This is a genomic window from Methylomonas subterranea, assembly GCF_024505185.1.
Classification (GTDB): domain Bacteria; phylum Pseudomonadota; class Gammaproteobacteria; order Methylococcales; family Methylomonadaceae; genus Methylomonas; species Methylomonas subterranea.
In genome coordinates this window covers 115,010-172,680 of the sequence record NZ_JANIBJ010000001.1, presented here as the reverse complement: position 1 = coordinate 172,680, position 57,671 = coordinate 115,010, and the positions used below count along the sequence as shown (strand labels likewise).

48 protein-coding genes (2 of these 48 running past the window's edge) are annotated in these 57,671 nt (G+C 52.7%); 3 read left to right on the top strand and 45 right to left on the bottom strand.

What is annotated here, in order from left to right; translation table 11 throughout:
• The 4 genes in view from NP590_RS00790 to NP590_RS00775 are tightly spaced (at most 47 nt apart) and all read right to left on the bottom strand, a layout consistent with a single transcriptional unit that may run on beyond the window.
• Nucleotides 1-484 carry the 5' portion of a polysaccharide biosynthesis/export family protein gene (locus NP590_RS00790; RefSeq protein ID WP_256600232.1) on the bottom strand. It extends 239 nt beyond the left edge of the window, so 484 of the gene's 723 nt are visible here — the first part of the coding sequence; it begins with the start codon at nucleotides 482-484; its stop codon lies off the left edge, out of view.
• Between the two features lie 47 nt (nucleotides 485-531).
• Nucleotides 532-2,949, bottom strand: coding sequence for a tetratricopeptide repeat protein (locus NP590_RS00785; RefSeq protein WP_256600231.1), 2,418 nt, complete (start codon nucleotides 2,947-2,949; stop codon nucleotides 532-534).
• A 35-nt stretch (nucleotides 2,950-2,984) separates the two neighbouring features.
• Nucleotides 2,985-3,722, bottom strand: coding sequence for a PEP-CTERM/exosortase system-associated acyltransferase (locus NP590_RS00780; RefSeq protein ID WP_256600230.1), 738 nt, complete (start codon nucleotides 3,720-3,722; stop codon nucleotides 2,985-2,987).
• Nucleotides 3,723-3,746: 24 nt separating this feature from the next.
• Nucleotides 3,747-4,220: a Crp/Fnr family transcriptional regulator gene (locus tag NP590_RS00775; RefSeq protein WP_256600229.1), complete on the bottom strand. Its 474-nt coding sequence runs from the start codon at nucleotides 4,218-4,220 to the stop codon at nucleotides 3,747-3,749.
• A gap of 98 nt (nucleotides 4,221-4,318) precedes the next feature.
• Between NP590_RS00775 and prsK the strand changes: the two genes are divergently transcribed.
• Nucleotides 4,319-6,379, top strand: coding sequence for an XrtA/PEP-CTERM system histidine kinase PrsK (gene prsK / locus NP590_RS00770; RefSeq protein WP_256600228.1), 2,061 nt, complete (start codon nucleotides 4,319-4,321; stop codon nucleotides 6,377-6,379).
• Between the two features lie 7 nt (nucleotides 6,380-6,386).
• Entirely contained in the window at nucleotides 6,387-7,760 is a 1,374-nt protein-coding gene (gene prsR / locus NP590_RS00765; RefSeq protein ID WP_256600227.1) for a PEP-CTERM-box response regulator transcription factor, read from the top strand.
• A 74-nt stretch (nucleotides 7,761-7,834) separates the two neighbouring features.
• Here the strand turns inward: prsR and NP590_RS00760 are convergent, their stop codons facing one another.
• From NP590_RS00760 to NP590_RS00565, 40 genes are all read right to left on the bottom strand, one after another.
• Nucleotides 7,835-8,074 (bottom strand): hypothetical protein, encoded by a 240-nt coding sequence (locus NP590_RS00760; protein ID WP_256600226.1) that lies wholly within the window; start codon nucleotides 8,072-8,074, stop codon nucleotides 7,835-7,837.
• A complete protein-coding gene (locus NP590_RS00755) occupies nucleotides 8,067-9,896 on the bottom strand; it encodes a Na/Pi cotransporter family protein (RefSeq protein WP_256600225.1) in 1,830 nt (609 codons plus the stop codon). Before NP590_RS00755 ends, NP590_RS00760 begins: the two co-directional genes overlap by 8 nt.
• A gap of 276 nt (nucleotides 9,897-10,172) precedes the next feature.
• Nucleotides 10,173-12,116 carry a hypothetical protein gene (locus NP590_RS00750; RefSeq protein ID WP_256600224.1) on the bottom strand — a complete coding sequence of 648 codons (1,944 nt, stop codon included), beginning with the start codon at nucleotides 12,114-12,116 and terminating at the stop codon, nucleotides 10,173-10,175.
• A gap of 138 nt (nucleotides 12,117-12,254) precedes the next feature.
• Nucleotides 12,255-13,217, bottom strand: coding sequence for a hypothetical protein (locus NP590_RS00745; RefSeq protein ID WP_256600223.1), 963 nt, complete (start codon nucleotides 13,215-13,217; stop codon nucleotides 12,255-12,257).
• Nucleotides 13,210-13,974 (bottom strand): 4Fe4S-binding leucine-rich repeat protein, encoded by a 765-nt coding sequence (locus tag NP590_RS00740; protein WP_256600222.1) that lies wholly within the window; start codon nucleotides 13,972-13,974, stop codon nucleotides 13,210-13,212. Before NP590_RS00740 ends, NP590_RS00745 begins: the two co-directional genes overlap by 8 nt.
• Nucleotides 13,975-13,982: 8 nt before the next feature.
• Complete coding sequence (locus NP590_RS00735) at nucleotides 13,983-14,249, bottom strand: DUF6129 family protein (RefSeq protein WP_256600221.1); 267 nt, start codon at nucleotides 14,247-14,249, stop codon at nucleotides 13,983-13,985.
• 75 nt (nucleotides 14,250-14,324) lie between these two features.
• On the bottom strand, nucleotides 14,325-14,525 hold the full coding sequence (locus tag NP590_RS00730) for a 4Fe-4S dicluster domain-containing protein (RefSeq protein ID WP_256600220.1): 201 nt from the start codon (nucleotides 14,523-14,525) through the stop codon (nucleotides 14,325-14,327).
• Nucleotides 14,526-14,528: 3 nt separating this feature from the next.
• Nucleotides 14,529-14,750, bottom strand: a complete 222-nt coding sequence (gene nifT, locus NP590_RS00725; protein WP_256600219.1) for a putative nitrogen fixation protein NifT — start codon at nucleotides 14,748-14,750, stop codon at nucleotides 14,529-14,531.
• Nucleotides 14,751-14,856: 106 nt separating this feature from the next.
• Nucleotides 14,857-16,428: a nitrogenase molybdenum-iron protein subunit beta gene (gene nifK, locus NP590_RS00720; protein ID WP_256600218.1), complete on the bottom strand. Its 1,572-nt coding sequence runs from the start codon at nucleotides 16,426-16,428 to the stop codon at nucleotides 14,857-14,859.
• 181 nt (nucleotides 16,429-16,609) lie between these two features.
• Nucleotides 16,610-18,088 (bottom strand): nitrogenase molybdenum-iron protein alpha chain, encoded by a 1,479-nt coding sequence (gene nifD / locus NP590_RS00715; RefSeq protein ID WP_256600217.1) that lies wholly within the window; start codon nucleotides 18,086-18,088, stop codon nucleotides 16,610-16,612.
• 104 nt (nucleotides 18,089-18,192) lie between these two features.
• Nucleotides 18,193-19,077: a nitrogenase iron protein gene (nifH, locus tag NP590_RS00710; protein ID WP_256600216.1), complete on the bottom strand. Its 885-nt coding sequence runs from the start codon at nucleotides 19,075-19,077 to the stop codon at nucleotides 18,193-18,195.
• A 227-nt stretch (nucleotides 19,078-19,304) separates the two neighbouring features.
• The gene (locus NP590_RS00705; protein WP_256600215.1) at nucleotides 19,305-22,124 is read right to left on the bottom strand and encodes a sensor domain-containing protein; all 2,820 of its coding nucleotides are present in this window, start codon (nucleotides 22,122-22,124) and stop codon (nucleotides 19,305-19,307) included.
• Nucleotides 22,125-22,413: 289 nt separating this feature from the next.
• Complete coding sequence (locus tag NP590_RS00700; protein ID WP_256600214.1) at nucleotides 22,414-23,418, bottom strand: Lnb N-terminal periplasmic domain-containing protein; 1,005 nt, start codon at nucleotides 23,416-23,418, stop codon at nucleotides 22,414-22,416.
• A 40-nt stretch (nucleotides 23,419-23,458) separates the two neighbouring features.
• Nucleotides 23,459-23,899, bottom strand: coding sequence for an META domain-containing protein (locus tag NP590_RS00695; RefSeq protein WP_256600213.1), 441 nt, complete (start codon nucleotides 23,897-23,899; stop codon nucleotides 23,459-23,461).
• Between the two features lie 169 nt (nucleotides 23,900-24,068).
• Nucleotides 24,069-24,941 carry a transporter gene (locus NP590_RS00690; RefSeq protein ID WP_256600212.1) on the bottom strand — a complete coding sequence of 291 codons (873 nt, stop codon included), beginning with the start codon at nucleotides 24,939-24,941 and terminating at the stop codon, nucleotides 24,069-24,071.
• Nucleotides 24,942-25,017: 76 nt separating this feature from the next.
• Entirely contained in the window at nucleotides 25,018-25,833 is an 816-nt protein-coding gene (locus NP590_RS00685) for a hypothetical protein (RefSeq protein ID WP_256600211.1), read from the bottom strand.
• Nucleotides 25,830-26,690 carry a DUF2092 domain-containing protein gene (locus NP590_RS00680; protein ID WP_256600210.1) on the bottom strand — a complete coding sequence of 287 codons (861 nt, stop codon included), beginning with the start codon at nucleotides 26,688-26,690 and terminating at the stop codon, nucleotides 25,830-25,832. Before NP590_RS00680 ends, NP590_RS00685 begins: the two co-directional genes overlap by 4 nt.
• A 121-nt stretch (nucleotides 26,691-26,811) precedes the next feature.
• Nucleotides 26,812-29,241, bottom strand: a complete 2,430-nt coding sequence (locus tag NP590_RS00675; RefSeq protein WP_256600209.1) for a mechanosensitive ion channel domain-containing protein — start codon at nucleotides 29,239-29,241, stop codon at nucleotides 26,812-26,814.
• Nucleotides 29,242-29,266: 25 nt separating this feature from the next.
• Nucleotides 29,267-29,734, bottom strand: coding sequence for a glycine zipper family protein (locus NP590_RS00670; RefSeq protein WP_256600208.1), 468 nt, complete (start codon nucleotides 29,732-29,734; stop codon nucleotides 29,267-29,269).
• A gap of 43 nt (nucleotides 29,735-29,777) precedes the next feature.
• A complete protein-coding gene (locus NP590_RS00665; RefSeq protein ID WP_256600207.1) occupies nucleotides 29,778-30,482 on the bottom strand; it encodes a DUF3313 domain-containing protein in 705 nt (234 codons plus the stop codon).
• Between the two features lie 36 nt (nucleotides 30,483-30,518).
• On the bottom strand, nucleotides 30,519-31,124 hold the full coding sequence (locus NP590_RS00660; protein ID WP_256600206.1) for a lipid-binding SYLF domain-containing protein: 606 nt from the start codon (nucleotides 31,122-31,124) through the stop codon (nucleotides 30,519-30,521).
• A gap of 3 nt (nucleotides 31,125-31,127) precedes the next feature.
• Nucleotides 31,128-33,374 (bottom strand): multiheme c-type cytochrome, encoded by a 2,247-nt coding sequence (locus NP590_RS00655; protein ID WP_256600205.1) that lies wholly within the window; start codon nucleotides 33,372-33,374, stop codon nucleotides 31,128-31,130.
• A gap of 37 nt (nucleotides 33,375-33,411) precedes the next feature.
• Complete coding sequence (locus tag NP590_RS00650) at nucleotides 33,412-34,215, bottom strand: bestrophin-like domain (protein ID WP_256600204.1); 804 nt, start codon at nucleotides 34,213-34,215, stop codon at nucleotides 33,412-33,414.
• Nucleotides 34,216-34,263: 48 nt separating this feature from the next.
• The gene (locus NP590_RS00645) at nucleotides 34,264-34,761 is read right to left on the bottom strand and encodes a hypothetical protein (protein WP_256600203.1); all 498 of its coding nucleotides are present in this window, start codon (nucleotides 34,759-34,761) and stop codon (nucleotides 34,264-34,266) included.
• Nucleotides 34,762-34,900: 139 nt separating this feature from the next.
• On the bottom strand, nucleotides 34,901-36,265 hold the full coding sequence (locus NP590_RS00640; RefSeq protein WP_256600202.1) for a carbohydrate porin: 1,365 nt from the start codon (nucleotides 36,263-36,265) through the stop codon (nucleotides 34,901-34,903).
• A gap of 78 nt (nucleotides 36,266-36,343) precedes the next feature.
• On the bottom strand, nucleotides 36,344-37,168 hold the full coding sequence (locus NP590_RS00635) for a hypothetical protein (protein WP_256600201.1): 825 nt from the start codon (nucleotides 37,166-37,168) through the stop codon (nucleotides 36,344-36,346).
• On the bottom strand, nucleotides 37,168-38,694 hold the full coding sequence (locus NP590_RS00630; RefSeq protein ID WP_256600200.1) for a DUF1254 domain-containing protein: 1,527 nt from the start codon (nucleotides 38,692-38,694) through the stop codon (nucleotides 37,168-37,170). Before NP590_RS00630 ends, NP590_RS00635 begins: the two co-directional genes overlap by 1 nt.
• A 68-nt stretch (nucleotides 38,695-38,762) precedes the next feature.
• Nucleotides 38,763-41,129 (bottom strand): arylsulfatase, encoded by a 2,367-nt coding sequence (locus tag NP590_RS00625; RefSeq protein ID WP_256600199.1) that lies wholly within the window; start codon nucleotides 41,127-41,129, stop codon nucleotides 38,763-38,765.
• Nucleotides 41,130-41,420: 291 nt separating this feature from the next.
• A complete protein-coding gene (locus NP590_RS00620; RefSeq protein WP_256600198.1) occupies nucleotides 41,421-41,954 on the bottom strand; it encodes a DUF4136 domain-containing protein in 534 nt (177 codons plus the stop codon).
• Nucleotides 41,955-41,963: 9 nt separating this feature from the next.
• The gene (locus NP590_RS00615; protein ID WP_256600197.1) at nucleotides 41,964-42,614 is read right to left on the bottom strand and encodes a SpoIIAA family protein; all 651 of its coding nucleotides are present in this window, start codon (nucleotides 42,612-42,614) and stop codon (nucleotides 41,964-41,966) included.
• Nucleotides 42,615-42,704: 90 nt separating this feature from the next.
• Entirely contained in the window at nucleotides 42,705-44,639 is a 1,935-nt protein-coding gene (locus NP590_RS00610) for an esterase/lipase family protein (RefSeq protein ID WP_256600196.1), read from the bottom strand.
• A gap of 199 nt (nucleotides 44,640-44,838) precedes the next feature.
• A complete protein-coding gene (locus tag NP590_RS00605; RefSeq protein WP_256600195.1) occupies nucleotides 44,839-45,075 on the bottom strand; it encodes a hypothetical protein in 237 nt (78 codons plus the stop codon).
• A 6-nt stretch (nucleotides 45,076-45,081) separates the two neighbouring features.
• The gene (locus tag NP590_RS00600; RefSeq protein ID WP_256600194.1) at nucleotides 45,082-45,513 is read right to left on the bottom strand and encodes a hypothetical protein; all 432 of its coding nucleotides are present in this window, start codon (nucleotides 45,511-45,513) and stop codon (nucleotides 45,082-45,084) included.
• A gap of 103 nt (nucleotides 45,514-45,616) precedes the next feature.
• Nucleotides 45,617-46,585: a DUF2950 domain-containing protein gene (locus tag NP590_RS00595; protein ID WP_256600193.1), complete on the bottom strand. Its 969-nt coding sequence runs from the start codon at nucleotides 46,583-46,585 to the stop codon at nucleotides 45,617-45,619.
• A 116-nt stretch (nucleotides 46,586-46,701) separates the two neighbouring features.
• A complete protein-coding gene (locus NP590_RS00590) occupies nucleotides 46,702-48,390 on the bottom strand; it encodes a DUF3300 domain-containing protein (protein ID WP_256600192.1) in 1,689 nt (562 codons plus the stop codon).
• A 10-nt stretch (nucleotides 48,391-48,400) separates the two neighbouring features.
• A complete protein-coding gene (locus NP590_RS00585) occupies nucleotides 48,401-48,835 on the bottom strand; it encodes a putative quinol monooxygenase (protein WP_256600191.1) in 435 nt (144 codons plus the stop codon).
• A gap of 155 nt (nucleotides 48,836-48,990) precedes the next feature.
• Nucleotides 48,991-50,967, bottom strand: a complete 1,977-nt coding sequence (locus NP590_RS00580) for a sigma 54-interacting transcriptional regulator (RefSeq protein WP_256600190.1) — start codon at nucleotides 50,965-50,967, stop codon at nucleotides 48,991-48,993.
• A gap of 196 nt (nucleotides 50,968-51,163) precedes the next feature.
• Nucleotides 51,164-52,354 carry a hypothetical protein gene (locus NP590_RS00575; RefSeq protein ID WP_256600189.1) on the bottom strand — a complete coding sequence of 397 codons (1,191 nt, stop codon included), beginning with the start codon at nucleotides 52,352-52,354 and terminating at the stop codon, nucleotides 51,164-51,166.
• A gap of 36 nt (nucleotides 52,355-52,390) precedes the next feature.
• On the bottom strand, nucleotides 52,391-53,809 hold the full coding sequence (locus tag NP590_RS00570) for a DUF2252 domain-containing protein (RefSeq protein ID WP_256600188.1): 1,419 nt from the start codon (nucleotides 53,807-53,809) through the stop codon (nucleotides 52,391-52,393).
• Nucleotides 53,810-53,976: 167 nt separating this feature from the next.
• Entirely contained in the window at nucleotides 53,977-55,281 is a 1,305-nt protein-coding gene (locus tag NP590_RS00565) for an esterase/lipase family protein (protein WP_256600187.1), read from the bottom strand.
• Between the two features lie 96 nt (nucleotides 55,282-55,377).
• Between NP590_RS00565 and NP590_RS00560 the strand changes: the two genes are divergently transcribed.
• The gene (locus NP590_RS00560; protein WP_256600186.1) at nucleotides 55,378-56,427 is read left to right on the top strand and encodes a hypothetical protein; all 1,050 of its coding nucleotides are present in this window, start codon (nucleotides 55,378-55,380) and stop codon (nucleotides 56,425-56,427) included.
• A 618-nt stretch (nucleotides 56,428-57,045) separates the two neighbouring features.
• On the opposite strand, the gene parC is transcribed toward NP590_RS00560, so the two are convergent.
• Nucleotides 57,046-57,671, bottom strand: the 3' end of a protein-coding gene (parC, locus tag NP590_RS00555; RefSeq protein WP_256600185.1) for a DNA topoisomerase IV subunit A. It continues 1,615 nt past the right edge of the window; only the last 626 of its 2,241 coding nucleotides appear in the window; its start codon lies off the right edge, out of view; its stop codon occupies nucleotides 57,046-57,048.

The following is a 57,671-nucleotide window of genomic DNA, read 5'->3' as shown; positions in this document are numbered from 1 at the left end:
CTATTCCTCCACCGCCCATGCCTCCGCCCATGCCTCCGCCCATGCCTCCGCCCATGCCTCCGCCCATGCCTCCGCCCATGCCTCCGCCGGAAGAGCCACCACCAATGCGACCTATAACTCTTATCTGTTGATCTCTAACCCCTTTAAATCCCGAAACCATCACCACTACCTGAGGACTTTTGACATAGACTTTTAATACTTCTTCAATATCCCTTGCCACTTGAAAAGGGGTTTTTCCATTCGCGAGCAATTCTTCGACCAATGGAACAGTGATCTTGCCATCCGGCCTGACCGTAGCCGACGTCGACAACTCCGGATTACCCCACACGAAAATATTGACGCTATCGCCCGGTCCAATTTGATAGGTGTAATCCGAGGATTGTGCAACATCTTCAAGCAAAGGCTGCGAGCAACCGTTTAAAAAAAGTAAAACAACGCACGCAAACATTGTCTGCAAGACTGCTGAAACTTTAGTCTTTATCATTTTCTAAAAATCCACCAAAAAAAATCAGTAAGTTAATGTTGCCGATTTTAACGACCCGTAAGTTCTTTTATCAGCCTTTGCGCCTCGTCCTTACCGGCAAAACCACGCTGTTGCTTTTCCGCCAAGTCTATTGATTGCTTTAATTCGACTAGCGCGGTTGCTTTATTGCCATTCTTTAGATGAGCTACGCCTAAATGATATCTAAGTTCAGCCATTTTGGGCTCTTTAACAATCAAAGACTCGAGAAGTGCCAATCCTTCTGGGTTTTTATCATTTTTAACCAAACCCCAGGCATAGGTATCTTGAAGAGAAACGTTTTCCGAATCCTTAAACCGCTGAGCCATTTCCAAACCTTTTGCCAAATCCTCGGCCTGATCGGATTCCAGCAACAATGCCGCATAGTTATTTACTGCCAGAATATTATCCGGAGTCTTTTCAATTATCTTCTCATAAACCTTACGCGCTTCATTTTTATCATTCAGTTGCTCATACAGACTACCTAAGGCCAACAACAACTGTGGCTGATCGGGATTGGCCTGCAATCCCGCCAAATAAACTTGTTTGGCGCCATCAGCGGATTTTTTCAAAACGGCCTCAACTTTTGCCAAAGCCAAATACAGCGGAACCGACTTATCAGGCAACAGCTTAATTTGATTTTCAAGTAACTGTTTGACCTTAACATAATCCTTATCGGCCATGTATAAATCACTTAATACACCTACGATCGTTAAATCCTCTTTATTTTTCTGATGCAACCCTTCAACAAAAGCCAATGATTTGTCGCGTTGCTTGAGCCCATCATATGACCGTATCAAATTAACCAAGGAATTCAGGTGACCAGGAAACTCATTCAATATTTTTTCATAAAGCTTTACCGCATCGGCGTACTGACCCTTGCCTTGCAATATATTGGCCTGAAAATATACTGGAATGGTTTTATTTTTCGAAAACAAAGCAATACGTTGAACCGTCTCCTGGGCCTCATCCCAGCGCTTTTCGGAGATATCCAATTCCGCCTTATATGTCAGGAACATGGCCTGATTCGGTTTGGCTTTCAAGGCCTTTTCCAAAAGTTGCCGCGCGTTTTCCTTTTGATTGGCTTGTAAATATTTACCGTAGACTGGTATAAAGGCCTGCAAATTGGCGGGATTCAATTCCAAGGCTTGTTTATAATTTTTTTCCGCCTGCTTTGGGTCTTTCTTGGTGCTATATGCCTGCCCCAACAACATAAATGCGTTATCGGAGTCATTCTTGGTCCAGACTACTTTATTCAACAATTCAATTGCGTCATCGACTTTATTATTAATCAAAAACAACCGTGCTTTCAGCAAATTTGCTTCAACAAAATCAGAGTTTTCACTCAGAATATTGGAAACAGCCGTATCGGCCTTATCATATTGCTTTTTGTCAATAAAAATTTCCGCAAGTATTGCTTGAGCAGCCAACCCTGTTTGGTTATTTTTCTCAACTGAGACAATTTTTTCCAGGCCTTTTTCTGCCTCGTCCAAATATCCGGATGCCAGCATCCATTTTGACAGTTCCAACCTGCCTGAAGGATTCTCTCCCCAGCCATCAAACATGGACTGATACTCGCTTGCCACTCTATCCTTGGCTTTAGCATTCAAAAACTCCAGCAAAATGATTTTCGGCTCCGTCTTTGCTTTATTTTTCTCAATCATCTCCCGCAGCAAGGTTTCCGCCGGCTGCAACTGATCTTTCATGGAATATATGGAAGCCAAACTCAATTTGAAGTTTTCCACATCCGGATATAATTCAATCAAACCTTTGTAATCTTCTACAACCGCATCAGAATTATTCTGCTTCGCATGTATTTTTATTCTAAATAATCTTAGGGGAATATTTTTATCATCCAGTTGCAATGCCCTTTCCGTTAACTCAAGAGCTTGTTCCAGTTTGTTTTCCTCGAACATCAAGCCCGCTTTCAATGATAATGCATCGGTATTTTTCATGTTAACCGCAATCACTGAATCAATTATCTCGCTGGCCTGCTCATTCTTTTTTTGCCTAATTAAAACAGTCGCTCTTAACAACTTTGCCTCTTCATTTCCAGGATTTGCCCTTAAAACAAAATCGGCGTGTTCCAGGGCGCTATCAAAATCGCCGAAAAGCAAATCCACTTTGCCTAATTTTTGCCTGGCATCAATATTAGCAGGATCGAGCTCCAGAGTTTTTTTAAGGTTTTCCCTCATGGATTTAAAATTATTGGATTTTTCATCCAGCAAAGCCATGTAGTAATAAGTTTCCGATCGTTGATCGCTACTTTGGGCTGATGTTTTCAATTCGAGAATCGCTTTATCGTACTCGCCTTTATCGAGCAATTCCTTACCCTTTTGCAAGTGATTTTCCGCTAATTCATCCGGCGAATCACATGCCGTTGCCATCAAAGCACTAAGCACTAGAATCGGAAAATATAATTTAATTATATTTGCTTGACTGAATGACACGATAAACTCCCAAAGTTTTTATTTAATCAAAAAAATTACTCAATCAGAGCATTTTTAATCCATACATACAATTCAAGCAAATCAGGATGCATATTTTCCAGCGCCGATTGCGTGGTTATAAAATAAGGCGCTCTGATGCCGTGGTAATACATATCCTTGCCTATCCTCTGAAAATCGATTCCGGAGCGATGCATCAAGCGCGGCAGGAAAGGCTCCATCATTGCGAACACATTGGTTCTGTTATCCATTTCGGTCATGGCTGTCGCCGCCAAGAAACAGGCCACGGCAATTAACGAGAAGCTTCTTTGTTCCTGATCCGAGAAATGCAGACTGGAGATTTCACCAAACCGCGTCAAGGACTCACCACTTCGGCGCCGAAACGCTCCATCGACCGCCAACCTGGAAATCTCGCACACGGTTGATCTCGGCAAACCCAATTTTTCGATTTGTTGCTGATTTAGACTCGAACTACAAAATTTTTCCAGTGGTAAGGGCATTTCTTCCCGTCCCCCCAAGGCGGGAACCAGTCTTACACATCCGGCGGGCAATCCCGTTCTTCTATGAATTACCAAACAATGCCGAGACACTTGGTCATATTCGTCCGTTTCCAAGCCATCGGGAAACAAATCAACCGCTTCGTATTTGAATTCCTCGCAATAAACACGATACCTAACCCCATAAACCAGCTGCTTTTGAATATCCGACTCAGCCAATTCTACCTTGAAATAGCGCTCAAAACTCTCTGTCAACGTTACTTCGGACTTGTCATTCATCTGCCAGTCCCTATTTACTCACGTCTAAAGGTATTTATCGATGTCATGCGCTTTTATACCCCAGGCCAAAAGCTTTTCGATACGGTCATTGGCCGTTTCCAGCCGGGTCGCCATGATTTCAAAAAGAGCTTTTAAAAACAAATAACCCTCAATTGGGTGATCATCCAGGTACACGCTCAACATATCACTACGGATTTCCAATACTCGGGTATCGTTTAAAGCTACTACGGAAGCCGTTCTGCGATGCGAGCCATACAGGCAGATATCCCCGAAAATCGCCCCGGCGGCCAGATCGCATAAGCCCGGCGTTATTTTGACCCTGCCTTCCAGCTCCGCTCCACCAAGAACGCGCACACTGCCTTCTTCAACCAGAATCAAGGTACTACCCAACTCGCCCTTTTCGATGATTTTATCGCCTGCCTTATAGTGCACGCGTTTCCATGCACTGCCTTCCGCAAACTGGGGACTGTTTAATATGTCATCGAGTATTTGCTTCATACTTACCTATACACGTAATCCACATTCGAGCCATTAGCCATGGTACCTTGACACCCGCTTTACATCTCCGCCCAAAGGTCTAATAATCGGCAGCAGTCATGGAAAATTATATTTATTTTAGCTACTTGGCCAACTTGTGCGCCTATTCGGTGCTTTTTCTTTATGCCGTGCTAAGAAAAAACCGAAATTGGGCATTCATTGTTGCTATGTTGTTCGTAATGCTCTGGAGCGCGAGTATTTTAAGAACAACCCAGGAACATGAATTTTTTCTGGCCGACGCATTGGTTTTTGAAACCTTGCGAAATGCAGCATTGTTTTTGTTACTCACCGCGATGTTAAACAAACTGCTACATGGTGGCGGTTATTGGCGCATTGTTCGCTCCAAGTCAGCCTTATCCGTCACCTTGATCATTTTGTTTACTATCAGTATAGAGAGTTTTCCCGATTTATTGGAAATCATTCAACAATCAAGCGGTGTCGATCCTCGATTTTACTCTCACGTAATATTTGCCATCTTCGGTCTGATCCTGACGGAACAACTTTACCGCAACACACCTTTAAACCTGCGTTGGAACTTAAAGTATCTATGCCTAGGGGCCGGGGCATTATTCGCCATCGACCTGATCGTCTACAGTAAATCATTACTTTACAAGAACTTGGACATACCATTGTGGCAATCGCGCGGAATCATTAACGCTTTGATAGCCCCCGTCCTCGCACTTGCATTACCCAGGCTCGATAGCATTTCCAACCAGACAACGTTTTCCATATCGCGTAAGACAACTTTTTACACAACCATTTTAATTGGCTGCGGCGTTTATCTAATCTTGATGTCGGCCACCGGCTTCTATCTAAAACAAGTGAATGCCGAGTGGGGCGAGTCCATACAAACCATTTTTGTTTTTCTGGCCATCCTTATCCTGGTCATTTCATTCACTTCCGGTAAGATTCGGGCGTTGGCCAAGGTCTACTTCGGCAAACATTTCTTTCACTACAGTTATGATTATCGCGAGGAATGGTTAAAGATCAGCCAAGCCTTGGCGAAACTCGAGTCTCTTGATGAACTGAAGCATTTTATCATCACCACCCTGACGGACTTGGTAGAAAGCAGCGGCGGCGGGTTGTGGCTTAAAAACGATCAAGGGCAATTTTTCCTGGCCGCCGAACATAATTTGCGCCTCACTCAGCAAGAACTGGCAAGCCTGAAAACAGCCCCTCAATTGCCTCGCTATCTCAGCCAAAAACAATGGGTTATAGATTTTTACGAGTTAGCCCACGCCCCGGAGGTTTACGACGACATAGACCTGACCCCATGGTGTTACGAAGATAGCGAAGTGTGGTTGATAGTACCGCTGTTTCATCTGAATCACCTGGAAGCATTCGCCGTATTGACGCAACCGAGAGCGCGCAGAAAACTAAATTGGGAGGACCATGACCTGCTTAAAACCGTCGGCATGCAACTCGCCAATGCCCTTGCATTGAACAGAGCCAGCGAAGCCTTGGCCAATAATAAACAATTTGAAACCTATCACCGGCTGTCGGCTTATTTAGTTCACGACCTTAAAAACATTGCGGCCCAACTGTCCCTGGTTGTACGAAATGCCGCCAAACATAAACACAATCCGGATTTCTTCGATGACACCATTGATACGCTTAACCACGCTGTCAGCAAAATGCAACACATCGTTGAGCAACTGAAGCAGGGAAAATCCTCCGGTAGTTCAGCCACGCTTACCAATTTGGTCGACGTCATCACAAAAATAGAACGCCAACACAACGGTACTCCCGCATTCACATTCGAAACCGAGTTGATAGACTGCATGATCAAAGCAGATCAGACTAAACTCATCAGCGTCATCACCAATCTGATACAAAACGCCCAGGACGCAAGCCAGAAACCGGATGGCTGGGTAAAATTGGTATTAAGCAAACAAGCCGATTATGCTGTACTCAAAATCATGGACAACGGTATAGGCATGGAACCGTCATTTATTGCCGAACGACTATTCAAGCCCTTCGACACCACCAAGGGCAATGCCGGCATGGGAATCGGCGCTTACGAAGCCAGGGACTTCATCTTGAAAAATGCCGGACAATTGGATGTGCAAAGCCAGCCAGGACACGGCACAACATTCACCATACAACTACCTTTAAGTTAATAAAACCATGCCAGTATCCAATCAACTGTTAATCGTCGAAGACGACCCGGGCCTGCAAAAGCAACTTAAATGGAGTCTGGAACAATACGACATCATCCTGGCCAATAATCGGTCGGAAGCCATAGCGGCCCTGAGGCGCCACATGCCCAGCGTTGTCACGCTCGACCTCGGCCTCCCGCCGGATCCGACCAATGCCAGCGAGGGCTTGGCCACACTCAAGGAAATACTGGAATTAGCCCCGCATACGAAAGTTATTGTCGTCACCGGAAACGACGACCGCGCCAATGCCATTGAGGCCGTTGCCCAAGGCGCTTACGATTTTTATCAAAAACCGGTTGATGCTGACATACTCAATATGATCATTGCCAGGGCCTTCCACCTGCATGCGCTGGAAACCGACTTTAGAAATCTTCAGCAGCAACAAGCATTTAGCAGCGGCATTATCGCTACCAGTCCCCAAATGCTATCTGTAATGCGCATGATAGACAGAATCTCCCCAACCCAAGCCACCGTCATGTTATTGGGCGAAAGCGGCACCGGCAAGGAACTGCTGGCCAAGGCCATACACTCGCAAAGCCCGCGCGCGCAAAAGCCCTTCGTGGCGGTTAATTGCGCCGCGATCCCGGATACTTTATTGGAAAGCGAGTTATTCGGTTACGAAAAAGGCGCATTTACCGGCGCGGTCAACCAAACCAAGGGCAAGATCGAATACGCCGAGGGCGGCACATTTTTTCTGGATGAGATTGGCGACCTGCCCTTCGCGCTGCAAGCCAAATTACTGCGCTTCATTCAAGAGCGTGTCATCGAGCGCCTAGGCGGACGCAAGGAAATAGCTGTTGATGTACGGATTATTTGCGCGACCCATCGCAATATTCAGCAACTGATTGAGCAAAACCTGTTTAGAGCTGACTTGTATTACCGCCTCAGCGAAATCAGCATAGAAATCCCGGCCTTACGTGAACGCGAAGGGGATATTCTGGCCATCGGCAATGCGCTGTTGAAGCGCTACTGCAACCAAAACAATTGCAAGGAAAAACGTTTTGCGCCGGATACGGCCCAGGCATTGGAAAACTACGCTTGGCCGGGCAATATCCGAGAGTTGGAAAACAAACTCAAACGCGCGGTGATTTTATCCGACTCAAACCTGATCACGCTGCAAGACATGGAAATGTCGGAACAAGTCGATAACGCCATGCCGTTGAATTTAAAGGCAGTAAGAGAAGCGGCGGAATTATCGGCCATTAAACGCGCACTGCTATACAGTGACTACAACATCTCGGAAACATCCCGACTGTTGGGCATTGCGCGACCGACGCTTTACAGTCTGGTGGAAAAACACGGCCTGCAGGATTTGATCCGCCACCAACTGGATCAGGTTTAAGCCATCCTGGCCGGCCGCCAAAAGCTGGCTCGGCAGTAGTTCCGTTCCGGCGGCTGGCTGAGTCGAAACCAGCTTTAGAGATTTTTCAACACTGCCTCGCCTTTATCGATTTGCGCCTGGATGATGTTAACCTCCAATTGCAGCGCATTTTTCATATCCTGATCGGGGCAGACTTCCAGCATTTTTTTAATTTTGTTTTGCTTGGCTTTCAGCTTTTTGATTACACCTTTGATCTCTTCCACTTTTTTCTTCTCTTCCTTCACATCGGAATTGAAAAAAGCCTCCAACCGGGTCATTAGTTTGATTTTATTCATGGTCTACCGCCTGCGTGGGCCGAATCACCGCCAGCATCTCATGATCGGTCAAGGCCAGTTCCTTCTCCGCCTTGACCGAATCGGCCGCGTGGTTAATGAATACCGTTTCCGCCATACGGATCAGATTACTCTGTATTTCATAAACATATGAACTATCATTTAGCAACGAGGTGCCGGCCTCGGCGCTGATTTTGCGCTCGCGAATCAGGTTTTCGATAATCTCGATGGCGGCTTGGCGCTGCTCCTTGATGCGTCCCTTAAGGGCGTCCAGCGTCAACAGAGGCAACTCGTTGACCTGCTCCGTGTCCTTGATTTTCCGCAATTCGCGGATCACGAAGGCTATCTGAAAACGGATACGGTCGTATTCCTCGGCCTGATAGCGGTTATAGGAACGGTGGTGTTTTAACAAGTTCTTCTGTAAATGTTTGACCGCTTTTACCGCTTCCACCAACTTCAAATTGGCCTCGCGCAACCAATATAAACGTCCCGATTGCTTCATTTCCCAGGTAAAGCGGGCCTGACTGACAAATTCGATGATCGCGCTATATAAGCCCTTGATATTGCGCTCATAGGCGTCGTCGATATCGTAGTCCTTAATCTCCGGGTATTGGCCGATTACCTCAGTCAAATCCTGTCCGGAATACACGTCCCGCCTGTGCAGCCCCAATGCTCTTAAAATGACATGGGTGACATTTTCGTACAAATGCCTGGTTTCCTGATGCACGGACTCGACTGCAGTGTCGGGATATTGCAAGGCCGACTTGGTCAGAAAGCGCGGCAGTTCGACGCTGGCTGTTTTCTCCCGCATGAAGGTTTCCAATAGCCTCGCCAACAGCCCCGACAGCGGCAACATGACGACGACGCCAACTACATTGAAGACGCTATGAAACATCGCCAGTTTCAGGGTGTAATCATCCGGCGCTATGCCGGCATAATCGCAAAGCCAATCCACCAGCCAGATGAATTGCCGCAGAAAAACAATCGCCAACACGCCGGTAAACAGGTTGAACAGCACATGAGCCCCAGCCAAGCGCTTACCCTTGATATTGGCGCCGAATGCGCCTAAAACCGCCGTAATCGTAGTCCCCAAATTGGAACCTACCGCCAGCGCCAAGGCATTTTCATAGCTGATCTGGTGACTGGCCAGCGCCGCAATGATCAGTACCATGGTCGCCCCGCTGGCTTGAATGACCACGGTCACCGCGATACCCAGCAGCACATAGGTCAAAAGGCCGCTCAGGCCGGTCATCGCGAATTGACTAAGATCAATATTGCCCTTGAAAGCATCCAAACCGTCTTTCATGTACTGAATGCCGAGAAATAAAAAACCCAGCCCCAACAGAATGTGTCCCACGCCCTGATAGCTTTTCCGTTTGGCGAAATGCAGCAATACGCCGAATACCAGCAACGGCATCGCATAGCCGGAAATATTCACTTTAAGTCCGAAACCCGCCACCAGCCAAGCGCCGGTGGTCGTGCCTATGTTGGCGCCGAAAATGATGCCGATGCCAGCGGTCAAGTCCAACAAGCCGGCACTGATAAAGGAGATCACCAGCACCGACAATAAGGAACTGGACTGCATCAAGGTAGTGGTGACAATACCGAACAACAAGCGTTTGACCATGTTGTCGGTGGCATTGCGCAATAGGCGCTCCAGCACGCCGCCGGTAAAAAACTTGAAGCCTTTTTGCAGGGACAACATGCCAAACACGAAAACCGCTATGCCGGCGACTATGGTTTTAAAATCCGCGCTGAGCCAAAAACCCAAACCCAACAAAGCGAACAGCAAAACAAACAGGCTGTGTTTAATCGTGTTGTCCATTCCGCCTTCCCCATTATTGTTGCGACTTCCCTGTCGTGCATGTTTAAGCCAATACCGTAAAGGATTCCGTCCCTGATCACTTGCCTCTTTAATCCCTCACTCTAACCCGCTGGGAGAGGGAACAGAATGCGGAAGTTATTGTGGGCGGAATCCTAACGCTAAGGCAATTCTAACAATGTTTGGCGGGCTGGCTGGAATTTCGGGAAACAGGCGGAGCTCGACAATGGGATCGGCCTCCTCCTCGCCGAATCATCCGCTAGCCGAGGGGCGAATTGCTTATCTCAAGCCATACACTTTCAACTGACTGCACACCTTCAACTGATTGTCGGGTACCGTGCAATCATCGGTGTTGACGCGGTAAATCATTACATAGACCCTGCCGTTGGCTACCACCGGCGGGATCATTCTGGACATTTTCCCCAGCCCGCCGTTGTTATCGTCGCCGGTGCGAAACAGGCGCTTCATGCGCTTACCCTGCTCTATGCCGGTGGCGTCGTAAGCCACCAATTGACCTTCGGCAAACTCCTTGTTGGCGTCGCCGAACTTGGAATATACCGACCACAGAATTGCCGAACCGAAATCGATCGCATGCGGAAAAGTGGAACTGGCGGACGGCTTGCCGGACAACATCAATAGCCCGCCAGGCATGCCGCCGGGCGATTCGTAACCCACGGACGCCATATCTTCGCCCTCGGCCCTAAAAGTCGGCAATTCGCCGTCCAGGGTGGAAAAGTTATAGCTTTTCAAACGGGAGTTTTCGCCCCAGACATAAACAATGCCGCCGGTCTGGTTACGCTGAGCCAGTGCCAGCGCATGAATGTGATGCATTTTGTTGTTTTCCGGGTCGCCGCACGGCATAAACCAGCCATGGTCGCTGTGTCCGGAGGCCGGACACGGTAGACTGCGATTCAAATGCTGGGCCCTGTCCCAATTTTGGTTGAGGTCGCCACCGTAATAAGAGGCCACCAACGGCGGCTTGGATAACAATTGGTTGAAGCGATCATTTTTTCCCAGATTGAACTTGTCCAGCGAATAAATAATGCCGTCCTTGGTGCCTTGCAGCAGCAGACTGGAGCCCGGCACCAGCATCGGCCCGGCCGCGCCGAAATCCCAGTCGGCGGCGGCGCTGCCGACACCGCCGCGGCCGCAGGACACTTCGGAGTTGTTATCCCGCCACAAACAGCCGCCGCCGGACTTGCGCTCGTCCAGGAACGCCTTGTAATAATCGACTTTTTCCAGCAGCGGCCGGGCGCCGCCGCTACCGGGGACAAAACGCAATTTGATCATGCTTTCCGCCAGATCGACATCGCCGTTATTGGAGGTGCCGTTGGAAGTGGCTACGTAAATCATGTCGCCTTCGGTGACCGGCGCGCCGCCGGCATGCCAAATGCCGGCGCCCCAGCCGTTGAACGAGGTGGCGCAGAACATGGCGGGTTGGCGGGAAACCCCATCCCGCCCCAGCAAACCGCGGGTATCGTAGGCCACCACAAAGCCGTGCGGATTTTTCCGCCCGCCCATCAAGGACTCGCCGTTTGCGGCAAAGGCTAGCACCAAGCCGTGATTTTCGGTGAGCGCCAGCCCGGCGCGCAATTTTGGATAAACGTATTGCCTGGTTTGATTATTCTGTCTGTAAACAGCGCCGGCATCGTTAAACCAGCAGCCGTTGCCTTCCTGGGACTGCCCGAAAATCCGCACCGGTTCCGCCTTCCGGCTACCGTTCAGGGGATTCAACGCAAATATCCAATAATCGCGGAAGCGGTTGTCGTCGTCTTTTTTCAGCCAGGCCGCCACATACAGGGTGTCGGTAGCCGGATCGATAATCGGCGTGGCGGAAATGCCCCAGGTGGGGGTGTGTTTCCACATATCCATGTCTTGGGAACTGATTTCCGGCCCCAATTTGACATCGTAGACCCGGGCATTGGTGCGGGCGTTGATGCCTATGACTTCGTTTTTCATGGTGGTGATAATCACCAAGTCATCCGACCCGGCGCCTTTTTCGACTACCAACGGCTGAGTTTCCACCTTGGCGTTGAAATCGTGAATGCGCAGCAGGCCGAAATCGTTGGCATTCACATTGGATTTGTTCAGAACGAACTCGCGATTGTTCGCGGCGGTGCGGAAGTTATTACCGGCCCGTTGCGTGATGCTGACGGCTTGCGCATCGACGGCCCAGCAAATTGCAAGGACGGCACCTAAAAAACCAACTGCTGATAAGTTCATGGCGTACTCCTGCGGCGGAAAGGTCAACTGAGCCTAGAGCCTGTTGCCGATCATTGTCAAGCATTTCGGCAAAAAACAGCCGCCGGCAAAAGCCTCACCCGCTGGATGTCGACATCACGGCAAGCCGCTGGTGTCAAATCACACGTTATACGGACTGGCGATCCAATCCCTCAATACGGCCTCGTCGCGCTGGCCCAGGTAGGCAAAATCGCCGGCAATGTCGCGGTAAACCGCTTCGGCGCAATGGGTCGAAACCTGTTTGCCCTTCAGCATGTAGAAAAACCAGGCAAAGGGATAACCGGCCTGACGGTCGAAACGATTCAGCAAACTGCTGAGGGCATTGCCTTTTTTTCCGGAAAAGTCTTCCAGATGCGGCAAGATGTATTGTTGGGTGTTGATGATGTCGACGTTGACGATCTGCTCGCCGAAGCGCCCGGTGTGCTGGTACGGGCGGATGATCCATTCGTCGGACAGGCGTTTTTTCTGCCCGGCGCTGCTTCTGTTCCAATCATCCATGAAACGCTGCACCGGATGTTCGCCCCGGTGGCGTTCGTTGATGACGTCCATAAAAAGCTTGACGTCGGTTTTGCGGCGATAGGTATAGCGCGAATGGCCGAAACCGTAGCTTTCTATGCAAAAGGGTTGCAGAGGATCGATGAATTCTTCCAAATCCTCCGGCGGCTGCAGTGGATTAACCAGCATGCGGTCGGTGACTTCGTGGGTCTTGTCGATCTCTATCAGGGTGAAATCCTCGGCCCTGTCGCCGGTCTGCACCACGAAATACAAGGTTTTGCCTGTTTGCTTGGTGGCAATCAGTTTTTGTTCGACGGTGTAATCGATCAAGGTTTGCAGATTTTGCCCGCATTCCAGATAGGTGCGTTCCGCCCATTCGATCAAATCGTTGGCTATCCGCTGCCCGTCCATATCGACTACGCCGCCCAGCCGATACCACTCTTCGCCGGCCAAGGCCAATTGAATCGGATAATCGGCTATCAGACCTTGCAGTTGGCTTAACAGTAAGTCTTCGGTTTGGCCGGGGATGATTTTTTTACAGCATTCGGTAATATCTTGTCCGGCAAGCATCAAACGAGGCTCAGTCATGTTCGGAATCCGGGGCGTGGGTTGAATTGAGACGGCGCAGCGCCACTTCGCGCACATCGGGTTCGGGATCGTCAATCAATACGGTAAGATGTTTCGGGTCGGCTTTCAAGGCCACCGTGTAGCGCACCACCCAATCGCTGTCGTTAAGCAGGGCCGCCGCATCTTCCGGCGGCAAGCGTTCGGCGACTATGCGGCGGACGTCGGCGGACGGATCGTTGACCATCAGGCCCAAGCTCACCTCCGGCAGACGCTCGGCCACGATTTTACGCACCTGCACATCGTCGTCCTTGATGAAGCGGAATAAGCGCCCGGCCGGCAGGCGCTTGGCCACCATCAGCCGCACGATATAATCCCTGTCGTCGGCCAGGGCTTCCAGGTATTCCGGATCGATGCGATCGGCCACGGTCATGCGTACTTCCCGATCCGGATCGTCGATCAAATGCTGCAATTGACTGGAAGGTAAACGATAGGCCACCGCCCGCCGCACCACTTCGTCTTCGTCGGTCAGCAAGGCGTGCAGGGCTTTTTGCGGGGCATAGCGCACGGCAATGGCACGCCGTTCCCAAAATCTGTCCTGTAAATATAAAACCGCGTAAGCGGGATTAACCCGGAAAAAGCGGTCGATCTGACGACCGCTTTCCGCCAGCACACAGGTGTCGCCCGGCATGCAGCGCCCCATCAACAGGGTTTTGTTTCGAAAAGGGCACAGACTGCAATCGGCCAGTGGCGTGGAAACGGACTCGGTGGGCTCGGCCATGCTGGACCCTAGTCTTCTATGACTTCGGCTATCACAATGCCGGTCGCATGCTCATAGCTGTTGGTCAGGCACAGACAATGTTCCCGGCCGTCGACCAGATAAAGATTGAAACTTTCGCCTTCCAGCACCGGTTCCACATTGGGGAGATCGTCGTCCATGCAGTAGGTGAAATGGATACCGGGATATTCACCCCTGAGAGCCGTTACCACCGTTTCGTTCAAAGTCTGGCTACGGATGGCGGAGGCGATGCGTTGCAATTGTTCAGAGCTGATCATGACGATGCTTCCTTAAGACTGAGGGGGGTAGTTTTGGGCGAAACAGGCGACAGACCTGTTTCGCGCCGCCGTTAATCAGGCAACCAACGGTAATATGCAGTTATCGATGGGACAGACTTTCACGCATTGCGGTTCGTCGTAATCGCCGTTGCATTCGGTGCAGGTTTTCTTGCTGATTTCAAAAACCACCGCGCCCTCCTTGATGGAGTCGGTGGGGCAAACGGGTTTACAATCACCGCAGGAAATACATTCTTCGGCAGCGATATATAAGGCCATGGCTTACTCCTCGGATAAACGTTTCGCTTGCAAAGTGGTGGGGATTTTTGGCGCGGGTTCCATGGGTTCGAAATAATACTTGGAACCGTCGCCCAATACTACTTCACCGCCCCATTTTTCCGGACTATCAAACTCCAGGGACTCGATGGTTTCTTCCAGGTCTTTCTTGGCAACGTAGAACAATAATTTGCCGTCTTCGCGTTTTCTGAGCATGACGCTGGGCATGGGATTCTCCAAATAAAATAGCGTAGGTCGGGTTAGGCGTTAGCCGTAACCCGACTCGTTGGCTTTTGAATATCGGACTGCGCTATTCGCGCTAATCCAGCCGACCTTAACGAATCAAATCGTAGTTGTAGTCGGTGGTTCCCATGCCTCTGGTTTCCTTATCAAGTTGCTCCAGCAATGCGTTGACCAGAGTCGTCAGCATATACATGGCGCCTTCGTAACCCAGGGTCGTCATCCGATGCAGATGGTGGCGATCGAAGATGGGGAAACCAATACGAATCAGCGGCACTTCGAACTCGTCGCCTTTGTACACGGTATCGCGTTGGATAAATTTACCGTAGGAATTACCGATCATGAAATCGGGTTTATTGGTAAACATCAATGACCGGAAATGCCACAAGTCCTTGCCGATATGCACGGTAGCGCTTTGACCGTAGGGCGAGGCTTTCAAAACTTCTTCGCAAGCTTTTTTCCAACGTTTGTTGGCGTGGTTGACTAATACATCGGTGACTTCGGCCCCCATTTCCAGCAGGAATTTGGTCATGCCCAAGGCGAAGTCGGCATCGCCGTACAAGGCGAATTTTTTACCGTGCAGCCAGGCGTGCGAGTCGGTCATCATGTCAACCAGCCGGCCGCGTTCCACTTCCAGTGATTTTGGAATCGGTTTGCCGGTCAGTTCCGAGATTTTCATCAACAGTTGGTCGGTCCATTCCAGACCCATCGGGATATTCAGTTTAGGCACATCCTGTTTCCAGGTGGCTTCGACGAATTTTTTGGTTTTTTCCAATTGCCAAGGTTGCAACAACACCGTGGTAATGGCATTCGGCGCATCCTTGACTTCGTCGATGGTGGTGCCGCCGGCATACATGTTGAAGTGACCGTCCGCTGGAGTATCCAGCACTTCGGTGGGGTCGCTCAACAGCGTGTAATCGACGCCCATTTCCTTCATCATTCTGTGGATGACGCGGAAATTACCCAGGTAGGTTTCGAAACCCGGCACAAAGTTGATTTTGCCGTTGGAACCGACTTCCTTGCCTTCCATGTAGTTCAAGGTGAAGTAGCGCGCAATACCTTCGAACATGTTATCCCAACCGGTGGTATGGCTACCGACGAAGCTAGGGGTATGGGCGAATGGAACAGGATAGTCCTGATCGATATGACCTTCTTTCTTGGCGTTGTTGATGAACGCGTTCAAGTCGTCACCGATAACTTCCGCCATACAGGTGGTCGATACCGCAATCATGGTGGGTTTGTACAAGGCTTTGGCGTTTTCCAGGCCGGCGAACATGTTTTTCTGACCGCCGAATACCGCCGCGTCTTCCGTCATGGAGTCCGAAACGCAAGAGATGGGCTCTTTGAAATGACGGTTGAAGTAGGTACGGAAGTAAGCCACGCAACCTTGCGAACCGTGCACGTAAGGCATGGTTTTTTCGAAGCCCAGCGCGCATAAAACAGCACCCAGGGGTTGGCAGGCCTTGGCGGGATTGACGGTAATGGCTTCCCGCTGGAAGTTCAGTTCTTGGTATTCCTGCGTGGTCGTCCATTGAAAAACTTCGTCAATCTGATCCTGCGGATGACGTTCTTCGTACATCGCGCGTTTATTGGCAAGATTTTCCTTATATTCGTCGGTTCTGAACAAAGGATAACTGGGTTGAATGTTTTCGACTTCTTGGCTCATGATAATCTCCTAACGCGCCACTAATCCGTGGACCAGCGTTGATTGGATTTTGCCGTGCCGCCTTTTCAAGGGAAGCACGACCTTCGAAAGGTAGGGCACGTAACACGCACCCTTCGTCCGACCCCGAACGGATGCGCGATGCGCGTCCGACGAGGCCTCTGGCATAAGGAACGCCGAAGCGTTACGCGACCGCCTTAACCGGTTCGCTGGCGGCCTCGGTTTTCCAAGGCGCCTTAAAGCTTTTCCAGCAAGGATTGTTGATGGTCATGTCCATGTCGCGGGCGAAGATGGCAAAACCGTCGTAACCGTGATAAGGACCGGAGTAATCCCAGGAGTGCATTTGGCGGAAAGGCACGCCCATTTTTTGGAAAATGTATTTTTCCTTGATGCCGGAACCGACCAAGTCGGGTTGGACTTTCTTGACGAACTCTTCGAATTCGTAGCCGGTGACGTCGTCGTACAACAAGGTGGCATTGCCCATTTCCTTGATGGTGCGGTCGTAATCGTCGTTATGCGCGAATTCGTAACCGGTACCGACCACTTCCATGCCCAAGTCTTCGTAGGCACCGATGACGTGGCGCGGACGCAAGCCGCCGATGTACAACATGACTTTTTTGCCTTCCAGACGTGGACGGTATTTGGCAATGACCGCGTCGTATTCGGCTTTGTAACGGGCGATTACACGTTCCGCGCCTTCCTTGATGGTGTCGTCGAAATGCTCGGCGATTCTGCGCAAGCTTTCGGCGATTTTGGTCGGGCCGAAGAAGTTGTATTCGATCCAGGGGATGGAATATTTTTCTTCCATATGCCGCGCGATGTAGTTCATCGACCGGTAGCAGTGAATCAGGTTCAGCTTCACTTTCGGGGTTTTTTCGATCTCGGCAATGGTGCCGTCGCCGGACCATTGAGCCACAACGCGCAGACCCATTTCTTCCAACAAAGTTCTGGATGCCCAGGCATCGCCGCCGATGTTGTAGTCGCCGATTACGGCAACGTCATAAGGCGTGGTGGGGAAGCTGTCGTCACCGTCGCGTTTTTCCAATACCCAGTCGCGAATCGCGTCGTTGGCGATATGGTGGCCCAAGGATTGGGATACGCCGCGGAAGCCTTCGCAACGTACGGGCACGATGGTTTTACCGTATTCCTTGTTTTTGACTTTTGAAACCGCTTCGATGTCGTCGCCGATCAGACCGATTGGGCACTCGGATTGAATCGAGATACCTTTGTTCAGCGGGAACAAAGTTTCGATTTCGTCGATGCACTTGGCCAGTTTTTTATCGCCGCCGAATACGATGTCTTTCTCGGTGAAGTCCGAAGTAAAGTTCATGGTACCGAAAGTGTTGACACCGGTAGTGCCCACGTAATAGTTACGGCGGCCGGCGCGGGAATACTGTCCGCAGCCGACGGGACCGTGAGAAATATGGATCATGTCCTTGATGGGACCCCAAACCACACCCTTGGAACCGGCGTAAGCGCAGCCACGAATGGTCATGACGCCCGGCAGGGATTTACGGTTTGAAGTGATACATTTGTTAGCCTTTTCCAGACTATGATCGTTAACGGCCAAATGTTTGGCGCGATCTTTTTTCGCTTTTTCGGGATAGACTTCCAGCACTTCTTGGATCAGCGCTTCAGTCTCTTCTCTTGTCATGGCAGCCATGATGTTATCCTCCAGCGGCCGTGGGTAATCTCCCAACAGACCTCGATTAGGAACTATAGAGCAGGTTGGATTGGCTTAGCCCAACCCAACCTGGGTACTTGGTATTAAGCAGTCGCTTCGGCAGCCGCGGTTTGGCCGACGATGCTTTCGTCGACTTCTTCCATTACACCGAACTCCATCAACAGGTCTTCCAACTCGTCCATGGTGATGGGAGTAGGAATTACCAATTGAGTGTTGTTGATGATTTTGTTGGCCAAATCGCGGTACTCCTGCGCTTGTTTAGCGGCTGGTTCGTACTCGATCACGGTCATGCGGCGGATTTCGGCGCGTTGTACGACGTTGTCGCGTGGCACGAAGTGGATCATGTGAGTGCCCAATCTTCTGGCCAATTCCATGATCAGTTCGTCTTCGCGAGCGGTGTTACGGCTGTTGCAGATCAAACCGGCCAAACGAACGCCGCCGGAGTTAGCGTATTTCACGATACCTTTGGCGATGTTGTTGGCAGCATACATAGCCATCATTTCGCCGGAGCAGACGATGTAAATTTCTTGCGCTTTGTTTTCGCGAATTGGCATCGCGAAACCGCCGCATACAACGTCGCCCAATACGTCGTAGAACACGAAGTCCAGGTTCTCGTCGTAAGCGCCTTCTTCTTCCAGAAAGTTGATGGCAGTGATAACACCACGACCGGCGCAACCAACTCCAGGCTCTGGACCGCCGGATTCAACGCATTTGATGTCGCGGTAACCCACTTTCAATACATCTTCCAGTTCCAAGTCTTCGACGCTGCCCGCATCGGCCGCCATTTGCATGATGGAGTTTTGCGCTTTTGCGTGTAGAATTAAACGCGTGGAGTCGGCTTTGGGGTCGCAACCGACGATCATTACTTTTTTGCCCAGCTCTGCCAAGCCGGCAACCAGATTTTGAGTAGTGGTCGATTTACCGATACCACCTTTACCGTAAATAGCACATTGACGTAGTTTCGCCATGATCTTCTCCTCTTGTAAGACTTGTAGTGAATGACAAGATGAATATTGCAATGGCCGTGCCAATGTTTAAAACAATATTAATGTATTGATTTTATTAGAAAAATATAGAGAAAACCCTCATCCCGGCCTAGTGACATAACCAACAATTTGTTTGTTGATGTTATGTAACCAACAGAAAAAATATGGTTTTGCCGGATTTATGTCGGCGGTGTCAAACTCTCGCGGATTCAACGGCGCCTGATCAAGGCTTCAAATTGATCGACCGGCAGCGGTTTACCGTACAAGTAACCCTGATAGTTACGGCAGCCCAGATGCAGTAACTTTTGTTCCTGCATGACGGTTTCCACCCCTTCCGCGATAACCTCCAGCCCCATGCTGGCGGCCAAGGCTATGATCATTTTCGCGATGGCTTCATCATTGGCATCGACCAGGATGTCGCTGACGAAACCTTGATCGATTTTCAATTGATCCAGCGGTAACTGTTTCAAATACGCCAGCGAAGAATAGCCGGTACCGAAATCATCCAGTGAAAACCGCACGCCCCGGCTCTTCAAGCTAGTCATCTTGGCTTTGATGTCCTGTAAATCCAAGGCCAGAATACTTTCGGTCAACTCCAGTTTTAGCCGGGCCGGATTCGCCCCGGTTTCGGCCAACACCGCCAGCACCTGACGGGCAAAGTCTTCCTGCCTGAATTGGCGGATACTGACGTTGACGGCTATCGTCAAATGCTCCATGCCCGGCTGTCCGGACCATTTCACCAATTGTTGGCAGGTGCTTTCCAACACATAGAGTCCTATCGGCAAAATCAGGCCGGTTTCCTCGGCCAAGGGTATAAAGCTGGCGGGAGCCACCATGCCATGTTTGCCGTGTTCCCAACGTAGCAAGGCCTCGGCCCCGTGAATACGGCCGCCGGCATCGACTTGCGGCTGATAGAACACCTTGAATTGGCGGGATTCCAGCGCCTCGCGCAGAGCCTGCTCCAGCGCCGCGCGCGCCACAATGGACGCTTGCATGGCCGGGTCGAAAAAGCGCATATTGTTTCTGCCCGCGGCCTTGGCCTGGTACATGGCAATGTCGGCCTGCTTCAGCAGTTCGTCGATACCGAGCGATTGATCGTTGAACAAGGTCACCCCTATGCTGGCGGTGCTGCGATGCTCGTAACCTTCGAATAAGTACACCTGATTAAGGCTTTGCAGAATCTTGTCGCCGATGATTTCGGCCTGAATGGCGGCCTCGGCGCTCTTGCCGCCCAACTCCTTCAGCATGACCACAAACTCGTCCCCACCCAGTCTGGCCACGGTATCGTATTCGCGCACACAAGAGCTCAAGCGACTGGCGACCTGTTGCAGCAACTGATCGCCTTTCTCGTGTCCCAGGCTATCGTTCAGGTTTTTAAAGTTATCCAGGTCCAAAAACAACAAGGCGCCGAACTGCTGTTTACGGGCATGAGCCGCCAAGGCCTGCTGCAAGCGGTCCAGCAACAGGCGCCGGTTCGGCAGTTGCGTCAGCGGGTCGTAGAAGGCCAGATTTTTGATTTCATCCTCGGCGGCCTTGCGGTCGCTGATATCGATGTGGGTACCCACGTAATGCGTAACCGCGCCTGTCTCGTCCTTGACCGCCGTAATGGTCAGCCACTTGGGATAAATTTGGCCGTTTTTACGCTTGTCCCAAATTTCGCCTTGCCAAGTACCGGTGGTAGTCAAACTGTGCCACATGTCGGCGTAAAAATCCCGCTCGTGGCGACCGGACTTCAATATGCTGATGTTTTGCCCCACCGCCTCTTCGGCGGAGTAGCCGGTGGATTCGGTAAAGGTTTTATTGACGCGCAAAATCACCGCATTGACATCGGTAATCACCATGGCTTCCTGCGACTCGAAGGCAGTGGCGGCAATACGGAATTCGGCTTCCGCCTGCTTCCGCTCGGTGATATCGAAGGCCGAGCCGATGTAGCCGGCAAACGCGCCATTTTCATCATGGATGGGCACGCCATGATCGAGTATCCAGCGCCAGTCGCCTCGGGCGCGCCGCATGCGGTATTCGGTGACTATGGGTTTTTGATCGAACACGTTTTTGTAGTATTCGGCAAACACGCTGTCCCTGTCGTCCGGATGAATGAACTGAATCCAGTTTTCATAACTGATGGCTTGATCAAATGCAATGCCGACAAAATCCAGCCAGGTTTGATTGACGAAGCTGGGCTTACCGTTTACATCGGTAATCCATATCATGGCCGGCGAGGCATCCGACATCCGCCTAAATCGCTCTTCGCTGGCTCGCAGCACGTCTTCCATGATCTTGCGCTGCGTGATGTCGCGCATCGCGCTGGCGAAAAACAAACCCTTGCCTGTCCTTATGGGGCTCAGGCTGATTTCGACATCGAATACCGTGCCATCCTTTTTTTGTGCCTTTACCACCCGTCCCGCGCCCATGGATTTTACCGAGGGATTAGCGGCAAACGCTTCCCGCAATCCGACATGCTTTATCCTCAACGACTCCGGGACCAGAATTTCGATGGAACGACCTATCAACTCTTCCGCCCGATACCCCAACAAGGATTCGCACTGATGATTCACCATGGTGATGATGCCGCCCTGATTCGTTATCAACATGGCATCCGGCGTGGCATCGAAAATGGCCCGCATATAACTTTCGCTGGCTTTTAACGCGAACGGACTAGGCAACTTTAGGAGTTTGGGTATCAAGGGCCAGGCCAGAACGGCCGCAGCAACCGAAACCATGGCTGTCAACAGCTTGACCCAACCTTCAAGCCAATAATCGGGATGCCAGATCGTCCAAATGCTCAGCAAATGCGTGGTGCCGCAAAGCAAAATAAACGCTCCGAACAACACAAACATCCAGCGGTAGATCAGGTCCGTGCGCTTGTAGGCAAAGTACGCCAGGGCGAACGGAATGGAGTAATAAGACAAGACGATCAGCGTATCGCTGATGACATGCAACCATAACACCGATGGCTGCCATAAATAACAGGCGCCGTGAGGCATGAAGTTTTTCGAACTATTCAGTAAAGCTTCCAACCAAGCGGCCATTTTCCCTCCGTATTTGTGAGGGAGTTTAAAGGCTCAAAATCGCCTTGTCGAACCGTAATATCCGCGCGACTTTTTTCCTTCACCAACTTCCTGACTTTCCACTGACTTGCTGAATTTTTCGGACTACCGCAACGCATGGATTCCTTGTAAACCACTCCAAATCAGGCCGTCAGCTCCAGACCACAACATTTCCAGCCAAACATGCGAAACAGGCGATTTCTCCACGGCCCGGAAACCGGAGAAGCCGAATCGAAAACGAAAGGCTCGCGTGATGCGGGAGCCCTGTCATCTATTGCTGTAGCGGCTCCAGTCGGGCGCGAATGCGTACCGAAAAATCGGCTGACTGATCGGCGGCCCGGGCAAGGTCATTGATCAAAGCTCGCTCCCGCAACAGCGGAAAAGGCATGCGAGTGTCCAGACGGCCTGTTTCATACAGATAGTCCGGCAGATAGCCGCTGAGCAGAACTTTCCAGGAAAAGGCCAAGTGTTCCGGATTGACCAAGGTACGAAACCAGATAGCCGTAGTGCAATTATCCAGCAGGGTATTGTAAAAAGCCGGCTGCCGATTGAGCCGATTGATTTGCCTGACATACTCCAGAAAAAGCCGTCTGGCCTGATCCTTGGAACCTTGCAAGCGGTACAGATAAACCTGTTCCTCGGGATTTTTGCGGTAATTGGCACGCAAGCGAATTACATCCCGCTCGTCAGCCACAAAATAAATCAGTTCATACTGACGAAAAAAACCCTTGATCGTCGAATAACCTTCGTTAAGTTCCTTGCGCGCCTCGATGGACATCGCTAGATAATCAGCGCCTCCGAAATGAAAGCTGATGATGGTATGCGCAATCGCCGGCCCCATCCAATAGATGGAAAACAGATCGATCCCTTCCAGTTTATTCAATTCGAAAGTCTTATCGTAATAAGCCGGCCGGTAATCGAATTCGGATTTATAAGCGAAATTGCGGATGTTGTACACGGTAATCCGATCGCCATCCAAGGTGGCAAAAGCCAGCTTTTCGGCGTCGGCTTGCCATTGTCTGCCATTGCTGGGACTGATATCAAACCACCACCCCAGCACGGCAAAAAATATCGCGAAGTAGCCAATAAGCAATGGCCCGCGCCATCCCGGCAGCCACAAACCCAACAGCGTCAACAGCGCGCAGAACCCAAACAGCCAGCCTAAAACCTGCTGACTGGTTCCGCTACCCGAATCGCCAAAATAAAGCGCCAAACTACCCCATAAGCCGACTACCAGGATGATGAAGCCCAGCAAGGCATATTTAAGCGTTTGCATCAGTTACCAAGCGCTATCGCGTGATGACAGGACACAGCCATCATTTTTCCCAACTTTGTGCCCGCTGATCTGTTTCCAAAGCTTGGTTATCAAACACCAACACGCCGCTGTCGGCGAACAAATTGAGTTGGCCCCGATTGATGACTTCGAATCGCACGACTTCGGCCAGCAGACGCAAATAATCAGCATAGCGCGACGACGGGCCGCATTCGGCCAAGGTAGCCGCGCCCGATGCCAGCTTGATGCGATCTCCATCCACGGAATAACCGCCCTGCATACGATTACAATCTGCTGTCACCCTGTAACGATCATTCGGCATTAATGCCAAGGTATAACGAGCGGGATCATCAATCACAAAACTATCCGGTTCGGACTCAGCGTCGAACCGTTTCAACATCCAGACCACGCCAGTGATTGCTTGCGCTTGGTTTTCGGCGTCGCCGGCATTATTCGGCACGAAAGCATCCGATGTTTTTTGCATGGCGCAAGCCGGCATCAATAAGACAGCAATGACCAAAAGCAGGCATTTAGAACGAAGGGTCGGCATGATGCTCCAGCTTAAGAAGTAGAATGTGATAAGAACCGGCTCCCATCATAATACTGTCAAGTATTTGATTGGCAAAAATAAAACCCATAAAACCACGAACAGACTACAAGCCGCCGCCAAACCGATATTGCCACGCTATGCCGGTGGTATCGAAATCACTACCTCTGCGGCCGGAAATCGCCGTGCTGTAATACAGCTTGATAGAGTTGGCTCGATTGACTGGCAGAGCCAGCGTCGCACCGGCACGGGAGTTTTCCAGGCTGTCGTCATTTTTGTGGCCGTCCACTCGGCTTTGTCCTCCGGTGTAAAAAGTGGCATCCGCCGCCGCCCAAATGCCGTAGCCAAAGTTAAAAATCAGATGCCCCTGCACGGAATAAACCGGGTCTTGCGAACGCAGTTTGCCGCCAAAAAAATTTTCGTTGTCGGTGTAGAAGCGAATGCCGCTCGCCAGCTCCAACGTTACCGGCCCCATGCGCTTGGAAACCCCTAACTCCGGCTTAATCGACCAACGGTTGGTGCCGAGATTGACCAATTTGCCGGAATCGTACTGCCCTCCCGGCGCCGTCACCTCGATAGTGGCGCCGATAATCGTATCCTGTTCGTACTTGGCAAACTCCTCAAGCGTCAGCGCCGGTGCGCCGAAAAAGTTCATCGAGAAGTGAAAACGGGGATCGATTAAACCGGAGACTTCCCTATCCCGTTCCTGGTCAACCACGGTGGCGCTTCCCTGCAGCGAAGCATAGGGCAACACCATATCGAACTTGGCCGATTTACCATAGACATCGACCGCCCGCGCATAAGCCAGTACCCCGGAATGCAGTTCGATCTGGGTATTTTCTATCGGCAAGGCCGGGTCGGTGGCTACACCACCAGCGGTGTAGCCATAACCCGCAACCAGAAAGTTCAGCCCTACCGGCGTATTGGCATACGTACGCGGCTCCAAATCCTGGCCTTGGGCGGAAAGGCTAACAGCCATGGTAACCGCCCAACATGCCAGGATTTTAGCGCTGCCCCGACGAAAAAACGTCGCCATGAAAAACAAAATCCTCCCGCTAGTTAGGCGCCGGCACCGGGGTATATATTGGGCCGTTGCTACCGTAAGCCTGCGTATACCAAGACGTTCCGCATTGATAATAAGTCACCCCTTGAACCACGGTGGTGTTTGGGGTGCAGGGCAAGCCTCCGCTGGCGGCGGGCGGCGGAGTGGTATACACCACGGTGGTGGATGGTGCCGGTGCCGTGGTTTGGCTGGTGTTCGATTGACCAGCCGCATAACCCGCCATGGCGCCAATCGCCGCGGCGCCGACAGCTACGGCCGCCACTTCGCCGTCGTCCCAATGGTTATCATCGTACTGCGCTTGCGCCGCTCCATAATACCCCACGGGTGGTGGATACGCACCGGCGGGTGGCCTATAGTTGCCGCCACTATAGTTCTGGGCTGCTTGTTGCCGGCCTTGTGATCGTGTCGTCGCGCCCTGCTGACGGGTATCGACATTTTCACTCGAGTAAGCTTGGCGTTGCGCTTGGTTTTGCGACACGGAATCCTGCCGCTGCGCTTGATTGGCGGTCGACGCAGACTGCATGGATTGCCTTGTTGCGGCCCGATTACTCGACATCGTTGAAGCCGCTTCGGTTCTATTAGCCGAAACCGACGAGGCGGCTTGCGAACGGCTGGACGCCATCGATGCGGACGAAGCCGCGCCACGCGCCGAAAAACTGCCGCTTGCCGCCGCGCCGCCACGGGAAAAACCACCAGCGCCGCCAACGCCTCCAGCCATTCCACGAGCCGTGGCGTCTCCGATACCGATGCTTAGAATGGCACAGGCGGCAGTCATCGCAGTCACGATAGCATTAAGTTTTGTATTCATTGTTTTTCTCCCGCATGTGCTGGATATTCAGAGGCGCCAGGCAAGATGCTAGGCAATTGCGCCAAGAAGGCAATTTTTTTTGCGCCTTCGGCTGGCGTAAAGGCAAACTGCGCATTGTCGATTTGCGGGGCCAAATTCCAATCGGAAAATTGCGCTCTAAACTGCGGTTGACCTTCCGCCAATTTGTAAGTCAACACCACACGCAGTGGTAAAGGCTTGGGTCCTTCGGCAATCCATACTTGGTAATCGACAGTCTCGGTGCGTGCGGCCAGATGATGCGCGGTTTGCCCGTAAATCGCGGTCTTTTCGACATAATCGAGCGATTCGGTTCTGCGCTCCAACTCGGCGGGTAATTGGCTTACCAACAACACGGCCAATGGCAGTCTCATATTCAGATCCTTCAAGAAATACTTAACCGCTTCATCGATGCCGCCGGGTTTTGCCGTCTGGGCATAGACGTTATTGGAGGGGCTAAATACAGTGATGTCCTTGCCGTCATACAACACAATTTGCTTTTCGCCATCGCTTTCCTCGCGTTCCACCCGCAAACCATTGGGCCGACTAACGACAACCTTGCGAGTGGCCGCGAATTCGATTTTTGCGCCGGATGGCTGCACCGTGTCATAACTGTCGCTGAGATTGACCGCGAAGGCCGGCGTCTTGGCCAGATAATTCGCCATGCGCAACAGAATACCCTTGGCATCCGTGGGTTCCGGCCCGGCTTGCATAGTGGATTCCTGGGAAGCCCAATCCGAGGATGGATTCTTCAGCGTCGGCTGCTCTGCGCAGCCCACGAGTGTTATAAGAATAGCCATCCATAGCACGTTGCGTGTTCCTAAATGTAGTGTTTTTTGCATGGTTCACCTCCTTAAGGTGATGGGATTGACTTGATGGACACACCGGTTGATGACAACACCATGACTATCTGGGAGCGCCAACCGATTTGAGTCGAAGTAACGCGGTACTGCAAAGGATTTTTCATGCCTCGCCGCTCTGAGCCAGGGCAGTATTCAATTCCACCTTGACCGGGTGAGTGATATCCAAATGCACGTCGCGTTGCGGAAAGGCCAACAAAATTCCATTTTCGCTGAACAATTCTTCGATTCGCAGGCGCACATCGCTCATCAGACGCATACGGTTGGGTTGCACCAGTAGATCGACCCAAAAATCCAAACGCAAGCTCAAGGCACTGTCGGCAAATTCCTGCAGATAAACTTCGGGCACGGGATGCTTCAGTACCTGGGGGTTTTCGATAGCCACACTCTCGACCAACGCCAATACCTTGCGCACCGGCGAGCCATAAGCAGTACCCAGCGTAATAGTGCAACGAAGGCGCTGGTCGGATAGGGTCAAATTCGTGACGTTGTTTTCCAGGAAGCGACTGTTCGGTATCAACATATCGATGCCGTCAAACCTATGCACTTGACAGCACCGGCTACCGATTTGCATGACGCGGCTCAAGACGCCCTCGATTTCGACCATATCGCCCAGCCTGATCGAACGCTCCGCTAATAAAATCAAACCGCTGATGAAATTGTTGATGATGTTCTGAGCGCCAAAACCGACACCAATCGCCAGGGCGCCGCCGAAAAAAGTAAATACCGTTAGCGGTATATGCACGCTAATCAAGGCAAAAACGATGATGGCCACCACCGCCACCAGACTGAACAACCTCAAGGACAACAATCCCGAACTCGCCTTGATTGGCTGCCAGTTTTTCACCCGCCGCAAACCTTGCTCCGCGACGCGATTGACCAACCACAAGCCCAGCGCAAGTATGAGGATAAACTTGACGATCTTGCTCACCGTCACGCTGCGTTTACCGCTAATCTGCCGCCCTTCGACGATAATGCTGTCATCGATGGCGAGAAGTTCGAAATCGCTGAACGCGTTTACCAACGCCATCGAATCCGCGTAGAAAGTTTTCAGCTTTTCAAGCAATGATGCATTGCCCTGTTTTAGCTCCAACAAATCGAGCATATTGATAAGACGGCTTTCGAGGTCATCCAATTCAGTCAGTGCGCGTCTTAGCAGCTTTTCCGCACTGGCGAAGGCGGCTTTTTTACGCTGCTCCTGTTTTTGCTCGCCGTACTCGCTTTGCCAATTCGCCAACTTTTTTGCCTGGTTATCTAAGTGGATTTGTATCGTATCCAGTTCCGATTTCAGATACTTACGCCATAACGAAAGCCGTTCCATACCCAGCTTTAGATCCACCGAAGCTTTATTTAAGGCGACAGGATCCTCGGCATGGCCAACCAGATAACGCAATTCCCACGCGTGTCGCTCACTCACCACCGCCAACGCGAGCAAACGCAGGGTTCTCAAGTTGGAAGACAGCACCTGACTTTCCACCGAATCGGCGTCCAGTATCTGCTGGATGCTTTCAATCTCGGGCGTAGTGTTTTCAACTTTGCCCCCACTCTCCAGGGCGATTTTCTCGCTTAGCTTTTTCAAACGCTCGCGCGTACTTTGTAACTGGCTTTCAGCGGCTTGGGCCGCTCGGACGGTCGACGCAATTTCGCCGTCCAGTTCCAATTGACGCTCGGTAAGCTGATCCAGCTTTTTGTTCAAATCGACTTGCGATAACGGTGAACTACTACTGGCCTGCATGGCCTGACGAAGCAGCAATGCTTTTTCGTCGGCTAGATGAGCCAACCGTTCGTTACGAAGATCGCTGCTTGTACTCAGAAGGCCAATGCGCGCCTCGTCCCGCTGAGTGCGGAGCGCATTCAGTTCCCGCAACCAACGTGCTCGCTCGGCCTGCTCGGGTTGGGCCACCTCAAGCGCTTCGTTCGCCTGCCGCAGATTCTTCGAAGATTCCTGAAATTCCTGCCGCCGCGTTTCCAGCAAACCATCAAACAAGGCCTGTTCCAGTCTAGTAGCCTCCAATTCGCGATCTTTCAGGCGCACCTGTTGCCATTGGTAGTCAATAAAATCCACCGAATACGGCGGAGGCTCGGAAAAATTCGTCCAAACCATGGCTTTTTTTTGAAAATCCTCCCGCGTTTGCCCCATCCCACGAAACTTGCTCAAGGTATCCAGATGCTGCTCGTAGTCATTCGCAATCAAATTCAGCAAGCGGGTGAATTCGGCCCATTCGGCCGCTGTAGCCGCAACAGGCGCCACCTCGCCGTCTTGCAATGACGCGGCCAGGCGGACACGAACTTGATCGAGTCGTAACCTCAGTTCAGATTCAGTTCCTTGCCGCGAAGCGGCATCCTGACTGTCCGCTTGCGCAGTCGCTGACTGAATGCCCGCGGACGATCCTTCCGCGCGCACCGCTAAGGCGGCCAATGACAGCATCGCCGTCAATGCGGCAAAAACAAACCATTGCAGCACCGGCACGAGACAGGGCATACCCGGCGTGCCGCTGGGTGGAAACAGCAAATGTCTATGTCGGAGAGTCATGACTGCCTTGGTCGAATCGACGTGACTAATTGACCGAATATCCCATCGCGCCCAGACAGGATTTCATGGCCCGATTGTAATTATCCAAGCCGGGCGGCGGCGCGGAGGCGGCTTGCTGTTGCCTGTCACGCTCCTGAAACCCACGTTTCAAGGCACCGCCGGTGGCGCCAATAGCCGCACCCTTGCCGGCATCGCCGGCAATCGCGCCGATGGCCGCGCCAGCCGCCGCGCCACGGAAACCGCCTCTGAGTGTTTCCCTGGACGCACTGCCAAAACTTGGGCCGGAACTCTGCGCCGGAGGGTTGCTGGGATCATAGCCGGATTGCTGAACCGACCAGCCGTGGCAGTTGTACTGGTCTTGCTGCTGTTGCTGCGGGCTTTGTCCGGCGGCGGGATAAATCATCAGATTTTGCGCTTGGGCATTCATGGCTCCCACGCCCAATAAAACCGCTCCGGCCATGGCGTTACGAAATATGCGATAGCTAATCTTCATGTTTTTACCTGTTTGTTTGAGTGATATGGGTAAAGTCGAACCGTTATTGTTCCGGCCGATTGGCACCGCAGTTCGCCAGCCTGTAAGCCATCCGATCCGACCAGTCATCGAAGGTCCGGGTAACGTCGTCCCATTTGCCGGTAACACCGGTAACCGACTTGTTGCCGACCATGCGATCGACAGCGACCGCCAAACGCTCGCCGGTGCTGGCATCGGTGATTTCCACTTCCCCGCTCGCCTTGCCGACAAAGCTGCCGGTACCGGTTGCAATTTCTTTCAGCTTGGACATTACCAACAATTGCGGCACGAAGGACGACACGGTATCCAACGCCACCCAGGAGCCTTCGGCTTCGGTAATTGCTGCTCTGATCCGCAAAGTGCCGGGTTGCGGCGTTCTAACGATTTGATAGTGCTTGCCCAATTCGTTGACCAGCGAACCATGCAAGTGATTGACCAACATTTGTCGATCATCTGGCGAAATCGTAGCCATATCGGAATTTTTGCCAACCCAGATACCGACAGGTTCTATCAACACCTTGTCATAGTTATTACAGATTTGCGGATAATTTGGATTCAGGTAAATCTTCAGCGCCTCGCCGTTTTGCCCCTCGCGCAAGGCCGAATAATCCCCTAAAAATCCGGATTCTTCGACATTACGCGCCTGCTTGATCGGCGTGCACGCGGGCATGCTCAGCATCAGGCCCAGCCCCACTATACCGACGAGATTTTGCTTACTGTAAGCTGTCATTGTTTAATCTCCTTTTGCAAAAATGATGATTTTGAATCAAGGATTGATACGGGTAATTTTTGAGCCCTGTATACCTAGACCGGCCATCAAACCTTGTTGGCCAAACACATAGGCATAGACATCGTCCCGCAAGGTAGTGGTGGTTGCTTTCTTGGCCATGCCTTCATCCAGCACCACGATGTTGGGCCCGACGCCCACTTCCAGGCCCTTGGCGCTATCCAGGCTGGTTATCGCCGCGTCGTTCATGAAGAACATGGCGTAAGCGAAGGCTTGCACCCCGGCTTGCAAGCCATAAGAGCCGGCAACGATGTTGTAATAGCCGGTAGTCTTGCCACCTCTACGCATGGCGCCCTTGCCGTATTCGGCGCCGCCGATAAAGCCGGCCTTGACCACATTAGGAAACACCAGAATACCTCTGGCTTTTGCCGCCAGCGTTCTGGCCGACGGCGTGGTTTGGTAAAGTTTATGCAAAGCCGCATCCACTTCGCGGTCAATTTGAGCCGCATTGGCTTTCGAGTCCGAGTGAGAGCCGCCCGTGGTCTGACAGCCGGCCAGCATGGCCGACATGATCAACACCAGACAAGCGATGAGCCTGAATCCGAATTGACCATGGACTTGACGGGGTTTGTTTACGATTTTCATGACTTATTCCTCAGTGGTGAATTGGCTATTTAATGCATTTAAAGCGGGGTCGTTCGGCGTTATCCTCAGGGCGGAGCGGACGACATCCCGCGCATCCAAAGTGCGTCCGACACTGGTCAGAGCCATGGCGTAGACATAGCCGAACCGGGCTTGATCAGGGGCCAATTTAACCGCGCGTTCCAGAGACTTCAGCGCCTCCGTGGTATTTTTCCGCCTGACCTGTAACAAGCCCACACTGTGGTGCAATTCGGCTGCGTCCGGTAATCTGGCCAAGCCTTGTTCAAGCACGGTTAGCCCTTCGCTGTCGCGATGCATCACCCGGAAAAGATCGGCCAAATTGATGTAGGCCATCACAAAATCGGCATCGAGTTGCAGAGCCTCCCGATATGCCCGTTCGGCGGCTGCGAATTCATTGCGGGCCGTATGAAAATTGCCTCGATTGACTTGCGCGGCCGGATCGTCGGCGTTCCAATCCAACGAATTTAAATATTCACTGCCGGCCGCTGCGTAGTCGGCCTGTTCGGCAGCGGAAATAGTTGCCGGCGCTAGGCCAGCCAATGCCGCCGCGGCCAAGATGCGCGGCGAACGCACCGGATCGCGCAGGCGGTCGTGGGCCAGCGACCAACGTTGCTCTGGTGGTACTTGTTCTAAAGCCTCCAAGGCCGCCGCGCGCAACAAGGGGTCGGCATCCCGCAAGGCCTGGGTCAGAACCGGCAACTGCTCCGGCGTCAGACGGGCGGCCATTTCCGAGATGGCTGTAGCGCGCGCGATAGCCGGCAGGCTTTTGTCTTGTACCAAGGCTGTTAAGCGAGCCGTTGCATCCGCGGTTCCGATACGCGCGGCATGCAAGGCTGCGGCATAATTTTGATAGCCCCTGGGCTGATGCCCATACCAACGTTTGGCTGCGTCAGCCGCCCATTGCGCGGGCTTATCGGCATGGCAGGCGTTACAGGCATTGGGAGCACCCAGTTTTTCGGTTAGATCGGGGCGCGGAATACGAAAGCCATGATCGCGGCGGACATCGACACCCATATAGGTGTTGGTCGGCATGTGGCAACTGACACATTTAGCGCCAACGGAATCCGGCGCATGGAAATGGTGCCTGGCATCGTCATATTTAGCGGCGGCATGGCATTGCAGACAAGTGCCGTTATCGGCGGCCTTCAATTTGAGACTATGCGGTTCGTGGCAATCGCTACAGGTCACGCCGGCCTGATACATTTTGCTTTGCAAAAACGAGCCGTATTCATACACTTCGCCGTCGATCTGCCCATCGGCGTGATACAGGGTTTGCCGCAGCAAGGAAGGTAAATGGCTGTCCATCAAGCGACCATGACGGTAATCCCCCAGCAACTGCGCGCGCCGCGAATGACAACGGGCACAGACCTCGATTTCTGCATCATCACGACGCGGGGTATTGCGCTGGGCATTGCCGGTATGCGAATCGATGCGCCAAGCCACGCCTTGCCGCTCGTTCAGCAATACCGCCAAGCCCTTGGACTGTTTGTCCACCGTTGCCGCGCCCGGTTCACGCTTGGCCCAGTCCACATGCCCGGAACCGGGACCATGACAGGCTTCGCATGACACATCGATTTCCGACCAGGTCGTGCGGTAAGTCCGACTGGCGGCAGCGTAATTTTTTTGCAGGTTAGTGGAATGGCATTCAGCGCACATGAAATTCCAGTTTTGCGAGCGCCGGGTCCAGTGCAATGGGTCGGTATGGTCGATTTTTTCGTTCGGATACAGATGAAACCAGCGTTGTCCGCCCTGGGCTGCCGGTCTGCTATCCCAGGCAATCGACAACGCTTGCAGCTTGCCGCCGGGCAGTTCGATCAGGTATTGCTGCAACGGCGTAACGCCAAACACATACTTGATTTCAAAATCCGCCAGCGTGCCGTCCGGGCCATCGGTGTTGACCATGAAACGGCTGTCCCGCCGGAAGAAACGCGACACCACGCCGTCCTTACTGAATTCAACGTCCTGAAAATCGCCGAGCACCGTCTGTTCGTTGACGTCCTGCATCGCCAAATCATGATGTGAACCCTGCCAGAGACTATCCTGCTCGGCATGGCAACCGGCGCATGCGGCTCTGCCGACGTAGGCCTGTTCGGCCTGCAAGGTATTTGAAACCGGCGCGACGGTGGAACGACCGGCAAGCGGGAACAGGTAAAACCAAGTGCCCCACCCTGCCAGCACCAGCAAGCCCAAGACGGCGAACCACCGATGCTTACGGTTAGCCCATGTCTTCATGACTTATTCCAAAGCGAAGCGTGGTTCACCGACAGCTTCATTGCATGCTGCTCCGCAGCTCCATCAGCACCTGATCCACCGCATCCACCCGAATCAAGCCCGCGCGCGGATATTCGATGTCGAGTATCACATACACCGTCACCGCTATGATGGCGGCAAAACCGATGACATGAAACCGGTTGTTATCCCGGCTATTACCCATCGAATATCCCGCCAAAAGCGAACTGAGCAAGGCCAGGACAAACAACATGATGAAGATCACCGGCGGGGGGTGCATAACTCGCGAAGTGGTCGTGCGCAGGTTCGCCATATCGAACATTTCATTCAAAGCCGACAACAACAATGTGGTGGCCGGCACCGATCCCGATAACTGACAGGCCTCGACCGCCATCGGCCAGATTTGGCTTTGTAGTTGATTAGCCCTGAGCAATCCGGCTTCCGCCGCCGCCATGTCGGGCAGTTTTTGAAACACATCCAGTCGCGCATCCAGATATTGCCGGAACAAATCCCGCAATGGCGACTGCTTGTCAGCCGGCAGCAAATTCAAGCGCAGATACGCGGTTCCAATCGCATTGGCCTCGCTTATCACCAAATCCCGGCGATGATCCAAGCGCGAGGCCGCCCCGGAGAAAGTAAAAGCGATCAACAAGCCCATCAAGCCGAAAACGGCGCCGTCGATTAAACCGGCGGCGGCTCTATCGGTTTTTTGTTCATCCGCCTGGCTACGAATGCCTAACCGCCTGCCGACTTCTATGGCCAGCAGCATGCCAACAAACAAGCCCAGCGAGGACAACACAGCAAGACCGGCAATACCCAACATTTGATTCCCCCAATGCGCCATTATCTTAAAAATCGTTCATTGGCCCGCGCTGCTTGGGCCATGAAATGCTTACGGACGCTCGAAAATCTTGCGCCGCAGCGCACCTTCACCCAAACGATGATCCAATCCCGCATACAGGTGATACGCCAAAAAGGTCAAACCGACGCAAAGTAGCTTCATCAGCATCAGGCTCCAATCTTGGCGTTCCCATACTTCCGACACGGCCTGATTGAACAAGCCAGTCTGGCGATAGGCATGAAACAGTTTTTCCAGGAAAAACACGATGAACGCTACGCCCAAATAGACCAGAGTCTTGTAAATAACCACCACCCAAAGCGGCTGACGGCTATCGAAGCGATTGCCGGCCGGCGTATGATCGAGAATGATGACGATTTTGGCGATAATCAAAGCGCTGATGGCTGCCGTGGAAACAACCTGAACGTCAACCTGGTAGCCGGAAAGTAATAGCTTCTTTAAGGTCAACATCACGCCAAAGCAAAAAAAGAAATACAGCGTCACCCAGCCTACTTCCTTAGCCTCATGTTTTATCTTTGATAGTAGACTCATGGCTTGTTTGCCCCCGAATGCATTATTGAAAATACCGTTTTCATTTCCCCCTCCATCCGCTTGGTCTTAGGGAACCTAGGAAGAGTAAATAGTATCCGGGCAGCATGGTGTTCCCGCCCCCTCCTGGCTCACCCGCTGATTAAAACAATATATTCATGCGCAAGCTGGCCTCAACGGCTGTACTCATATTCCGCAACTGGTTATTGTCGTCGAGTGTTTTATTGAGACCGGAATTGATGATCTGCAGATGCGGACTCACATTCAACAATGGCATAACCGCGGCCGAGTAATACAGCTCGATGGCATCTTCATGGTTCAGGCCAAGACCCAGTCTTTCACGTAATAACGGCACAAATTGCTCACTAAACTGGGTGCGCGCCCAGCCTATGCCAAAATTATCGTCCGGACGTCCGGCGAATACGCCCTTTCCGCCAATCCCCATCATAAAGCTGTATTGAACCGGATTGGGGTTGCCATCGGTGGCACCGAAATTAAAGAAAACACCGACACCGCGTTTCGAGTCGCCGTCGGGTTGCCAGAAGTATTGGTCAAAGCTATAGACCACCGACCAGGTATTCTCCTTCCGGTTGGCTGGTTGAATCGGAAGCAGCAAATTTGGAAAACGCTCACTGAGAATCCGCTCCAGTATCGGGCCGGGATTGCCCAGGAAGGGAAAACGCTCATTCAACAGCGCTTGCCTTAAGTTGGCGGGGTCTTGAGTAAGCGAGAAACGAGACTTGTCGCTCCAAACACCGCTAACTCCCTGGTGGCCAACTAGACCAAAGGGTTTGATTTTGATATTCGCGGAGCTGACCAGCATCACCCCGTCATCGAAGGCTTTGCTGACGTCGTTCTCCTCCGGCGTACCGCTGGCATCCAGCGCCAAGGCCATCAAGGTGATGTCTTTGGTCGGCAGAACCATAACGCCACCGCCATAGGCGGATATCGGTACCGTCGCATAGGCCAAGGGCAGGTTCAGCCCGGTATTCATGAATTGGGTGTTATAGTCGCCGTAGAACTCGTTAGGCGTGAAATCCAGCAGGTTCATTTTCCCCATCGTCACACCGAATTGCTCGCTCAAAAACTGTGTGTACGACGCCTGCATCAAACCGCTGCTTGGCTGATTGAAGCTGGGATGTAGCGAAGACATATTAGTGGGCACCATTGCGCCAGCTTCGTTATACAAAGTATTGCCAAAACTGGAAATCCCCTGAAATTTGAAGAAGCCACCCGGCCAAAGTCCCATTTTGTCGGTATCCAGATTTAACGAATAATCGACGCTGCCCCAAAAGTCGGCGCCGGTATTTCGGCCTCCGGTCGCGATACCCCCCGGCAATAAAAGCATTTTGGCGTCCAATACCACGCCTTTTTTGCCCATTTCATCCCTGACGCCGCCCCAATCGCCGCTTAAACGCTGGCGTGAAGCCAAATCGCCACCCCAGGTTTCCGGGACTTCAACCGGCCCGATGGCGTGAGCGTTTGAGCCCAAACCTAAACACAACATCGAACCGAGCAAAATACGCCTAGTTTTAAATTTGAAATTCATAAAATCCTTTGGCCTGCACATAAGACCACTGTTAATTCATTTCGGAAACAGCAGGGTGACGGCAAAACGCAAGCCCCAATCCGGCCCGCCTTCCGGTTTCTCGGCATAGTAACGACCACCCCCAGTGAACGCCACGGGCTGCGAACCAAACTTCACTAACTGTTGAACCGTTAAATTGAGTGGCACCGTCCAGCGCTTACTTTCCCAATCGTAGGTTGATTCGGTGTTTACGCCGAATGTGGTGTAGGTTTTGGTGGTATAGGCGGCAAACGGCTGCATGAAGGTAGCGTTAATGTCGGCTCGATTAGCGTTACCGGCAAAGTCCCACAGATGATTGGCCAACATGCCATAAGTCCGGTCGTCTTGCTGTCTCAGGGCAACCGCCGTCGGCCCCACTCCCCACTTCTGCCCGCCCAGAGTCTGTTCCGAGGCGGATGGGTACAAAAATACCGGCCCTCCGCCCACTATCCAGCCACCGAGGGGCTGCTTGGGTGACAAAAAGAAACTTTGCACAACATCGCCTAAACCCGACACGCTGGCTCCGCCCGGTATCGACGATTCGGCATGGATGACAGGCATGATGGTGCGGGTAATCAGATTCCAGTTGTCGCCAACTGAAAACGGAATCACCGGCTGCACATTAGCAGTAAAACGCATGGCATCGGCTTGGCCGACAGCAAAATCCCAGTTGTTTTGCACAGGAACACTGATCAGATTGGCAATCGGATTCTGTAACTTCTTGGCCAATTCGGCGGCCTTTGCCCGAGCATCGCCCGCGGGCGCCTCAATAGCCATGACAGGCCCAGCCGACATCACGGCCGAGGCAAGCACACTCATTCTGAAGGCCGTGAAATGACTCATTATTTAACGGCTTCAATCTCGCCCGGCCGCCAGGTTTTGTCGAACCAGGGCTGGAGCGGACCATACAGGCGCAACAGCGTATTCCAACCCTTGCCGGGTATGGTCTGCACCCAATTGCTTTCCTTGCCTGACGGCGGCTTCGGCCCGAAATAGATGTCCACCGAGCTGTCCGGGTTGACCTGAAGCCCTTGGGTCTGACTGCTGACCGCCGGCCAATGCTGGTCGGTCTGCAGCATGGAGCGGGTCTGGTTGTCGTACAAAATCACCGACCAGAAGTTTGCCACCGGGATATTGGGCGGCAGGTGCAGTTTGTAGTTTTTGCCGCCATCCAGCGGCTTGCCTTTGGCGTCGACGAATGCCCCCATATACTGCGAGCCCTGTCCAACCACCTTCGAATCCATGGCCGGGGTAATGCCTGTCGCATAGAAGAAGAAAAAGGTATTCATGTCCAACAGACGTACCCCATTATCCTCAAAGGTGTAGCCGCTGGCATTCATGGGATTGACCCAGGCGCTCTGGCTATCCGGGTAGAAATAAGCACTCGTATCGCGAGGACGATAAGAAACCGCGCGCGCCGTCGCGTCGCCGACCAGGGCCGCCTCGGCGAGAATTTTCTTCATCCTGGCATCGGGAGTAAAAGGTTTGCCTTTTTGAATGCCGACCGACGCCCAAAAACCCAGGGTAATCGGATCGACCGAATCGGTCGGCTCCTCTTGTACCACCTGATTCAGGTACTCCCAGAAGGGGTAATCCGCCGGCGCGACGGTGTTGAAGTCCCGCCCCGAGACGTTAACAAAATTTAACTGCGGCGGGTTTTCGGCCTGTCCCAGCGGATAGATTTTCGTCAATTGCTTGACGCTGTCCACCCCCGGTTTAGGATCGCCGTCCTTCAGGAAAGTACGCCAGGCAACCCAGACGTTGAAAGTGGCCGGCCGCACAACATGGTAGCCCTCCGGCACATTTCCCGTGTAACCGGGCGGCAACAGCAGAAACTTGCCACCCTCGCCCTTATCGGGGCCCATGAAGCCCAAATCGGTGACGAAGTGATACCACATATCGTCGATCAAACCGAGAACCTTGGGCGGAATTTCCAGGACCAAGGGCCCCTTACCGAGGTCGAGCCAAAACCAGGTGTAAGGGGTATTGTTGTTAGGGGTCAGGAACAACGACTTCGCATCCATAATCTGCTCGAAGATCGGCACGGTGGTATTGGCCGGCCCCACTTCCAGTATGCCCTTGCGATTCGCCACTTGGCTTACCGGTGCCAATCCGAGCAGGTAGGCCTGTACCGCGCGCTGAAAATCCAGGTTGTCATAGAGTTTTTCAACGCTGGCATCATCCGGGAAACCGTCGAAAAATTTGAGGGTGCCCAAGCGGGTTTTGACCTGATCCGGTATCGCGATACCCTCAGGAACTTCCGTGGTCATTTTGTAGTGCGCGGGCTTTACCGGTTTGGCAAGCGCGGTTCCCGCCAACAGGCCGCACATCACGGCGATCGCCGTGGCGAGTTTGGTTTTTTGCATCATTAGCTTAAGCTCCGTGAGTCTTTCAACGGTTTCGGCAGGCGCGCACCAACGCGCCTACTCCGAGGTGTTTATTTCACGTTGATCGTGACTTTCTCTATTTTGCCGGTAAAGCGGGTCTGCGCACCCTGACCGAGTCCGGCGACAACCGGCGTGGCGTCATCGACACCCACATCGGCGGTTTCGTCGGCGGAGAAGGCCATCGCTTGGGTTTTATCGATACGGCCCTCGGCTACTTTCTTGTCATCGATGGACAGCGTGCCCATGCCACCCTTACCTAATCCGCCACCGTCATAGGCAAAATCAAACACCAGTTTGCTTTTGCCTTTCGGCAAGACTTCAGGCGAGCTGATAGTAGCGCTGTTCAGGCCAAGAAAGTTGTAGGTGTAAGCGGGTTTACCGTCCTTCAGGTACAAACACCAGCCGCCGAAACGGCCGCCCTGGGCGATGATTACCCCATTGGCGCCGCCATCAGGAATATCCAGCTCGGCGGTGATGGTTTTGGACTTGTTCTTGATATTGATGAACACGTTTTCGCTCATGCCGCTCATGCCTTCCGCCAAGGTCAGCGAAGTGCGTCCCGCCATCAGGTCGGGACGGCCGACCAGCTCCGCGTTGACACGCTCGATCACCCGATCATCGATCGGCAATACGGTGTTCTTCTTGGCTTCTTTCAGGAACAAGGCTTGCAGTTCCTTCAGTTTCTTGGGTTGCTGCGTTGCCAAATCGTGCGTCAAGCTAAAGTCGCTGCGGGTGTCGTACAGCTCCCAAATATCTTCGTTCAACGGGCGGCGCGGCTTCATTTCCCACGGCGCCCGGTGTATGGTGCGTGCGAACCAGCCCTCGTGATAGATGGCCCGGTTGCCGAACATCTCGAAGTATTGGGTGGTATGCCGGTCTTTTGCCTGCGCGTCATCGAAGCTGTAGCTCATACTGACGCCATCCATCGGCCGCTGCTTGACGCCATTGACGCTTTTGGGTTCCGGCAGGCCGGCGGCCTCGAGAATGGTTGGGGCAATGTCGATCACGTGATGAAATTGCGTGCGTTGCTCGCCCTTGGCCTTGATGCCTTTCGGCCAGCGCACGGCCATGCCGACCTTGGTGCCGCCGTGATCGGAGGCCACCTGTTTGGTCCATTGATAGGGCGTATCCAGCGCCACCGCCCAACCCGCCGCCATGTGCGGATAGGTCTCGGGCCCGCCCCACTGATCCAGATGTTTGAGCATGTCGGCAACTTGTTCTTGAACGCCGTTGAAGTAGGTCATCTCGCTGAACATGCCGTTGCGACCGCCCTCGGCACTGGTGCCGTTGTCGCCATAGACAAATAGCACCAAGGTATTATCGAGTTGCCCCACCTCATCTATGGCCTTGATGACCCGACCAATTTCATGGTCGGTCATCTCGACAAAGGCGGCAAATACTTCCATCTGCCGGGTATACAGACGCTTTTCGTCAGCCGACAGTGAGTCCCAGGCTGGAATCGCCTCTGGTCTTGGCGCCAACTCGGTACCCTTGGGAACCGTACCGTTTTCGATCTGCCGAGCTAGAATCTGCTCGCGCAGATTATCCCAGCCTTGATCGAATTTACCCCGCCAGCGGGCGATCCATTCCTTGGGCACGTGATGCGGCGCATGCACGGCGCCAGGTGCGAAATAGGTGAAGAATGGTTTGTCGGGCGTCAGGGCCTTTTGGTACTTGATCCAGGACACGGCCTGATCGGTCATATCGGTCATGAAGTGATAGTTGGAGTCGTTCGGTACTTCCACCTGCTTGGTGCCATCGTAAATGAATGGTGCCCATTGATTGGTTTCGCCGCCCAGAAAACCGTAAAACTTGTCGAAACCCTGCCGGGTTGGCCAGCGATCGAACGGTCCCGCCATGCTGGCTTCCCAAGCGGCTGTTTCGTGCCATTTGCCGAAGGCAGCCGTAGCGTAGCCATTCAAGCGCAACATTTCGGCGACCGACGCGACGTTATTTGGAATCTGGCCGGTATTGCCGGGAAACGCGGTACCGGTTTCGATGATGGCCCCCATGTTGTTGACATGATGATTGCGACCGCTTTTGATGGCAGAGCGGGTCGGCGAACACACGGCCGTGGTGTGGAAGTTGTTGTAGCGCACACCTTCGTTGGCGATTTGCTCGAAGGTCGGCGTGGTCACCGGTCCGCCGAAAGTGCTGGTGCCGGCAAAACCGAGGTCGTCAAGCAACACCAGTAACACATTCGGCGCACCCGCCGGGGCTTTCACTTCAAAACGCGGCGGCGCCTTGGCGTTGCGGACGTCGAGTTCGCTTATCGGATTGGGCTGAGGGTCAGCGATGGGCAGTACCGTCCGATCAATGCCCTCGGTTTGCTTGGATTTGCTTTTAGCAACGGCGACTTCACAGTCGGTCAGTATCACAGCCGACAAACCGACAATCGCAAGGACATGCTGTCTCATAATTTCACTCTCTGGTTAATTAAAAATACGCCGGAAACCGATTAAAGGTGAAATCCCGCCCGGTATCTTCGATAAATCTTGCAGCTGGCTCCAACACTAAACCTAAGTCCAGAAAGCTAGATAACCGCAGAATTCATGCCGCTTTCCATGATAGTTATACCCGGCGGGTTAATCCTTGCTATTCAAATGGTTAATGTGGAATTAGAAAAGCCGGCCACGCACACCCTCGAGATCAGCCCCCGAAATATCGGGGTTTCCCCGGAATTACGAAAACCCGCGCAATTGAATTGGTTACTGGCCGGTGTGCGGATGCGGATAATTTGCGACAATTTTTTCCACCGCCTCTTTGATCTTGGCGGCATTAGCTTCAGGATCGCCGACGGTTCCGCTGGCTATGCCGCGGAATACCAATTTACGGGTTTTGCTGTCGACAAAATCAAGTATCAAGGTGCCTTCGGTATATTGCGACACGTCGGTGTATTGCGGCCCGCCAGCCCATGCGCCATAGCGGTATGGCCCTCCGGCGCTCGATTGATTGATGCTGAGTTTTTCCTTGGTCGAGATATGCCGCACGATATGCAAATCGCCATTTTCACCAACCTCCTCAACACCGCGCGCCGCAAGCTGATTGCGTAGGGTTGCGGATAGCGCGGCTTCACTGGATGGCGACAAGCCTACCGCTTCAGTACTCGGCGCCAAGGTGTAACTGCGGTATTGCGCAAAGGCTACCGATTGATCATAGTCCGTTTTCACGGATACACTGGAACAAGCCGCCAGAACAAAAACGCTGCCGGCCAGTAAATATCTCCGTAATGGTGTTTGCATAGTAATCTCCTAACGATCATGAAACAGGTGAGTCATCCCGGCAAATGAAAGGTAGTCTCGTAGGAGCGACGCACAGTCGCGATGATGGCCTTGCGAATCGGGACTATGCGTCGCTCCTACCATAACTTTCAGAGTAACGTTCATGAAGGCCGGGCGATCGCCCCGGCATATGAAAGTAGTGCAGCTGGGTACGGTTCCTCGCCGGACAGGACGCCGTAAATACGTCCGTGTAGGCTCGACGGCAGCATCCTTGCTGCCGACGCCTGTCCAACAAGCAACCGTACCCGCTCGATTTTTTACTTTCAGAGTAAAATTGATGTAACCAAGCTTGTGCTTGATTGATGTCGCCCGGTTCGAAATAAACTCCCGAAAGCCTTTCCCGCTAAAAATCAACGCCAGATCCTCCCATTTTCTGTCGCAAACCAACGCCATTTTGTTGATATACGGGTCGCTGTTGTTTTGAAAGGAAACATCTTCCCGTTCGCCTTCTTTTGCCCCACCCTGAAAATCTTCGCAGACAGTCAAGGCTCGTATACCTCCTTCCCGCCCTATGATGCCGAGCATGCTTTGTTGCAAGGTGGTTAATTCCGGCTGCGTCAATTTACCCGTGATTTTGGCGGTTACAATGCCATCAAAATGGCTGATGATTTCTGCGCTCATAAAGGATGTCCTGAGTTTATGGGATTGGATGAATGCTTTAGTCGATCTCTTTACTGAATCTACCGTAATGCTTGCCCAGCGGCGCAAGTATCAGTTGATCGCCATTGAAAGCGTCGCCAAGTGCTCCAATAAAACTCTGCGCACCTCCTCTACCACTTCCGGCTGCCCTTGGCATGAATGATTCCATCGCACCACTTTTTCCGATACAGCCTCATCAATATGGGCACTCAGATAAGCCACCACACCATCATCCCCCTCTTCCTTCGGGCCGTCACCGTCCACGGCAATGATCGAATGGGCGGGAACGGCGGTTACCGGAATCGATGCCAATGTCTGTAAGCCCGGGTTATTGGGGTTCATGTTGTCAGCCGCTGTTGGCGGTCTGCGCAATTTGGCCAGCAATTTTTCGTCGCCGGTGGCTGCGGCCGCTTGCGCTAAACCACGCAACATGGTCTGAGGTAGCGTGACCAGTTTAGCGACCACGCCTCTCACCCACTCAGACGCGGCCGCCATGGCGCCATGTTGCGGCGTGGCGATGAATACAACCCGTTTCACAAATGGCAAGGGTTTGAAGAACAGGGTGCGCTTTAGCAGTGCCTCCACGTCCGGGCTGACTTTGATCTTATCGAAGGGGGTATCGCTAATCAGGTTCCAAAACCGGTCGCCGCTGTCAATTGCCGTCAGCTTGGTCAACAAGCCGCCTTGGCTATGGCCGATGACTACCATCTGCTGTAAAGCCGCATCTTTACGCTCGGGATCGAATTCATTAAGGGTATTTTCCAACGCTTCCCGTAACACGCCAGCTGAATAAGCGATTGGATTGGCAGAGTCATAGAGAAACACCCAAAGCTGATACTTTTCGCGGATGAGCGGGTCCCCTTCTAATTCATTGATCATTTCGGCCCAGCGCAATGGACTGGAAGCCGTGCCATGCACCAACACTAGTGGAATTTTGCCGGGACGATAAGGATAGATAGTGAACAAGCCATCCTTGGCCCGGTCCTCCGGAATGGCGCCCGCAAACAGGCCTCCCCTGATAAAATTGAGAATCTCCATGCTGTACAAGGGATTATCGTTGAGCCGATAAGCGTAAGCAGCGGTAGGGTCGATCTCCAGCGGCTGTACGTGGCCATCAACGCTAACAGATTTGGATTGATCATTGGCATACAACGCGAGTTGACCCTTGATTTGCCCGGTCGCCAAGGCAGACCTAGCCTGCTTGAAACGCGCAAGCAAGGTCACCGGTACTTTTGTTTGAGGACCCAAACGGTTAGCCCCCGCTATGTTGGCGGCCAAATGCTCACGAGAAATGCTGGCCGCAAGCGTGGAACCTAACCCAGGGCTGCGGTAACGATTTCTGAATCCCCGAATTTCCAGGAAGGCAGTCGAGATAAAATGTTCGAGATTGTAACCGCCCCAGGATAACCCATTCCGGTCAAGGCTTAAATCCAGCGCGCCGAATGGCAATTGATATATCCCCGGCTTGATTTGGACTTCGACTTCTTCTGTAGCGCCATCTTCCGGACTTGCCAAGCCTTGCGCAAGCGCTTGATTGTAGAGATCATAGGTTAAGCGATAACGCGGATCTGAAGGTTCAAACTGAATCGTTTGACCGTCGTCCGGAAACAATAGCGACCACGCATAAACCGCCGCCGCCAGGAAGTAGGCGTGGTCAGCCGTCTTTTGGGCGTGTAACAACGACAATTCCGCCAATGTGAATAATTTGTCCTCGTCGCCCGTTGGTTTAAGTTCCGCATGGAGTTCGGCAAGCACCTTTTCCGGTTCATTTTCGAACCTGTCCATCAGTCCATTGCGCCTGAGCACCATTTTTGAAGCTTCGGAAGGACTCCCCGATGACAAAGCGCTTTCGGTATTCAATTGATAACCGGTCTGAATATCTACCGGCTCAATGCCCACTGGCGTAGCGCACCCCTGAATGAATAAGACGAGCAAAGCTAATATGGAAAATCTGAAAGGCCCGGTCAGTAAATGTGCGATCGCAATGTGGAGATTTGTTTTAAGCATGGCATTTACGGTAAATAAGCAATCGGATAACGAATTTCCAGGTATCGTGGTTGTAATGATTCAGTAAATGCAGCATAAACCTTATCGTAAGCCGGATCAGTGAATAGTTACTCGTGTGTATTCATGGCGACATCCTTACAGCACCAAGGATAGGCAACACCAAGCCACCCCAACATAGCTGCAGGGGTGGCATACATCATTAAAACGGCCTGAGCGTAAACGGGGTCGGATCGGTCACCACTTCGCCCGGCTTGCGGTTGGCAATCTGTACGAATTGTTCGGCCCAACGATCGGCGTAAATAGTAGAAAGCGCATCGAAAACATCTTCCCAGCATGAATTCGCTTCGTGTTCATAACAGGGGGCTGGAACTAGGCCACAAAAACCCGAGAAACTCTCGCCATCGAGAACCATTTCTGCTGCCCAAAATTTGAACATCCAGACTTACTGAACAAACCCTTTCCCAGCCATGCACGCATTGAATGCTTGGTTATAGGCATCAGTTGAATTACTTTGTTGTTGCTGCTCTTGCCGGCGTTGCTGACGCTGCTTGGCGGCTCCGGCCGCGGCGCCCATCTTGGCGGCTTCCTGCATCTGATTTCGGGTATATTCCTCGGCTACCTGATCAGGCACATTGCCATATTGGTTGGCTTTGCTTATGCCTTTGGCGGCCCCTGCCATAGCTCCGGCCGCGGCTCCCTTAGCCCTGCCACCGGCTTGCGGTTGCTGAGCAGGAGCCGATGCGCCGGCTTGCTGTTGGGCGATACTCTGACACTCGGCTTGAGCCTGCTCATAGGGAACCTCAGCCTGCGCCAGACCAGCTAACGCGATACCGCACACACCGACCCCCAGACGAATTAAGTTTGGATTTAACATGGTATATCTCCTCATCTATTTAAATTTAAATTCACCGTCAGGCCCGGATTCCAACAGTTTCCTCACCTTACCAGCAAGGCATGGATGACCAGACCACAGCGGTTTATTCCTGCGCCTGAAATGGCTGCCAGGTCGAATCAGGGTTATATTCCTTGATGCTCTCGACAAGCTCAGCGGTTTTAGGCCCCAAATCTTTTTGATAGACCTTACCCTGATGGTTGACGACAAACGTCATGATGCCGGAAGAAGCGTATTGGGCCGGAAAGGCGACCATGCCAAAGCCGGCAATCATATTGCCGTTGATGATGTAGTCGTACTTACCGCCTGGCGCAGCGGCACCTTGTCGAGCCAGTATGCGGTAGTAATAGCCATGGAATGGGACCGGTTCTTCGGCGGCCTCCCTGACTTTGTAACCGTGGGCTTTGGCTTCAGCAAATAGCGGTCCAAGCGGACTTTGTGGCTGCCCTTCCGCGACTTCCCAAAACAGGCCATCAAACTTGCCCGGTTCGCTCTGCAGCTTTTGCGCGTACTCGGACACACCGTCGCCGTCCCTATCCAGATTGGCATACTCGAATTGGGCTTCTACATAACCGCGCATCGCTGCTAGCGCGCTGAGCTCGTTGCGGCCGATACGCCGATTCAAAATTTCCTGACGACCTTGCTCGGCATCGAAGTGCCAATGTCCGTCCGTTTTTACGAGTGGAATCGGAAACGGCCAATCGTTGTTGCCGACATGCACAATGGCTTTGTCTTCGCCCGACGTTTCCATGCGCGTTTTTTCCCGAGCCAAGGCAACAAATTCCGCGCGATTGTTGCCATCTTGAACGTCATCGCCCGACGATAATAATTCCGCATTCTGGCTGCCGAACAACGCGATCAGCTGAGCGTTATCCTTGCTGGCAAGAGCTTCCAGTAAAGCTTTGGCAGCGTCATCAGGATTGGAAAAATTCTTTGCGGCGACGGTATTGACCACGGCAGGTAAAGCCTCCGCGGCCGACTGTGCATCTGCATGAGCCATTGAGGGTGCTGAAATAAGGGCCGTCAGCAATATGTGTGTGGTTTTGCGATTCATGGAGAAAACCTCGATCTGGAAAGCTTGAATGGAATCGGCGGATATTGTCTTGGGAACCCATAACGAATGACGCCACAAACAACCCAGCCCATGAAAAATGCTTGTGCATGGATTCATCATCGACGCCTGCCGCCTCCACCTTGAAAACCAGCCGAGGTTCGCTGATTTCCGGCATTCACCGAGCGTTGCATGCTCGCGGCACCACGCTGACTAAAGCTTAGAGTGGCACGCGTGTTACGCGACGCGTCAAACGCATTCGGCCGGGCCGCTTGCAGGGTCTCCCGAGCACGTGGCAACTGGATTTGCGCTGATTTGGCCAATCCTCTTCCAGAGGCTGAGCCAAGGCTAGCGGCACCGCGTCGACTCTGCAGTTGAGATATTTGTCCCGGGGTATTTAACCCTTGCAAGGCATTGTCGCCGGCACTTTTCCTTTCCGTCGCTGCCGGCTTGTTTTGCCCCACCTTGGTCTGGGCGGCAGGTTGTTGCGCCAGCTGCCTTTGAATGTCCTTACTGGAAGGCCGCCGCTCGGCGGGCAAATTAGTCGCCGATGTACGCGGCCCAGTCTCGGCAAAGCCTCGGGCCGAAGCCGGCAAGGTTTGCGCCGCGCCAAGCCGCTGTCCGGCTAAAGCCGGCTGTTGTATTTGCCCCAAGCGTTGCCGTGCCGCGGGCGGATAAGGCTGCCCCCGTCTATGCCGAGGGTCGGATTGCCAACCGGCCGGCAGTTGGGAAGGCCGCAAATAATTCTGGCTAAAATTACCGCCACGGTCTATGTTGATTTCGTTGCCGGAAATATTGATATTTTTGTTGTAATTGACGTTACCGCGGTCGCCGTAATACCCCCCGCCTCCGTAATAACCGCCACCGCCGTGCCAACAATTGCCACTGTGGCAAACAGTATTGCCGTAGTAATGCCCGACGTAATAATCATCGTCGTCGGCCCATTCCATGATGCCCCAAGTCAACAAGCCACCCACCACCGCGCCGGTCGCAAAGTTCATCCAGCTGTCATTGCTGGAACTGGCGGTGGTCGTTGTCGTGGTCGGCGGATAGTAGCTAGGGTAGTAGCTCGGCGCGGGTGCGGCGGCATTGACATTAACCACTGTTGCGGGTGGTTGCGCCAGCGGTGCTTGATAAACCACCTCCGGTTTATATTGCGGCACGTAAACCGTATCGGCTTTCGCGGGCTTGATGCTGATCTTTTCCGCCGAAACGTTGTTATTTGCAACCTTATCGGTGCTGACTGTCTGTTCCGGCGTATCTTTCAAGAATCCGGCATCCTTGGCACGCTTGCGCAAGGCCTGTATCGATGCCATGACCTCTCCAGGCTTGGCCAGAAAGGCATCGCCCAGTTGCGTGGTCCAGTCCAGATGATCGTCCATCATCTTGATCACTTGCGGCACGCTGGCCAGTCGCATGATGCTGGCATCCCAATCCTTGCTGCTCAGCGTTGCCAGATCGGGCTTGGTCTCCAGCCATCTCGCCGCCCGCACCACTTCAAACGGATAGGTTGACGCTACCAATAGCTCCGCCAGCAGCGGATCCGGATAAAGCGCAATGGGCGCAACCAGAGATTCCAGATCGCTCAACGGTTTGGCGGGTGGCGCGACGACTGCCGCCGGTGCCAGCAGTTCGCTCTGTACGACCGGCGCCTGGCTAGGCGGCTGCACTTTGCCGGCTTGCTGCTCTTCCTTGTTGCATGCCGCCGGCAACATAGCCAAGGCTATCAACATGGCTCGCAACAGCACGCCGTTATGCCTATGGAAATTAGTATTTATTTGCTCGGACTCAACGTTAATCGCTTTCATCTTGCCACTCTCAGGTTTTTGTCGACGGCATTGCCGGCCGAGACGAATGCGCTTCCTGCGGGCAGACTTTTAGCCGCTCGGAAACCGGTTTCAACCACTGCCGATCGCATGAGGCAATCAGACATTGCCCCCTAACTTGCTCGGCAAAACCGAGCCCGTAGGTTTGGCTGATGAAGCGAAATTCGCAGGACGGCGGTTCGCTGGATAATTCCATCAAGGCAGCCAATTGACTGAAGTGATGCGATGCAATCATGCGGCGCAACCCTGGTTCCGACTCCCAAACTTCTTCATAACAAAGGTAACGAGGCTGTGCCACGTTTTTATAGACTTCGACCTTCATACATCCCGGCAAAATGCGCGCGCTTTTTGCCAACGCTTGGAAAGCGGCAGTCAAGTTACGGGTTTGATTGGGGGGTACCCTAAGTACGAGGTGTAGTTCGATCATGGCTTATTCAGTGCAGAATATGAGCCACTTTAGAGTCGAATCGAATCGGATAGAATACTAATTACTTAACAATAGCTTACAAGAAAATCACTGAAGAACCGCCTGACTATATCCCAGCATAAACCCCTAAATATCGTGGTTTATCCGAAATAATACTACTCCCCAAAACACGGACGACGAATGCCCAGCTTCGTCATCCTGCTCTCCAGAGTGTTGGGATTGAGCCCCAGAATGGCGGCTGCGCCACCTTGCCCGCGCACCCGCCAACCACAAGCCTCCAAGACGTGGAGAATATGCTGGCGCTCGACGCCTTCCAGCGAAGCCAGACTGGGTGTGGAGTATCTCGCAACTGGCTCGGAGCCATCGACGGGCAACGCAATTTTGAGCAGCGGACCTTTGGCCAGAATGACGGCACGTTCGATGACATTGCGTAATTCACGAATATTGCCGGGCCAGTCATAACGACACAGGGTCTGCAAGCTGTTTTTATCCACCGCCTCGATCGTTTTATCCATGCCAGCGGCAAATTCCTGGACGAAAATCTCAATCAGCTTGGGTATATCTTCCCGCCTCTCACGCAACGGCGGCATCCGGACAGGGAAAACATTCAATCGATAGTAGAGATCTTCACGGAAACGGCCTTGGGCCACTTCTTGAGACAAGTTGCGGTTGGTCGCGGCAATGATCCGCACATCTACCTTGATTGGCTTTGGATTACCAAGGCGCTCGAATTGCTTTTCCTGTAATACTCGCAACAACTTGGCTTGCGCATCCGAGGGCAATTCGCCGACTTCATCGAGAAATAAGGTCGAACCGTTGGCTAGTTCGAAACGTCCGATTTGCTTGGATAGCGCACCGGTAAACGCGCCTTTTTCGCGGCCGAAAAGTTCGCTTTCGATCAATGCGGCGGGAATCGCTGCACAGTTTATTTGAATCATGGACCGGTTTTTTCGCGGACTTGCCTCATGAATAGCCCTCGCCAACAACTCTTTCCCTGTGCCGGTTTCTCCGCTGATCAGCACCGAGGCCGGCGTTGCGGCGACTTGCGTCACCTGCTCCAGGATGCGCCGCATTTTTTCGCTACCATTGACGATTTTCGAGCCCTTGCGCTCTGCTACTTCGTCACGCAAATAAACATTTTCTTGCTGAATCCTCTCCTGCAAATTCTGAATTTCTTCGAGCGCAGCCCTGAGTTCATCGTTGACGCGCCGCTTTTCAGTGATATTTAAACTAGCCCCCATCATGCGCTCGGGTTGACCAGAGTCTCCGAATTGGCATTTGCCGGTCGCACAGATCCAATATTCGCTACCATCGGGATGCACCACCCGATATTCTTCCTTAAAGTCGCCGCCGCTTCGAAACGCCTGTTCCACCACGTTTTTGACGCGTTCGCAATCGTCGGGATGCAAGCAGGCCAAAAAGCGTTGCATGTTCAGGACATGGTCGAGCGACACACCATAGAGTTTCCTAGCCCTATCGGTAGCCCAGATGGTATCCGATGCAATATTCCAAACCCAAAGCCCCACATCGGCCGCCTCGGATGCCAGTCGCATTTGTTCTTCCCGACTTTGCAGTGCTTGAAAATTGTGTTTACGCTCCAACGCATTGGCAAACACATCAGCCATCAAACCCAGCCCGCGCACGACATTGTCGTGCCATTGCCGCGGACGCGAGGAGGCGAAGCCGATTCCACCGCGTAAATGACCGCCTACGATAATGGGAAATGCCAAGTGTGCTTTAATGCCGTAACGAAGAAATCCCTCTCTATCCATGGTGGCTTCGGGCGGCAGTTCCTCTACGTCATGCATGATAGAGGGCTGACCGGCCAACAGAGTCTTGGTGAGGTAGGGTCCTTCCGACCTCAAGGACGAATTCAACCAAGGTTTTACGCAAGATTGGTTGGCGTATTGATACTTCGAGTAAAAGTCATGACCGTCCTCGGATAACAATCCCACGGCGACGTGGTCCAATTCCAGGTTTTCCGCAATCCGGCGCAGACTTTCCTGAACAAGATCATCAACTTCATCACTGGAAACACGCACGAAGTCGGCTGAGAGTTCAGCCAGCATGGCTTGAAACCGCAGTTGCGGTTCCAATTCGTTTACGGCCAGGTGTTTATTCTGATATGTCATAGAAGCCTATAAGTATTGGTAATTTTTATGCACTCAAACAAGACACTTGATCAAATCTTGTCCTGATTGGAATGACGCATCAACCCTGTCAAAAACCGTCATCTCGGGCAGGCTCCCCGTTTCCAGGCGGGTATGGCGAACCTGTGGACGTCCGTGTCCCGACCCGCTCGATCAGATAACAATGTAACCCGCACTATCACAACAAAATACTGACCAGCCGCTTCACCAACTCTTCCAGCGAAATGATCGTCAGAAGCAGTGGCAGCAAAGGCAGAAGTACCACCAGCGCCAGCTGGATCACTGTTTGCCTGCCGAATGGGAGTATTTGCATGCTCTTTACCACTTCAAAACTGTTATTCAAGTCCGCCAGAGACTGGATGTCTGCGCTGCCGATAAAGCTTTCCTCGCTATCGGCGCCGCCCCTAAGCCATTTGTTATCGAATTCACGGACATAGCGACTGGCCAGCGCGCCATAACTTAACAAGCCCTGGCGCTTGACTTGCGCCAGCTTTGGCGCGAACACGCTCAAGGGCCCCAAGACTAAAATCAATAAAAATACAATAAAGGCGGCAATTTCCTGTTTGAACGCCATAAGTTCAGATCCTTGGTACAAAATTCGCTCTGCTATCATCGCCGACAGCAAAGCCCCCTGGGCCAGTAAAAAAGGCATGAAGGCCACGGCGCTTTGACCAAGAAAGCCCAAGCCGCCGGCCTTGTCCGGATGTGTCGAGACCAAATACAGATCGAGACGAGACACAGCCCAGAGAAACCAGGCCCAAACACAAATCCTGAACAGCCAACGCAAAAAAATAAATTGATAAACCGGCAAACTGATGTAAGCCAACCAAACCCCCGCCGGGGACAACTGCAATTCGGCTGTGGCCCCAATCGCATACCAAATGCTGGTATTCAAAGTATTCTGCTCGAAAAAAAACCTATGCCCCAGCGTGAACACTAAAACAACCAGCGCAATCTCTATCAACAATGAATTCCGCCAGCGCAGCGCCGATTGAATGCAGGCATCGAAGCGAGCGCGGTTTTGCGGCGTGATGATACCTCGCTCGATAAATTGCGCGACCACCGGCCGCAGTCTGTTATGAATCACCCACTCCGCCTGCAACAACAAGGGCAAGGCCACTAAAAAACGCATATGCATTTCAAGATCGTACAGAAAGGAAACCCGCACCCCGCTGCCGGTCGCTTGTCCGGATAGCAGCGAAAGAATCAACAGAGGCAGCCAAGTCAGCAATATCAAGAACAGGATTCGGCGCTTAAGCCAACCCAAGGCATCGGTCGATAAACGGCTGCGGACGAATAACTGAAATAACGGCCCTCCCTGCACTAAAGAAAAATCCCGAGCCCGATTTGATTCTGTTGTCTCTGTCATCTTGTACCTCAACCCAAAGCTGACATTCCGCGCCCATCATTCATCTTCCTCTATCAGCGCTTTAACCCGCCCTGAGTTGACGGCATCCACCAAAACAGCGTAATCACGCTGGTTCTGTTCCGCGTAAGCAACGGCAAACTCGCCAATCGCCCGGTCGAAGCGATCCGATTTACCCAGATAGCCGCTGATTGTGGCGGCATCGCCCGAGCGGGCATGCGCGCGCGCCAGAGTCCAGCCACACAGTTCGGCATAGATATTACATTGTTGCAGCGTGGCGCCTTCGATCGGCACCGACATTTTCATGTCACGCAGTTGGCGCACAAAAAAATCACGGCCTTGCTCCGACCTCGACCAACCTAAAAATATATCGCTGGAAGACTGCATCAATCGTTGCCCCATAACCACCCGCCGAGCATGATTGTCATAGCTACTCTTGCCGGCATAGGGCTCCAATACCGAGGGGCCGGCTTCCTTGATCTGCAGCAACAAGGGATGGTTTTCGGCGGAGAAAAACAATCCCACCATGCAACGGGTGCCGACACTGCCGATACCCACCACTTTCACTGCAAAGTCTTCCAGACGATAGCGTTCAAATAACACTCTGCGCTCGTCGGAAAGCGACGCTTTATACACCTCAAAGCCCTCGCGCATCCGTCGCTCCGCATCCTCCTCCTGAATATGAAACAGTACCGGCGGCTGGTCGAGCAAGCGGTGGCGGCCCCCAACCGTCACCGCAATCTTAGGCGCGAGTTGATCGCCGACCCGTTGTCTGGCTTTTTCGGTTATTTGCTCGCGCTTTTTCCGCAGTTTCTCATCAGGCGCCATTTCGATTAGTGTCTCGGCATCCAAACGGTCGTACCACACCTCCAAGGGATTCATTTTCGAATAGTCACGTAGGTGTTCCCGATAAGATCGAGCGCATTCCACGGCAATAGCTTGGGCTTCGTCATCACTATAGCGCTGGTCACGGGCAGCGACGGCAAAGCTGGTCGCCAGACGTTTTAGATCCCATTCCCAGGGCGCCGGCAAGGTTTCGTCAAAGTCGTTGATATCAAAAATCAGATTGCGCTCAGGCGTGGCAAACAAACCAAAATTGAGTAAATGACAATCGCCACAGGCTTGCACGCGCAAACCGGTGCTCGGCGTGCCGGCAAGATCGTAAGCCATCAGACCGGCCGAACCGCGTAGAAACGTGAATGGGCTGCGCAACATGCGTCCGTAACGAATCGGCACCAGTTCCGGAATCCGCTCCCGGTTGGATTCTTCCAGGATTTCAATAGGGTCGCGGTGCTTAGCTGGCGCCACCCAAGCGGCGTGACTGGAGCGCGGCACTTTGTCACGCAGTAATTTGCCGATGGCAAGGCGCTCTTCGCGCGATCTAAATTCAATTTTGCTGGCAACCGTTGCCGCCGAACCGGAACCCATTTGCTTGGATTTATTCTTGTTCCTGGTCATAAAATAACTCCTTTATTTATTGGGTGACTATTGCTACTTATAGCCCATTTCCGGTTAAATTTTCGATGTTACGTATAAACAATTGGCTGCCCGCGAATACGCCGGGAAACCTTCAAACAGCAAGCATGGACGCCGTTCGCAATCGAAAAAACCGGCTGAATCGCCGTTTAACGAACGCTATCCAATAATCGCTTCAGCAAGTTTGCCGTTTCCTGAGTGTTGAGTATGCCCATATGCGATTGCGGAAATCCATGGATGCGATCGGCTTCGTCCTGGGCTTCCGCGCGTAATTCGCTGAGCAAACTCACGGTACCGTCGCCCGCCTGGCTTTCAATGAACGAAAACAACAAATGTTTCGACATCGTGTCCGGCAATTTACGGCGCGAAGCCTCCTCTCCGTTGCCGGTATAAAACAAATCGTGCAGAAAGCGGCTGCCCGGCGCCAAATCCTCCCAGGAATACACGGGGGTGGGTGCGTGATCCACGCCTAATTTTGCCGCCGCATGGCCGTTCCAGGGCGTGGAAATCGATACGAACAGTGGAATCGTCAGATGGTTGACGGTTTCCAAGTGCTGCAAGATAAAACTACGCGATACCAAGCCGCCCATGCTGTGCGCAATCACCGCAACTTTGTCGAATTGATACCTGACCTGCAATTGCTGCAGCATTTGATCGATATAGCGAGCCACATTATCGATGTAGGCGCCAGAGGGATAATAAACCACCCATGGCTGGTACCGGCTCCTGTCGAGTTGGCGAATCAGATAATCGAAATTTCGCGGCGTGCCGTTGATGCCATGCACGAACAGCACCGGCATTTTTTGCGCGGAATAAGGTTCCAGAAAATAGATGCCGGCGTTGCCTTCGATCAAAAAATCCAGCGGTTTCCAGAGACTTTGTTCGGCCACCGCGTCGGCGAAACGCGGTTCGTCCAATGCGGCGATGGCGCCAACCTGCGTCACCTGACCCAGCGAAATATCCAGCTGTTGCTTGGTGCTGCGCACTTGCAGACTGGAAATATCCACTGGCGCCGCCGCGTTGGAACGGCCTTGCTCGGGTATGATCAAGTCGTTACCGGTTTTGACGTCGCCCGCCCGGCATTGAATCATCTTGCCGCGAACGGGCGCAAAAACCGGTTCATCCAGCTGGTAGACCAAATCCCCGTTGACGTCCTTGAACGCCCCCACCAGATATTCGCCGGGAGCAGTCGAAAAGAACCACTTCCCGTGGCCATCATTGACAAAGTGATCGAATACGCTCCAGTTCACGGGATTTTTAAGATCCGGCGCCGTGACTTTAAACAGTACCACAATGATTTTTTTGCCATCATCCACTTCAGGTTTTACCGTACCGTAGATTTGGCAGTAACGGGCAATTTTTTCATGCTGCTCTTGAACGGCCAATAAGCCACAGCCGGATAAGACACCGACACTCAATAACAGCATCGCCAGCAAATGATATTTTCGGTGCATAAGGTTCTCCCAGGAGAATGGAAATTCGGTTTTAGGGCTGTCAAATCAGACAAAGGCGACTACTATAGCGATTTCAAACAATGACCGGATAAGCCTATGTTAAGCATAAAAAACTTTTTACCACTCACTCTGCTGGCATGTACGGCATTCAGTCAAGCCGCATTCGCTCGGGAAGCGCCAACGCCCGAACAAGCCCTGCAAAACTTCGGCATCAGCCAAGCCTTGATCCCACGCCTGGAACAGGGCGACATCGTCAGTTACGACGTCGGCGAAACCAGTCAGAAAGAACTCGCCATTGGCGTGGCAATGATCATCCCGGTCGCGTTGCCGAAAATTGTCGACTACATCAAACGAGGCAATTTAAGCACTAGTGAAGGCGATATCATCGCCACCGGTTTACTGCCGGCGAAAGCGGATGCCGCCAGCTTCAAAAAGTTTGGTTTTTCCGAAAAGCAGCTGGATGAAGCCAAGGCATTTTTAAACGCGGAACCGGGTAGCGAATTTAATCTGTCCAAGGCTGAATTTGAAACACTCAAAAGCCTGGACATGGGCGATGCCGACAACAAAACCTTGCTAAAAACCGCCAATCAAACCTATCGGGCATTTTTACTGCAACGCCTGCACGCGTATCAAAAAAATGGTTTGGCCGGCATTCCCGCCTATAGCCGCGAAGACAGCACCGCCGATCCGGCGGCGGAATTGCGTACCGATGCGGTCAACAGCAAAGCCTGGGCCGGTTACTTCCCGGAATTGCAGCAAGTCTGGCTGAATTATCCCGCGCCACTGCCAGCCGACACCAGCGAACAATTTGTCTGGCTCAATCGTAATGTCGAAGACCGCCCCACCGCCATTTTGAGCCACCGCATCATCGCCACCAGCGCGACGGGCGGCTTGATTGTTTCCCGGCAATTTTACGTGGGCCATTCCTATAACTCCAGCCATGTAGTCGCCGGCGGCCTGCCCTATAAAGACGGCACTCTGGTGTTTTATTCCACCCGCACCTCCACCGATCAAGTGGCCGGATTCGGCAGCGGCATGAAACATTCGATAGGCCGCGAGCAAATGAAAAAAGAAATGATCAAACGTTTGCAACGGCTCAACAAAGATTTGAAACGCAAGCCGGCCGAGGTTGCGGAAGAAAACTAACCCACGCGACCGGTTCACTCTTTGGGTTACTCTGAAAGTCACGCGGCAAACGCCCAAAATACTAACGACATAACGCCGTTGACTTTCATTTGCCGGGGCGATGCCGAGCCTTCATGAGCGTTACTCTGAAAGTAAAAAATCGAGCGGGTACGGTTGCTTGTTGGACAGGCGTCGGCAGCAAGGATGCTGCCGTCGAGCCTACACGGACGTATTTACGGCGTCCTGTCCGGCGAGGAACCGTGCCCAGCTGCACTACTTTCATTTGCCGGGGCGATCGCCCGGCCTTCATGAACGTTACTCTGAAAGTAAAAAATCGAGCGGGTACGGTTGCTTGTTGGACAGGCGTCGGCGGCAAGGATGCTACCGTCGAGCCTACACGGACGTATTTACGGCGTCCTGTCCGGCGAGGAACCGTGCCCAGCCGCACTACTTTCATTTGCCGGGGCGATCGCCCGGCCTACATGAACGTTACCGTGAAAGTAAAAAATTGGGAGGGTTGCTTGTCGGACAGGCATCGGCGGCAAGCAAACATACTCAGGGATACTACTTTCATGACCCGGGGCGAAGCAAAGGCATTCATGATCGCCTGGCCGGGCAATGCTGCAAAATCGCGCGAAATCAGGCTAGGCCGCCAACCTCCAAGCCATCCACCTTCTGAAATCCGCGCGGCAAGGCTGTGCCGCGATTGGCCCTGTGCCCGCTGTATTGCTCGATATCCCCGCCTCTCAGGCTGACATGGCGCTTGCCCGACAGGACTTTCAGCTCGCCGCCGACCGGCAGCGCGGTTACCGCCACCACGGCGTCCTTGCCTGAACCGAGGTCCGCGCCGGGGATCTGGATCAATTTATTGCCCTTGCCCTTGGCCAATTCCGGTAAATCCCGCGCCGGAAAAATCAGCAAGCGGCCCTGCAGGGTAGCCACCGCCAGCAAATCATCGGCACCTGGAATGGCGGTCGGCGTAAGGACTTTGGCGCCGGCCGGCAAACTTAACACGGCCTTGCCGGCCTTATTCTTGGTCATCAGTTCTTTCAATTGCACCCGAAAACCATAGCCGGCGTTGCTGGCCATCAACACCCAATCGTCGGGCTGGCCGCTGAATACGTCGGTAAACAAACTGCCTGGCGGCGGATTCAGGCGCCCGGTCAACGGTTCGCCCTGGCTGCGCGCAGACGGCAAATCGTGGGTAGTGATGCTATAAACCCGGCCGGTGGAATCCAGCACGTAAGCCGGCTGGGTGGTGCGGC

What these genes read in the sequence shown, in the direction of transcription:
- NP590_RS00575 (WP_256600189.1), bottom strand. Translation starts at nt 52,354, where the DNA reads ATGACAGAGACAACAGAATCAAATCGGGCTCGGGATTTTTCTTTAGTG.
- NP590_RS00670 (WP_256600208.1), bottom strand. Translation starts at nt 29,734, where the DNA reads ATGAAGATTAGCTATCGCATATTTCGTAACGCCATGGCCGGAGCGGTT.
- NP590_RS00695 (WP_256600213.1), bottom strand. Translation starts at nt 23,899, where the DNA reads ATGCAAAAAACATCGGATGCTTTCGTGCCGAATAATGCCGGCGACGCC.
- NP590_RS00625 (WP_256600199.1), bottom strand. Translation starts at nt 41,129, where the DNA reads ATGAGACAGCATGTCCTTGCGATTGTCGGTTTGTCGGCTGTGATACTG.
- NP590_RS00760 (WP_256600226.1), bottom strand. Translation starts at nt 8,074, where the DNA reads ATGAATAAAATCAAACTAATGACCCGGTTGGAGGCTTTTTTCAATTCC.
- NP590_RS00775 (WP_256600229.1), bottom strand. Translation starts at nt 4,220, where the DNA reads ATGAAGCAAATACTCGATGACATATTAAACAGTCCCCAGTTTGCGGAA.
- NP590_RS00650 (WP_256600204.1), bottom strand. Translation starts at nt 34,215, where the DNA reads ATGGCGCATTGGGGGAATCAAATGTTGGGTATTGCCGGTCTTGCTGTG.
- NP590_RS00745 (WP_256600223.1), bottom strand. Translation starts at nt 13,217, where the DNA reads ATGACTGAGCCTCGTTTGATGCTTGCCGGACAAGATATTACCGAATGC.
- nifK (WP_256600218.1), bottom strand. Translation starts at nt 16,428, where the DNA reads ATGAGCCAAGAAGTCGAAAACATTCAACCCAGTTATCCTTTGTTCAGA.
- NP590_RS00685 (WP_256600211.1), bottom strand. Translation starts at nt 25,833, where the DNA reads ATGAATACAAAACTTAATGCTATCGTGACTGCGATGACTGCCGCCTGT.
- NP590_RS00570 (WP_256600188.1), bottom strand. Translation starts at nt 53,809, where the DNA reads ATGACCAGGAACAAGAATAAATCCAAGCAAATGGGTTCCGGTTCGGCG.
- NP590_RS00595 (WP_256600193.1), bottom strand. Translation starts at nt 46,585, where the DNA reads ATGAATCGCAAAACCACACACATATTGCTGACGGCCCTTATTTCAGCA.
- NP590_RS00660 (WP_256600206.1), bottom strand. Translation starts at nt 31,124, where the DNA reads ATGAAAATCGTAAACAAACCCCGTCAAGTCCATGGTCAATTCGGATTC.
- NP590_RS00750 (WP_256600224.1), bottom strand. Translation starts at nt 12,116, where the DNA reads ATGAACTTATCAGCAGTTGGTTTTTTAGGTGCCGTCCTTGCAATTTGC.
- prsR (WP_256600227.1), top strand. Translation starts at nt 6,387, where the DNA reads ATGCCAGTATCCAATCAACTGTTAATCGTCGAAGACGACCCGGGCCTG.
- prsK (WP_256600228.1), top strand. Translation starts at nt 4,319, where the DNA reads ATGGAAAATTATATTTATTTTAGCTACTTGGCCAACTTGTGCGCCTAT.
- NP590_RS00590 (WP_256600192.1), bottom strand. Translation starts at nt 48,390, where the DNA reads ATGAAAGCGATTAACGTTGAGTCCGAGCAAATAAATACTAATTTCCAT.
- NP590_RS00690 (WP_256600212.1), bottom strand. Translation starts at nt 24,941, where the DNA reads ATGGCTGTTAGCCTTTCCGCCCAAGGCCAGGATTTGGAGCCGCGTACG.
- NP590_RS00610 (WP_256600196.1), bottom strand. Translation starts at nt 44,639, where the DNA reads ATGCTTAAAACAAATCTCCACATTGCGATCGCACATTTACTGACCGGG.
- NP590_RS00585 (WP_256600191.1), bottom strand. Translation starts at nt 48,835, where the DNA reads ATGATCGAACTACACCTCGTACTTAGGGTACCCCCCAATCAAACCCGT.
- nifH (WP_256600216.1), bottom strand. Translation starts at nt 19,077, where the DNA reads ATGGCGAAACTACGTCAATGTGCTATTTACGGTAAAGGTGGTATCGGT.
- NP590_RS00605 (WP_256600195.1), bottom strand. Translation starts at nt 45,075, where the DNA reads ATGTTCAAATTTTGGGCAGCAGAAATGGTTCTCGATGGCGAGAGTTTC.
- NP590_RS00705 (WP_256600215.1), bottom strand. Translation starts at nt 22,124, where the DNA reads ATGGCCGCTTGGTTGGAAGCTTTACTGAATAGTTCGAAAAACTTCATG.
- NP590_RS00615 (WP_256600197.1), bottom strand. Translation starts at nt 42,614, where the DNA reads ATGAGCGCAGAAATCATCAGCCATTTTGATGGCATTGTAACCGCCAAA.
- NP590_RS00635 (WP_256600201.1), bottom strand. Translation starts at nt 37,168, where the DNA reads ATGAGTCATTTCACGGCCTTCAGAATGAGTGTGCTTGCCTCGGCCGTG.
- nifD (WP_256600217.1), bottom strand. Translation starts at nt 18,088, where the DNA reads ATGGCTGCCATGACAAGAGAAGAGACTGAAGCGCTGATCCAAGAAGTG.
- NP590_RS00580 (WP_256600190.1), bottom strand. Translation starts at nt 50,967, where the DNA reads ATGACATATCAGAATAAACACCTGGCCGTAAACGAATTGGAACCGCAA.
- NP590_RS00665 (WP_256600207.1), bottom strand. Translation starts at nt 30,482, where the DNA reads ATGACAGCTTACAGTAAGCAAAATCTCGTCGGTATAGTGGGGCTGGGC.
- NP590_RS00730 (WP_256600220.1), bottom strand. Translation starts at nt 14,525, where the DNA reads ATGGCCTTATATATCGCTGCCGAAGAATGTATTTCCTGCGGTGATTGT.
- NP590_RS00655 (WP_256600205.1), bottom strand. Translation starts at nt 33,374, where the DNA reads ATGAAGACATGGGCTAACCGTAAGCATCGGTGGTTCGCCGTCTTGGGC.
- NP590_RS00680 (WP_256600210.1), bottom strand. Translation starts at nt 26,690, where the DNA reads ATGCAAAAAACACTACATTTAGGAACACGCAACGTGCTATGGATGGCT.
- NP590_RS00740 (WP_256600222.1), bottom strand. Translation starts at nt 13,974, where the DNA reads ATGGCCGAGCCCACCGAGTCCGTTTCCACGCCACTGGCCGATTGCAGT.
- NP590_RS00600 (WP_256600194.1), bottom strand. Translation starts at nt 45,513, where the DNA reads ATGTTAAATCCAAACTTAATTCGTCTGGGGGTCGGTGTGTGCGGTATC.
- NP590_RS00675 (WP_256600209.1), bottom strand. Translation starts at nt 29,241, where the DNA reads ATGACTCTCCGACATAGACATTTGCTGTTTCCACCCAGCGGCACGCCG.
- NP590_RS00645 (WP_256600203.1), bottom strand. Translation starts at nt 34,761, where the DNA reads ATGAGTCTACTATCAAAGATAAAACATGAGGCTAAGGAAGTAGGCTGG.
- NP590_RS00620 (WP_256600198.1), bottom strand. Translation starts at nt 41,954, where the DNA reads ATGCAAACACCATTACGGAGATATTTACTGGCCGGCAGCGTTTTTGTT.
- NP590_RS00630 (WP_256600200.1), bottom strand. Translation starts at nt 38,694, where the DNA reads ATGATGCAAAAAACCAAACTCGCCACGGCGATCGCCGTGATGTGCGGC.
- NP590_RS00560 (WP_256600186.1), top strand. Translation starts at nt 55,378, where the DNA reads ATGTTAAGCATAAAAAACTTTTTACCACTCACTCTGCTGGCATGTACG.
- NP590_RS00700 (WP_256600214.1), bottom strand. Translation starts at nt 23,418, where the DNA reads ATGCAAACGCTTAAATATGCCTTGCTGGGCTTCATCATCCTGGTAGTC.
- NP590_RS00755 (WP_256600225.1), bottom strand. Translation starts at nt 9,896, where the DNA reads ATGGACAACACGATTAAACACAGCCTGTTTGTTTTGCTGTTCGCTTTG.
- NP590_RS00780 (WP_256600230.1), bottom strand. Translation starts at nt 3,722, where the DNA reads ATGAATGACAAGTCCGAAGTAACGTTGACAGAGAGTTTTGAGCGCTAT.
- nifT (WP_256600219.1), bottom strand. Translation starts at nt 14,750, where the DNA reads ATGCCCAGCGTCATGCTCAGAAAACGCGAAGACGGCAAATTATTGTTC.
- NP590_RS00640 (WP_256600202.1), bottom strand. Translation starts at nt 36,265, where the DNA reads ATGTTGTGTTTAGGTTTGGGCTCAAACGCTCACGCCATCGGGCCGGTT.
- NP590_RS00565 (WP_256600187.1), bottom strand. Translation starts at nt 55,281, where the DNA reads ATGCACCGAAAATATCATTTGCTGGCGATGCTGTTATTGAGTGTCGGT.
- NP590_RS00735 (WP_256600221.1), bottom strand. Translation starts at nt 14,249, where the DNA reads ATGATCAGCTCTGAACAATTGCAACGCATCGCCTCCGCCATCCGTAGC.